The 57,304-nt window shown below is 73.5% G+C and carries 48 protein-coding genes and 2 pseudogenes (1 of these 50 cut by a window edge); 19 read left to right on the top strand and 31 right to left on the bottom strand.

Features of this window, described 5'->3' with window-relative positions; genetic code table 11:
• The 3 genes from T328_RS31945 to dacB form a co-directional block, all read right to left on the bottom strand.
• Positions 1–714 carry the 5' portion of a PP2C family protein-serine/threonine phosphatase gene (locus T328_RS31945; protein WP_496499724.1) on the bottom strand. It extends 798 nt beyond the left edge of the window, so the window shows 714 of its 1,512 coding nt (coding positions 1–714); its start codon is at positions 712–714; its stop codon lies beyond the left edge, outside the window.
• A gap of 264 nt (positions 715–978) precedes the next feature.
• A complete protein-coding gene (locus tag T328_RS31940) occupies positions 979–2,052 on the bottom strand; it encodes a C40 family peptidase (RefSeq protein ID WP_496499723.1) in 1,074 nt (357 codons plus the stop codon).
• A 191-nt stretch (positions 2,053–2,243) separates the two neighbouring features.
• On the bottom strand, positions 2,244–3,770 hold the full coding sequence (gene dacB / locus T328_RS31935; RefSeq protein WP_496499760.1) for a D-alanyl-D-alanine carboxypeptidase/D-alanyl-D-alanine endopeptidase: 1,527 nt from the start codon (positions 3,768–3,770) through the stop codon (positions 2,244–2,246).
• 110 nt (positions 3,771–3,880) lie between these two features.
• Between dacB and T328_RS31930 the strand changes: the two genes are divergently transcribed.
• Positions 3,881–4,375: an inorganic diphosphatase gene (locus T328_RS31930; RefSeq protein WP_018835994.1), complete on the top strand. Its 495-nt coding sequence runs from the start codon at positions 3,881–3,883 to the stop codon at positions 4,373–4,375.
• Between the two features lie 72 nt (positions 4,376–4,447).
• Here the strand turns inward: T328_RS31930 and T328_RS31925 are convergent, their stop codons facing one another.
• The 7 genes from T328_RS31925 to T328_RS31895 form a co-directional block, all read right to left on the bottom strand.
• Positions 4,448–6,106 carry a threonine/serine exporter family protein gene (locus tag T328_RS31925; protein ID WP_496499722.1) on the bottom strand — a complete coding sequence of 553 codons (1,659 nt, stop codon included), beginning with the start codon at positions 6,104–6,106 and terminating at the stop codon, positions 4,448–4,450.
• A 260-nt stretch (positions 6,107–6,366) separates the two neighbouring features.
• A complete protein-coding gene (locus T328_RS31920; RefSeq protein ID WP_496499721.1) occupies positions 6,367–7,224 on the bottom strand; it encodes an ABC transporter permease in 858 nt (285 codons plus the stop codon).
• Positions 7,221–8,237, bottom strand: a complete 1,017-nt coding sequence (locus tag T328_RS31915; protein WP_496499720.1) for an ATP-binding cassette domain-containing protein — start codon at positions 8,235–8,237, stop codon at positions 7,221–7,223. The genes T328_RS31920 and T328_RS31915 overlap by 4 nt, the downstream gene beginning before the upstream one ends.
• An 80-nt stretch (positions 8,238–8,317) precedes the next feature.
• Entirely contained in the window at positions 8,318–8,953 is a 636-nt protein-coding gene (locus T328_RS31910) for a PadR family transcriptional regulator (RefSeq protein WP_496499719.1), read from the bottom strand.
• Positions 8,954–9,108: 155 nt separating this feature from the next.
• On the bottom strand, positions 9,109–9,549 hold the full coding sequence (locus T328_RS31905) for a CBS domain-containing protein (RefSeq protein ID WP_496499718.1): 441 nt from the start codon (positions 9,547–9,549) through the stop codon (positions 9,109–9,111).
• A gap of 157 nt (positions 9,550–9,706) precedes the next feature.
• A complete protein-coding gene (locus T328_RS31900; protein ID WP_496499717.1) occupies positions 9,707–11,164 on the bottom strand; it encodes an aldehyde dehydrogenase family protein in 1,458 nt (485 codons plus the stop codon).
• A gap of 89 nt (positions 11,165–11,253) precedes the next feature.
• On the bottom strand, positions 11,254–12,114 hold the full coding sequence (locus T328_RS31895; RefSeq protein ID WP_496499716.1) for a Sco1979 family transcriptional regulator: 861 nt from the start codon (positions 12,112–12,114) through the stop codon (positions 11,254–11,256).
• A gap of 283 nt (positions 12,115–12,397) precedes the next feature.
• Here T328_RS31895 and T328_RS31890 point away from each other — a divergent pair, with 283 nt between their 5' ends.
• Complete coding sequence (locus T328_RS31890) at positions 12,398–12,892, top strand: ATP-binding protein (protein ID WP_496499715.1); 495 nt, start codon at positions 12,398–12,400, stop codon at positions 12,890–12,892.
• Positions 12,893–13,318: 426 nt separating this feature from the next.
• Here T328_RS31890 and T328_RS31885 read toward each other — a convergent pair whose 3' ends face one another.
• Both T328_RS31885 and T328_RS31880 read right to left on the bottom strand, forming a co-directional pair.
• A complete protein-coding gene (locus T328_RS31885; protein ID WP_496499714.1) occupies positions 13,319–13,558 on the bottom strand; it encodes a DUF397 domain-containing protein in 240 nt (79 codons plus the stop codon).
• A gap of 186 nt (positions 13,559–13,744) precedes the next feature.
• Positions 13,745–13,939, bottom strand: coding sequence for a hypothetical protein (locus tag T328_RS31880; RefSeq protein ID WP_496499759.1), 195 nt, complete (start codon positions 13,937–13,939; stop codon positions 13,745–13,747).
• 163 nt (positions 13,940–14,102) lie between these two features.
• Here T328_RS31880 and T328_RS31875 point away from each other — a divergent pair, with 163 nt between their 5' ends.
• Positions 14,103–16,547 carry a phosphoketolase family protein gene (locus T328_RS31875; RefSeq protein WP_496499713.1) on the top strand — a complete coding sequence of 815 codons (2,445 nt, stop codon included), beginning with the start codon at positions 14,103–14,105 and terminating at the stop codon, positions 16,545–16,547.
• Positions 16,548–16,654: 107 nt separating this feature from the next.
• Here T328_RS31875 and T328_RS31870 read toward each other — a convergent pair whose 3' ends face one another.
• The gene (locus T328_RS31870; RefSeq protein ID WP_496499712.1) at positions 16,655–18,064 is read right to left on the bottom strand and encodes a family 2B encapsulin nanocompartment shell protein; all 1,410 of its coding nucleotides are present in this window, start codon (positions 18,062–18,064) and stop codon (positions 16,655–16,657) included.
• Positions 18,065–18,272: 208 nt separating this feature from the next.
• Here T328_RS31870 and T328_RS31865 point away from each other — a divergent pair, with 208 nt between their 5' ends.
• A complete protein-coding gene (locus T328_RS31865; protein WP_496499711.1) occupies positions 18,273–19,325 on the top strand; it encodes an NAD-dependent epimerase/dehydratase family protein in 1,053 nt (350 codons plus the stop codon).
• A gap of 78 nt (positions 19,326–19,403) precedes the next feature.
• Here T328_RS31865 and T328_RS31860 read toward each other — a convergent pair whose 3' ends face one another.
• Both T328_RS31860 and T328_RS31855 read right to left on the bottom strand, forming a co-directional pair.
• The gene (locus tag T328_RS31860; protein WP_496499710.1) at positions 19,404–20,552 is read right to left on the bottom strand and encodes a sensor histidine kinase; all 1,149 of its coding nucleotides are present in this window, start codon (positions 20,550–20,552) and stop codon (positions 19,404–19,406) included.
• Positions 20,549–21,340, bottom strand: coding sequence for a response regulator transcription factor (locus tag T328_RS31855; protein ID WP_496499709.1), 792 nt, complete (start codon positions 21,338–21,340; stop codon positions 20,549–20,551). The genes T328_RS31860 and T328_RS31855 overlap by 4 nt, the downstream gene beginning before the upstream one ends.
• Before the next feature lie 124 nt (positions 21,341–21,464).
• Here T328_RS31855 and T328_RS31850 point away from each other — a divergent pair.
• From T328_RS31850 to T328_RS31840, 3 genes and pseudogenes are all read left to right on the top strand, one after another.
• Positions 21,465–22,151 (top strand): annotated as a pseudogene (locus tag T328_RS31850) (glycosyltransferase family 2 protein); the annotation flags it as partial.
• 419 nt (positions 22,152–22,570) lie between these two features.
• A pseudogene (locus T328_RS31845) lies at positions 22,571–23,263 on the top strand (TIGR04282 family arsenosugar biosynthesis glycosyltransferase); the annotation flags it as partial.
• A 179-nt stretch (positions 23,264–23,442) separates the two neighbouring features.
• Positions 23,443–24,423, top strand: a complete 981-nt coding sequence (locus tag T328_RS31840) for a class I SAM-dependent methyltransferase (RefSeq protein WP_496499708.1) — start codon at positions 23,443–23,445, stop codon at positions 24,421–24,423.
• A gap of 528 nt (positions 24,424–24,951) precedes the next feature.
• Here the strand turns inward: T328_RS31840 and T328_RS31835 are convergent.
• Positions 24,952–26,265, bottom strand: coding sequence for a molybdopterin-dependent oxidoreductase (locus T328_RS31835; RefSeq protein WP_496499707.1), 1,314 nt, complete (start codon positions 26,263–26,265; stop codon positions 24,952–24,954).
• A 380-nt stretch (positions 26,266–26,645) separates the two neighbouring features.
• Here T328_RS31835 and T328_RS31830 point away from each other — a divergent pair, with 380 nt between their 5' ends.
• Together T328_RS31830 and T328_RS31825 are read left to right on the top strand one after the other, a co-directional pair.
• Complete coding sequence (locus T328_RS31830; RefSeq protein ID WP_496499706.1) at positions 26,646–28,178, top strand: hypothetical protein; 1,533 nt, start codon at positions 26,646–26,648, stop codon at positions 28,176–28,178.
• Between the two features lie 84 nt (positions 28,179–28,262).
• Positions 28,263–28,484: a DUF2277 domain-containing protein gene (locus T328_RS31825; protein WP_496499705.1), complete on the top strand. Its 222-nt coding sequence runs from the start codon at positions 28,263–28,265 to the stop codon at positions 28,482–28,484.
• A gap of 128 nt (positions 28,485–28,612) precedes the next feature.
• Here the strand turns inward: T328_RS31825 and T328_RS31820 are convergent, their stop codons facing one another.
• The 4 genes from T328_RS31820 to T328_RS31805 form a co-directional block, all read right to left on the bottom strand.
• A complete protein-coding gene (locus T328_RS31820) occupies positions 28,613–28,789 on the bottom strand; it encodes a hypothetical protein (RefSeq protein WP_496499704.1) in 177 nt (58 codons plus the stop codon).
• Entirely contained in the window at positions 28,786–29,208 is a 423-nt protein-coding gene (locus T328_RS31815; RefSeq protein ID WP_496499703.1) for a recombinase family protein, read from the bottom strand. The genes T328_RS31820 and T328_RS31815 overlap by 4 nt, the downstream gene beginning before the upstream one ends.
• Before the next feature lie 109 nt (positions 29,209–29,317).
• A complete protein-coding gene (locus tag T328_RS31810) occupies positions 29,318–30,505 on the bottom strand; it encodes a helix-turn-helix domain-containing protein (RefSeq protein WP_496499702.1) in 1,188 nt (395 codons plus the stop codon).
• Positions 30,506–30,635: 130 nt separating this feature from the next.
• Positions 30,636–31,109 carry a GNAT family N-acetyltransferase gene (locus tag T328_RS31805; protein ID WP_496499701.1) on the bottom strand — a complete coding sequence of 158 codons (474 nt, stop codon included), beginning with the start codon at positions 31,107–31,109 and terminating at the stop codon, positions 30,636–30,638.
• An 80-nt stretch (positions 31,110–31,189) separates the two neighbouring features.
• Between T328_RS31805 and T328_RS31800 the strand changes: the two genes are divergently transcribed.
• The 3 genes from T328_RS31800 to T328_RS31790 all read left to right on the top strand — a co-directional run bounded on the left by T328_RS31800 (position 31,190) and on the right by T328_RS31790 (position 34,759).
• Positions 31,190–31,942: a TetR family transcriptional regulator gene (locus T328_RS31800; RefSeq protein WP_496499700.1), complete on the top strand. Its 753-nt coding sequence runs from the start codon at positions 31,190–31,192 to the stop codon at positions 31,940–31,942.
• On the top strand, positions 31,923–33,599 hold the full coding sequence (locus tag T328_RS31795; protein ID WP_496499699.1) for an acyl-CoA dehydrogenase family protein: 1,677 nt from the start codon (positions 31,923–31,925) through the stop codon (positions 33,597–33,599). Before T328_RS31800 ends, T328_RS31795 begins: the two co-directional genes overlap by 20 nt.
• A gap of 299 nt (positions 33,600–33,898) precedes the next feature.
• Positions 33,899–34,759, top strand: coding sequence for a phosphatidylinositol-specific phospholipase C/glycerophosphodiester phosphodiesterase family protein (locus T328_RS31790; RefSeq protein ID WP_496499698.1), 861 nt, complete (start codon positions 33,899–33,901; stop codon positions 34,757–34,759).
• Between the two features lie 240 nt (positions 34,760–34,999).
• Here the strand turns inward: T328_RS31790 and T328_RS31785 are convergent, their stop codons facing one another.
• Positions 35,000–36,007, bottom strand: coding sequence for an endonuclease domain-containing protein (locus T328_RS31785; protein ID WP_496499697.1), 1,008 nt, complete (start codon positions 36,005–36,007; stop codon positions 35,000–35,002).
• Between the two features lie 309 nt (positions 36,008–36,316).
• Positions 36,317–36,952, bottom strand: coding sequence for a TetR/AcrR family transcriptional regulator (locus tag T328_RS31780; RefSeq protein WP_496499696.1), 636 nt, complete (start codon positions 36,950–36,952; stop codon positions 36,317–36,319).
• A gap of 92 nt (positions 36,953–37,044) precedes the next feature.
• On the opposite strand from T328_RS31780, the gene T328_RS31775 reads away from it, so the two are divergent.
• A complete protein-coding gene (locus T328_RS31775; protein ID WP_496499695.1) occupies positions 37,045–38,514 on the top strand; it encodes an MFS transporter in 1,470 nt (489 codons plus the stop codon).
• Between the two features lie 167 nt (positions 38,515–38,681).
• On the opposite strand, the gene T328_RS31770 is transcribed toward T328_RS31775, so the two are convergent.
• Positions 38,682–39,251, bottom strand: a complete 570-nt coding sequence (locus T328_RS31770) for a TetR/AcrR family transcriptional regulator (protein ID WP_496499694.1) — start codon at positions 39,249–39,251, stop codon at positions 38,682–38,684.
• A gap of 90 nt (positions 39,252–39,341) precedes the next feature.
• Here T328_RS31770 and T328_RS31765 point away from each other — a divergent pair, with 90 nt between their 5' ends.
• Positions 39,342–39,755, top strand: a complete 414-nt coding sequence (locus T328_RS31765) for an organic hydroperoxide resistance protein (protein ID WP_496499693.1) — start codon at positions 39,342–39,344, stop codon at positions 39,753–39,755.
• Between the two features lie 51 nt (positions 39,756–39,806).
• Positions 39,807–40,577 (top strand): M23 family metallopeptidase, encoded by a 771-nt coding sequence (locus T328_RS31760; RefSeq protein ID WP_496499692.1) that lies wholly within the window; start codon positions 39,807–39,809, stop codon positions 40,575–40,577.
• 92 nt (positions 40,578–40,669) lie between these two features.
• On the opposite strand, the gene T328_RS31755 is transcribed toward T328_RS31760, so the two are convergent.
• The 6 genes from T328_RS31755 to T328_RS31730 all read right to left on the bottom strand — a co-directional run bounded on the left by T328_RS31755 (position 40,670) and on the right by T328_RS31730 (position 49,646).
• Complete coding sequence (locus tag T328_RS31755) at positions 40,670–43,774, bottom strand: ThuA domain-containing protein (protein WP_496499691.1); 3,105 nt, start codon at positions 43,772–43,774, stop codon at positions 40,670–40,672.
• A gap of 167 nt (positions 43,775–43,941) precedes the next feature.
• Positions 43,942–44,823, bottom strand: coding sequence for a sugar phosphate isomerase/epimerase family protein (locus tag T328_RS31750; protein ID WP_496499690.1), 882 nt, complete (start codon positions 44,821–44,823; stop codon positions 43,942–43,944).
• Positions 44,823–46,070, bottom strand: coding sequence for a substrate-binding domain-containing protein (locus T328_RS31745; protein WP_496499689.1), 1,248 nt, complete (start codon positions 46,068–46,070; stop codon positions 44,823–44,825). Before T328_RS31745 ends, T328_RS31750 begins: the two co-directional genes overlap by 1 nt.
• Positions 46,067–47,104: an ABC transporter permease gene (locus tag T328_RS31740; RefSeq protein ID WP_496499688.1), complete on the bottom strand. Its 1,038-nt coding sequence runs from the start codon at positions 47,102–47,104 to the stop codon at positions 46,067–46,069. The genes T328_RS31745 and T328_RS31740 overlap by 4 nt, the downstream gene beginning before the upstream one ends.
• A complete protein-coding gene (locus T328_RS31735; RefSeq protein ID WP_496499687.1) occupies positions 47,101–48,156 on the bottom strand; it encodes an ABC transporter permease in 1,056 nt (351 codons plus the stop codon). The genes T328_RS31740 and T328_RS31735 overlap by 4 nt, the downstream gene beginning before the upstream one ends.
• On the bottom strand, positions 48,153–49,646 hold the full coding sequence (locus T328_RS31730) for a sugar ABC transporter ATP-binding protein (protein WP_496499686.1): 1,494 nt from the start codon (positions 49,644–49,646) through the stop codon (positions 48,153–48,155). The genes T328_RS31735 and T328_RS31730 overlap by 4 nt, the downstream gene beginning before the upstream one ends.
• A 161-nt stretch (positions 49,647–49,807) precedes the next feature.
• Between T328_RS31730 and T328_RS31725 the strand changes: the two genes are divergently transcribed.
• On the top strand, positions 49,808–51,028 hold the full coding sequence (locus tag T328_RS31725; RefSeq protein WP_496499758.1) for an ROK family transcriptional regulator: 1,221 nt from the start codon (positions 49,808–49,810) through the stop codon (positions 51,026–51,028).
• Positions 51,029–51,094: 66 nt separating this feature from the next.
• Here T328_RS31725 and T328_RS31720 read toward each other — a convergent pair whose 3' ends face one another.
• A complete protein-coding gene (locus T328_RS31720) occupies positions 51,095–53,854 on the bottom strand; it encodes a hypothetical protein (protein ID WP_496499685.1) in 2,760 nt (919 codons plus the stop codon).
• 296 nt (positions 53,855–54,150) lie between these two features.
• Here T328_RS31720 and T328_RS31715 point away from each other — a divergent pair, with 296 nt between their 5' ends.
• From T328_RS31715 to T328_RS31705, 3 genes are all read left to right on the top strand, one after another.
• Positions 54,151–54,606, top strand: coding sequence for a protein-tyrosine phosphatase family protein (locus T328_RS31715; protein ID WP_496499684.1), 456 nt, complete (start codon positions 54,151–54,153; stop codon positions 54,604–54,606).
• Positions 54,607–54,774: 168 nt separating this feature from the next.
• Positions 54,775–55,263 carry a MarR family winged helix-turn-helix transcriptional regulator gene (locus T328_RS31710; RefSeq protein WP_496499683.1) on the top strand — a complete coding sequence of 163 codons (489 nt, stop codon included), beginning with the start codon at positions 54,775–54,777 and terminating at the stop codon, positions 55,261–55,263.
• Positions 55,260–56,522, top strand: coding sequence for an MFS transporter (locus T328_RS31705; protein ID WP_496499682.1), 1,263 nt, complete (start codon positions 55,260–55,262; stop codon positions 56,520–56,522). Before T328_RS31710 ends, T328_RS31705 begins: the two co-directional genes overlap by 4 nt.
• A 98-nt stretch (positions 56,523–56,620) precedes the next feature.
• On the opposite strand, the gene T328_RS31700 is transcribed toward T328_RS31705, so the two are convergent.
• Positions 56,621–57,304, bottom strand: a 684-nt coding sequence (locus T328_RS31700; RefSeq protein ID WP_496499681.1) for an MmyB family transcriptional regulator, incomplete at its 5' end; no start/stop codon positions are given.

Raw genomic sequence — 57,304 nt, 5'->3', positions numbered from 1 at the left:
CAGCCGCGAGGCCGTCAGCCGGCTCTGCGCCAGGTCGGCCCGCTTGCGCTCGACCGCGTACCGGATGGCGCGGCCGAGCACCCGGCCGTCCAGCTCGCCGCGGAAGAGGTAGTCCTGCGCGCCGACGCGGACGGCCTCGGCGGCCAGCTCGACGTCGTCCTCGTCGGTGAGCGTCAGCACGGCGTGCAGCGGCGCCATGGCCAGCACCTCGTGCAGCGCCTCCAGCTCGCCGCCCTCGCCGCCCTCGCCGCCCTCGTCGTCTTCGGCGTCCTCGCCGCCGGGGCCGGTGTCGTCGGCGGTGACCGGCGCGCCGGTCACGCTCAGGTCCAGCAGGATGCAGTGCACGTCGGGGCCGAGCAGCCGCTCCGCCTCGGTGAGGTTCCGCGCCGTACGCACCCGGATCCGCTCGCCGTGGCGGCCGGCGCCGGCCTGCTCCAGCATCCGCGCGACGCCGGGCCCGCTGCCCGGCTCCGCCTCTATCACCAGCAGCGTCAGCGGCTCCGGCACCGCCACCGCCCGCTGGCGCGTGTGCGGCTGCCCGGAGGACGCCGGCGCGTACCCCGACCGCTGCGCCGGCAACGGCGCGTGCCCGGACGACGGCGGCGGGTGCCGCCGGCGCGTCGCGGCCTGCGTGTCGGTCCCCCCGGTGCCTGCGGCGGACTGGTCAGGTCCGCCGGGCGGCCCGGGGGCCGGGAAACGCCCGGTTGCGGACATCGCTCTTCCTTCCCTCCCCCCGAGGGTGACGGCCGGGCGCGAACGCGCCCGCGGCCGTGGGCGGCGGCTCCCGCTGCCCGGAGCCCTATCCGAAGAGCAGCCTGCAGCAAAACCACCAGGGAGGGACCCTAGCGTGATCACCCGCCGGTACGGAACGGGCGACGCAGCCCGGAAAACGACCGCTCGCCCGGCCCTTTGCCCTGCTGGGAGGGGCAGGCCGGGCCGGCCCGCCCCGGGTCCGGCAGGTCTCGCACATGACGCAGATCACGCATCGGGGCGCACAACCGCCTTGATCGGCATGGTCCCCGCGCCGGCCACGGTCACCTGCCGGCCCGGCCGCGGCGCGTGCACGATCGCGCCGTCACCGACATATATGCCGACGTGGCTGGCGTCAGAGTGATAAATGATCAGGTCGCCCGGGCGCATCTCGCGCACGTCGATCCGCGGCAGCCCCGCCAACTGGGTCTGCGAGGTCCGCGGGATCGGCACCCCCGCCGCCTCCCACGCGCGCATCGTCAGCCCCGAGCAGTCGAACGTGTCGGGCCCCTCGGCACCCCACACGTAGTCCTTGCCGAGCTGGTCCGTGGCGTAGGCGATGGCCTTCTTGCCGGCGGGCGTCGCCGCCGCGTCGATCTCGTCCAGGATCCCGGAGTCCAGCCAGCGCGCCTGCGCCTCGCGGGCCCGCTGCCGCTCCAGCCGGCGCAGCCGCTCCCGTTCCTCGGCCTTGAGCTTCTTCTCCAGCTCCTTCGCCTCGGCGAGCCGCTCCTCTATCTTCTCCTTCGCCTCGGCCCTGGCCGCGCGGCTGCGCTCCAGCCGCTCGTACGTCCCGGCGGCCTCCTTCGCATAGCCGTCCAACCGCTTCTGCGTACCGGTCACTTCGGTGATCAGCCGGCGCTGCGCGTGCTGCCCCTTGCGGGCCAGCCGCAGGTCGTCGACGAACTCCTCCGGATCGTCGCTGAGCAGCAACTGCGCCTCCATCGGCACCCCGCCGCCGCGATACTGCGCCCGGGCCAGCGCGCCCGCCTCGTCCTTCAGCCCGGCCAGCCGCCGGCTCGCGGCGGCCACCTCGCGGTCGAGCCGCTCGACCTCCTTACGCTGCTTCTTCGCCTTCTCCTCCGCGTCGTTGTACGCGTCCGTGGCGGCCTCCGCCTCGCGGTACAGCCGCTCCACGCGCGTGTGCACCTCCTCGACCGTCGGCTTCGGCTCCGCCTCGGCGGACGGCCCGGTCAGCGGCACGAGCAGCGCCAGCAGCCCGGTCACGGCCACGGCGACTCCCCGGCGCCGGCGCGCTCCCGCCGCCCGCGGTCCCGCCGCCCGCGCTCCCCCGATTTCGCGCATGCGTCTCCCACTCCCCCTCGCGTGCCCGCAACTCCCCGGGCTCTGGCCAGCCCGGGCGCTCACACGTCTCGGATGCTGCCACACCCGCGGCTACCCCCGCAGCCCTCCTCCACAGCCCTGTGGATAACCGGACGAGGAGTTGCAACACGCCTGCGACACAAGAGGGTTCGACAGGCCCGGTCGGCGTGCACTCAGCGGCAGCCGCAGCCCGCCACCGCCGCCGCCATCCGGTCCAGCGCCTCGCCCGCCCCCGTGCGGTCCGTCGCGCCCATCGTGAAGAACGCGAACGCCAGCAGCCGCCCGTCGTCGTCCACCACCGTCCCCGCCAGCGAGTTGACCCCGGTCAGCGTCCCCGTCTTCGCCCGCACCACGCCCCGCGCCGCCCCCGCGCCGCCGCCGGCCCCGTCCCCGTACCGGTTCCGCAGCGTGCCGTTGAACCCGGCCACCGGCAGCCCCGTCAGCAGTGGCCGCAGCTCCGGGTGGTCCGGGTCCGCCGCCGTCACCAGCAGCCGGGCCAGCAGGTCCGCCGAGACCCGGTTGTCGCGGCTGATGCCGCTGCCGTCGGCGAACCGCGCCCCGCGCACCGGCAGCCCCAGCTTCTTCAACTGCCCCGCGACCGCCCGCCCGGACCCGGCGAAGCTCGCGTTCCGCCCCCCCGCTATGGCCGTCTGCCGGGCCAGCGCCTCGCCGAGGTCGTTGTCGCTGTACGTCAGCATCCGCTCGGTCAGCTCCGCCAGCGGCGCGGAGTACGTCGTCGCCAGCTCGTCCGCCTCCTCCGGCACCCGCTCGGCGCGCGGCTCGCCCGCGACCCGTACGCCCGCCTTGCGCAGGGCCCCGGCGAAGGCGTCCGCCGCGTCCCGCGCCGGTTCGGTGGCGCGCGGCGCCGGGCCGTACCAGGAGTCGTCGAGGCGGGCCTCGTCGACCATCAGCGGGGTGACGGGCGCGATGTTCTCGTTGGGCCCGATCTCGTGCAGCACGTCGCCGGCGTACGCGGTGGCGTCGTACCGTACGGCCGCCTTCCGCACCCCGTCCTTCTTCAACTCCCGCGCCGTGTCGCGCGCCAGCCCTGCCAGCCGCTTCTCGGACAGCGTGGGGTCGCCGCCGCCGACGAGGAAGACCTCCCCGCCCTCGGCGAGGGACGCGGTCGGGATGCGGTGGTCGGGGCCGAGGGCGGCGAGGGCGGCGGCGGCGGTGGCCAGCTTGACCGTGGAGGCGGGGACGACGCCGGTGTTCTCGTGCGCGCCGTACAGCTCGCGCCCCGAGGCCACATCCCACACGGCGGCGGTGCTCGGCGAGCCCAGCGCGGGGTCCTTCAGCAGCGGGGCCAGCTTCTCGGCGAGCCCGGCCCCGGTCGGCGGTGTGCCGGCGGGCCGGGTGCCGTCCTGCGGGCCGAGCGGGGTCAGCACCCGCGGGGCACCCGCGGCGGTGCCGTGGGGGCCGTCGCCGGGGGCGCCATTGCCCGGTACGCCGTCGGAGGAGCCGTGATCCGCGTCACCTGTACGGCCTTCGGCGGCGTCGGCCCGCGCGGCGGTCTGCCGCTCCGCCGTACGCTGACCCGAGTCCCAGGGCCCCGCTGCGGTGATCACGCCGGCGGCGAGGACGCCGCCCAGCGCGCCGGACGCGGCCACCAACCGCACCGTACGACGGGTGTGCAGGGGCTGTGCTTCCCACCGCCGGGCCCAGTGCCGTGCCCAGCGGGCGGCCTTGCGCCGTGCCACCGCGACCCCGACCCCGACCCTCACCAGGGACCAGCCCCTTTCGCCACCACCCCGCTGCGTGGGGGACACTTAATCATCTGAACCATGCTGATCTTGAAGGAGAGCCACCCGTGGAGTTCGACGTCACCATCGAGATCCCGAAGGGTTCGCGGAACAAGTACGAAGTCGATCACGAGACGGGCCGGATCCGCCTGGACCGGCGGCTCTTCACCTCGACCAGCTACCCCGCAGACTACGGCTTCATCGAAGGCACGCTCGGCGAAGACGGTGACCCGCTCGACGCGCTGGTCCTTCTGGACGAGCCGACGTTCCCCGGATGCCTCATCGCGTGCCGCACGATCGGCATGTTCCGCATGACGGACGAGGCCGGCGGCGACGACAAGGTGCTGTGCGTCCCGGCGCACGACCCGCGGGTGGAGCACCTGCGCGACATCCACCACGTGTCGGAGTTCGACCGGCTGGAGATCCAGCACTTCTTCGAGGTCTACAAGGACCTGGAGCCCGGCAAGTCCGTCGAGGGCGCCAGCTGGGTGGGCCGGCAGGACGCGGAGGCGGAGATCGAGGCGTCCAAGAAGCGCCTGGAGGCGGCCGGCGGCCACCACTGACGGCCCCGCCGACACGTATATGTAGGAACTGCGCGAATATGCAGGACTGCACGAACGCGCCGCAGACGGCCCCTAGAACCCGCGGGTGCGCTTCGCGCCCCGCCGGGCGGGGGCCGTCTCCACGCCCGGCCGCTTCATAAAGAGGCGGGCCATCTCGCTGCCCAGGTTCACCCCGATCGCGATCGCCAGCGCCAGCGCGGCGGCGGTCAGCAGCGAGCGGCCGCCCTGGCCCAGATCGTCCTGGGCGAAGCCCAGCAGGCCGAAGTACGTGGCGCTGCCCGGCAGTAGCGGGCCGATGGCGGCCGTGACGTACGGCAGCGCGGAGATGAACCGGTAGCGCGAGAGGAGCTGGCCGAAGAGCCCGACGAGGCCGGCGGCGAGCGCGGTCGCCAGCACCGGCGACTTGTTCGCCTGGTCGGCGATGACCGCGAAGATCAGCCAGGCGACGCCCCCGTTGAGGGTCACGGCGATCACGGTGGAACGCTCCTGCTGCAGCAGCACCGCGAACGCCAGCGTCAGCAGCATCGCGGCGAGCAGCGAGATCACCGGCCGCTCCTGCCGGTGCAGGGCGGTGTCCGGGTTCAGTTCGGCGCCGAGCTGCACGCCCACGTAGAGCACGATCAGCACGCCGACGACGATGCCGACGACGAGGTAGAGCACCTCCAGCAGGCGGGCGGAGGCGGTGATGTAGTAGCCGGTCAGCCCGTCCTGGACGGCGGCGACCAGAGCGCGCCCGGGGATCAGCGCGAAGAGCCCGCCGGTGATGACGGCGGAGGACTGGGCCTCGATCTCGGCGACGTTGAGCGCGACGCCGACCGCCGCCGGAGCCATCGCGGCGGCCACGAACTGGTAGAACTCCGGCAGCCCGCGCCCCGCCGCCAGCCAGGCCAGCCGGTCGCCGAGCATCGCGCCGATCGCCGCCGCGCAGAACACCAGCGGACCACCGCCCACCAGGGTCGCCGCCGCGCCGGACAGCCCGCCGCTGGCGAGGGTGAGGGCCCACTTGGAGTACGGGTGGCGGTTGCGGCGGATCTCGGCGAGGCCGCGGTACGCCTCCTCCAGGCTGACGGCGGCGTCCACGTCGACGATGGCGTCGACGAGGCGGTAGACGGCGGCGAGCCGGGTGTAGTCGGTGCCGCGGCGGCGCACCGTGCGGCTGAGCGTGACGGGGTCGTCGACCAGGGACGGCTGGTAAGTGACCGTCAGCAGGGTGAAGGTGACGGTCGGCTCGCAGCGGTCCAGGCCGAAGGCCCGGGCGATGGCGAACATCGCGGCCTCGACGTCCTCCGCGCCCTCGCCGCCCGCGAGCAGCAGCTCGCCGATGCGCAGGGTGAGGTCGAGCACGCGCGGCACCGGCAGCGCGGTCTCCTCGGTGGACGACATCAGCCGCTCCGGCGTCGGGCGCTCGGTCACGGGCGTACGGAGCATGACGCGCATCCGGTCCTGCCACGGCGTCGTCCGGGACAGCGGGCCGGTCGCGGGCGGGGGCGGCGGCGCGGCACCGGCGGTCCCGGCGGCCACGGGAACGCCGCGCGGGGGCGTGAAGCCGGAGCCGCCCTGCTCCTCCGCGGCGCGCCCGTCGAGGCCCGCAGGGCGGGCGAACTCGGAGGTCGTCTGCCCGTCTTCGGGCGCCGGGGGGAGGGGCACGCCGAAAGGCGGCGTGAACGCACTGTGCGCCTCGTCGGACTGCGGCTTGTCTTCGCCGTTATCCGGCTCGGGTTCCTGACCCACTGGACCATCACCCCCCGCGGACGTGCCGAAAGGTTACGCCCGCGAGCATAAGTCGGGCGCGTGAAGAACGCCCCCGCGGGGTCGGGAGGGTGCGGCAGCACGGCGGCACATCGGATCAAGTCGTACAAACGGCCGCGCCACTGGCGCGCGGCGGGGGCGCCACCCGCGTCGAGGGCGCCGCCCGCCCGCGCCCGCGGGCGCCGCCCCCGCCCGTACGCCGCCTCCCCCTGCGCGTACGCCACCTCCCCCCGCGCGCCGCCTCAGCGCCCCAGTCGCCGGTACCGGCGCACCGCCAGCGGGAAGAACGCCGCGAGCAGCACCAGCGGCCACACCACCGCCAGCAGCACGGGGTGCTGCGCCGCCCACGAGTCCCCGGTCCAGCCGGGGTTGCCGAACAGCTCGCGGATCGCGCCCGCCGTCGCCGACATCGGGTTCCACTCCGCCACGGCGCCCAGCCAGCCCGGCATCGTCTCCGGCGAGGTGAAGGCGCTGGACAGGAACGCCACCGGCCAGACCAGGATCTGCACGGCCTGCACCATCTCCGGCTTGCCCGCCACCAGACCCAGGAAGATACCGGCCCACAGCATCGCGAACCGCAGGAGCAGCAGCAGCCCGAACGCCGCCAGCGCCTCCGCCCACGTACCGTGCCAGCGCCAGCCGACCGCGAGCCCCGCGCCCGCCATCGCGGCGAGCCCGAGCACCGACTCCGCCATGTCGGTCAGCGCCCGGCCGACGAGCACCGCGGACGGCGCCATCGGCATGGCGCGGAAGCGGTCCACGACGCCCTTGCCGAGGTCGGAGGTGAGGGAGACCATCGTGGCCTCCAGCCCGAAGGACATCGCGAGCGCGAGCATGCCGGGCACCAGGAACTCGCGGTAGCTGCCGCCGCCGCTCACCTCCATCCCGCCGCCGAGCAGGTAGGTGAACACCAGCAGCATCATCACCGGGAAGACCAGGCTCACCACGGCCTGGCCGGGCTGCCGGGCCCAGTGCGCGAAGCCGCGCCCGGTCATCGTCAGCCCGTCGATGACCGCCCACTTCAGCCGGGCGGAGGCGGTGCGGGCGGGCGGCGGCGGGGCGGCGAGGGCGGTGGCGGTCGTGGAAGTCGTGGCGGTCATACGGCGCTCCCCTCCGCTACGGCGCGCGCGGCACCGGCAGCGTTCTCGTCCCCCTGCTCCTGCTTCCGGCCGGTGAGGTGCATGAACACCTCGTCCAGCGTGGGCCGGCGCAGCGACACGTCCTCCGCCGCCACCCCCGCCGCGCCCAGCCCCCGCACGGTCTCGGCCAGCGCCGCCATGCGGTCCGCAACCGGGGCGCTGACCCGCCGGGCATCGGCGTCGATCTCCACGTCGTCCTCCTCGGCGCGGGCGGCCATGCCGATGACGGCCGCGGCGGCGCGCAGCCGGTCCGCGTCCCGTACGACGACGTCGATGCGGTCGCCGCCGAGCCGGGCCTTGAGCTCGTCGGCCGTGCCCTCGGCGACGACGCGGCCGTGGTCGACGACCGAGACCCGGTCGGCGAGCTGGTCGGCCTCCTCCAGGTACTGGGTGGTCAGCAGCACGGTGGTGCCGTCGCCGACGAGCGAGCGGACCGCCTGCCACACCTCCGTACGGCCGCGGGGGTCCAGGCCCGTCGTCGGCTCGTCGAGGAAGAGCACCTGCGGCCGCATGATGAGGCTCGCGGCCAGGTCGAGCCGGCGCCGCATGCCGCCGCTGTACTGGCTGATCGGCTTGTCGCCGGTGCCGTCGAGGCCGAACCGCTCCAGCAGCGCCGCCGCCTGCCGCCGGGCGCCGCCCCGGCCGAGGTGGTAGAGCCGGCCGAACAGCTCCAGGTTCTGCCGGCCGCTGAGCACCTCGTCCACGGCGGCGTGCTGCCCGAGCAGCCCGATGCGGTAGCGGACCTCGTCCGGCTCCCCTACGGCGTCGTGGCCCGCGACGCGCGCGGTGCCGGCGTCCGGGCGCAGCAGGGTGGCCAGGATCCGTACGGCCGTGGTCTTGCCCGCGCCGTTGGGGCCGAGCACGGCGTGCACCGTGCCCGCGGGGACCGCGAGGTCCAGGCCCGCGAGCGCCGCCTTCGCGGCGCCCTTCTTCCCGTACGTCTTGCGCAGTCCTTCGGCGAGGATCGCCGTCATACGCCTCCTCCACTTCTCAGGTAGTCAAATTTGACCACCGATCCGAAGGTATCCCCGGTCCCGGCATTAGTCAAACTTGATTAGCGGCGGTTCGGGGCGACGGGATCTTCCGGGGCCGCCGGCCCCTCCGGGCTGGTCGCCATCCCGGCCCACGGATCGCCCTCGCCGGCCATCACGTACGCGCCGCCCTCCAAACGCCCGATCAGGGCGCGGGTCCACTCGGCGCCGGCCTCGGCGGTGTGCAGCCAGAGCCGCATGATCTCGCCGATGTGCCCGAAGTCCTCGCCGTCCTGCGGCGAGTAGTGCCGCAGGACCTGGGCGCGCCACTCCTCCATCGCCGCCAGCCGCTCCTTCAGCAGCCCGACCACCTCGGCGCGCGGCAGGTCGACGAGGAAGCCGACGCCCGCGGTGAGGATGTCGATCTTCTCGTCGTAGCGGCGCAGCGCCTCGCGCAGCAGCCGGAAGTACGCGGCGTCACCCTCGTCCGTCATCTCGTACTCGGTGCGCGGCGGGCCGCCCGCCGTGCTGGGCGCCACCTCGTGGGCGACCAGCAGGCCCTGCTTGGCCATCTGCTTGAGCGCGTGGTAGATCGAGCCCGGTTTGACGTTGGACCACTCGTGGGCGCCCCAGTACTCCAGGTCGGCCCGGACCTGGTAGCCGTGCGTCCGGCCGTGCCGGCGGACCGCACCCAGGACCAGGAGGCGAGTCGCGGACAAGGGGCCTCCTTGCTTTTCGCGGAAGGTTATGACCCCAGCCTAGTCAACCTTGACTAGCAGCGCGTAAGGGGACGCGCGCGGCGCCACGAAGCGGGGCCGGGCCTCCCCGCGCGGGAAGCCCGGCCCTGCGCCGGTCCGGTGCGGCGGTACGGGGGTCAGTGGCCGCCGGCGTACACGCTGCGGCAGAAGGTCGCCATCTGTTCGTCCGTCAGGCCCTTGGTCAGGTCGGCCTCGGTGATCATGCCGACGAGCCGGTGGTTCTCGATGACCGGGAGGCGGCGCACCTGGTGCTGCTCCATCTTCTGCAGCACGTCCTCCACCGGGGCGCCGGCGTCGACCCAGACCGGACGCCCGCCGGCCAGTTCGCCGGCCATGGAGGTCGTCATGTCCCGGCCCTGGGCGACGCACTCCACGACGATGTCGCGGTCGGTGATCATGCCGGCGAGCTTGCCGTCCTGGCCGCACACCGGCAGACAGCCGACGTCCATGGAGCGCATCTTCGCGGCGGCCGTGGCGACGGACTCGGTCGAGTCGATGCACTCGACGCCTTCGTGCATGAGGTCACGGGCGGTCCTCGCGGTGGTGGGAGCAGACATCACGGTCTCCTGTCGAGAGATACGGAAGGGGTACGGGGGTCCGTCACCGCCATGCTCCGGGTGCCCGGCCGGGCGGGCGACACACGCGCCGCCAAACGGGTGAACGGCCGGGAACGAGGCCGTACCGCTGCTCAGAAGGGGAACGCTGTACCGCTGCTCAGAAGGGGAACTGCGTACGCCCGTGCTGGACGGAGATCCACTTCAGCGTGGTGAAGGCGTCGATCGTCGCCTCCCCGTTCAGCCGCCCGACCCCCGAGCACTTCTCGCCGCCGAACGGCACCAGCGGCTCGTCGTGGATCGTGCCGTCGTTGACGTGCACCATCCCGGAGTCGATCCGCCGCGCCAGCCGTACGCCCCGCTCCAGGTCCCCGGTGTGCACGGCGCCGCTCAGCCCGAACGGGGTGTCGTTGACGAGCCGTACGGCCTCGTCCTCCCCCGTGAACGGCAGCAGGAACGCCACCGGCCCGTAGAACTCCCGCCGCAGCAGCTCGCTGTCGGCCGGCAGCCCGGTCAGCACCGTCGGCTCCACCAGCGTGCCGTCCGTGCGCCCGCGCAGCAGCGCGGTGGCGCCGGCGGCGAGCGCGGCGTCGACCTGGGCGGCGAGGTCGGCGGCCTCGCGGGCGCCGATGAGCGGGCCGAGGTGGGTGGCGGGGTCGGCGGGGTCGCCGACGGTGAGCGCGGCGGCCTTGGCGACGAACTTCTCCGCGAACTCCGCCAGCACCGCCCGGTCCACCAGCAGCCGGTTGGCGGCCATGCAGACCTGCCCCTGGTGCGCGAAGCGGCTGAAGACGGCGGCGTCCACGGCGTAGTCGACGTCGGCGTCCGGGAGCACGACGATCGCGGAGTTGCCGCTCAGCTCCAGCACGGTCCGCTTGAAGTGCCGGGCGGCGACGCCCGCGACGTGCCGGCCGGCCTCGGTGGAGCCGGTGAAGGACAGCACGCGCGGCACGGGGTGCTCGATGAAGGCGTCGCCGATCTCGGCGGTGTCGGTGACGACGACGTTGAGCAGCCCGGCCGGCAGCCCGGCGTCCGCGAGCAGCCACGCCAGCAGCGTGCCGCCGACGACGGGCGCGTACCGGTGCGGCTTGAGCACCACGCCGTTGCCGAGCGCGAGCGCGGGCGCGACGGACTTCGCCGCCAGGAAGAGCGGGAAGTTGTACGAGCTGATGACGCCGACGACGCCCGCGGGGAGCCGGTAGACGCGGTTCTCCTTGCCGGGCGTCGGGGACGGCAGCACCCGGCCCTCGGCGCGCAGCGCGTACGACACGGACTCGCGCAGCACCTCCTTGGTGAGCGCGATCTCGAACGCAGCCTTCAGCCGCGTGCCGCCCAGCTCCGCCACGATCGCGCGGGTGATCTCCTCCTCGCGCTCCTCGACGAGCCGCAGGGCGCGTTCGAAGACCAGCCGCCGGTCGTACGGCGAGCGCTCCGCCCAGAGCCGCTGCGCGCGCTCCGCCGCGCGGTACGCGGTGTCCACCTCGGCGGCGGTCGCGACGGTGACGGCCGCGAGCTGCTCGCCGGTGTACGGGTCGAGGTCGATGAGGTCCCACGAGCCGGCGCCGGGGCACCACTTGCCGTCGATGTACTGCAGGGCCAGGTCGGAGAAGAGAGACACGAGCGAAGCTGCACCCCTGCGCACGGCGGACGGCGGGCACGGCTGTGACCGCTGACCCGCCATCGTACTGGTGCGCGAGTGCGCCCCGCCTACACCTCCCGGATGATCCTGTGCAGCAACTCCCGTGATTCCGCCTCGTCTTGGGCGGCGACGCGGAGCAGGTCCATGGCCTTCTCGTACGTCGCGACGTCCTCCGGCTTGTCCAGGTAGAGCGCGCTCGTCAGATGTTCCACGTAGACGACGTCGGAGAGGTCCTCCTCCGGGAAGCGCAGGATGGTGAAGGCGCCGGAGTCGGGGGTGTGGCCGTGCTGCGCCAGCGGGATGATCCGCAGCGACACGTTCGGCATCTCGGAGGCGTCGAGCAGGTGCTGCAGCTGCTTGCGCATCACCTGCCGGCCACCGTACGGGCGGCTGATCGCGGCCTCGTCGAGCACCGCCTTGAGCTGGGCGGGATGCTCGGCGTACAGCCGCTTCTGCCGCTCCAGCCGGGCGCCGACGCGCTTCTCCGCCTCGGCGGGGGAGGTGGGCAGGCCCGCGGTGACGACGGCGTGCGCGTACTCCTCGGTCTGCAGCAGGCCGTGCACGAACTGCACCTCGTACACGTCGATCCCGGAGGCGGCGGACTCCAGCCCCACATAGGTGGGGAACCAGCCCGGCAGCACGTCGCTGTAGCTGTGCCACCACCCGGCGGTGTTGGCCTCGCTGACGAGGCCGACGAGGGCATCGCGCTCGGTCTGATCGGTCACGCCGTACAGCGTGAGCAGATCTTCGACGTCTCGGCTCTTGAAACTCACCCGGCCCAGCTCCATCCGGCTGATCTTGGATTCCGAGGCCCTGATCGCGTATCCGGCGGCGTCGCGCGAGATCCCCTGTTCCTCCCGCAGCCGTCTGAGCTGGGAGCCCAGCAGGATACGGCGCACGACCGATCCGCTTGATCCGTCCACGGCCATCGGAGCCCTCCACCCACTTCGGCGACATGGCACTTACAAGGACTTGGCACTACCAGCGCGCCCCCGGCGCCACCGGCCCATACTGCCATCACTCCGTACCCTTGCGTGCCCGAACGGTTACGCAATCGAGAAAATCTTGCTCGGCAATGCACATGAACCAGGAAGTTGCTACATATTTCTCGCTCGTGCACGTGCATCTGCCCTTGCATCTGCCATAAGCATTCGGAACGATGGGCATCCGCACGGTGACGACAGACACGCACGCGACTGGGGAGTGCCGCGCATGGGGACCGAAGCAGCAGCCGTGCTCGCGCCCTTATGGCGAGGGCTGCCCCCACTGGACTCCGGCGCCGTCGACAGTGCCGCGTCCTGTGCGATATCCGGCAGTCACGAGTCCGTAAGCGGCGCGCGCGCCTTCACGCACACCACGCTCCGGCACTGGGAGCTTACCGACCTGAGCGACGACGTCGCGCTGGTCGTCTCCGAGCTGGTCACCAATGCGCTACGGCACGCGCTGGCCGGACGCGAAGGCCGGGACCCGGCGGTGCGGCTGCACCTGATGCGCTGGGCGTCGCGGCTGGTGTGCGCCGTACGCGACCCGAGTACCGCGAGCCCGGTGGCCGGGGTGGCCGACGTGGGCGCCGAGTCGGGGCGCGGCCTCTATCTGGTCGACTCCTTCAGCGACAGCTGGGGCTGGCACCCGCTGGACGGCACGCTGCGCGGCAAGGTGGTGTGGGCGGTGTTCCACGTGCCGTCGCCGGCGGCGGAGACCGACTGACGAACCGCGGGGCCGGCCGTCCGGTGGCCGCCTGACCGCGCCGCGCCGTCCCCCTGCCCCCCGCTGCCTGTCCTTCCTCCTGCCTGTCCTTCCCCGTGCCTGTGCGTCCCCGTGCCTGCCCTTCCGCCTGCCTCCGTACGTCCCGCGAGCGCCGCCCGCCGCCTGCGGCGCCGGGACGAATCGCCGGAGAGGAAACCGCTGCGCAGCGACGATGACGCATAGCTGCGCCCCGGATACGGGTTGATTCACGCTCCGGAACCGTTCGCGGACGGAAAGGGAGCGATCGCATTCCGTACGGATCGGGGGCGTACCGCGAGCAGCGCCGACAACGGCGATATCTCAGCCTGGGATCCGTATGGCGGCCGGTTGCCGTGGGGCCCGAAGGGGCGGCAGAAGCGCGCGGGGCAGCCGGGAATTGGGGGGTGGTCAGTCAGCTACGAGGTGGTCGAACTCTCCGTCCTTGATGCCCAGCAGCATCGCCTCCACCTCGGCGCGGGTGTAGACGAGCGCGGGTCCTTCGGGAAATCGGGAATTGCGAACGGCTATCTCGCCGCCGGGGAGTTTGGCGAACTCGACGCAGGAACCCTGCGAGTTGCTGTGCCGGCTCTTCTGCCAGGCGGCGCCGTGAAGATTTCTGGCCGCAATGCCGTTGTATGCGTGGGCCACAGCGCTTCTCCAAGGTGGTTGCCAATGTCAACTGTCGGGGATCATAGCTGTGTTGGCGGCTAGGTGCACGCGCAAATGCACGTGCACACAGCGTGCGCGCTTGATTCCGATCAGGCGTCCACCAAGGTCATCCCCCGGGGAATCAACGAACGAGGTGGTACCCGCGAGTTCCCGGCGCGGGCATATTTACGGCCGGATGCTGCTCACCATGTTCGCCGTGGCCTCCAGACCGGACTGGATCGTCGGGGCCACGGTGGTGCCGGACAGGTAGAAGCCGAGGAGCACGCAGACCACCGCGTGCGAGGTCTTCAGCGAGCCGCTGCGCAGGAACACCACCGCCAGCACGAGGAGCAGCAGCACGACCGACACCGACACGGCCATCTGATCACCGGTCCCCGGGTTCGCCGTCCACATACGAGGCAGTCTGTCCCACTCGTACCCCCCGTCCCGCGCGAGCCGTGCCCGCCATTCGGGTGGTAGACGGCCGTCCGAGGGCCGTCCGGGGTGCGTCCGGGGCCGACGGGGGTGCGCCGCGCGTCGTCCGGTGGTGGGCGCACCCCCGCGCCGTAAGACTGGGCCGTACTGCCGTACCGCCCCCTTCGTCGATGGGACGACGATGAAGAAGCAGGAGCTGGCCGACCTCGACGCCCACTGGCGCGCCCTCAACTACCTCGCCGCGGGCCAGATCTATCTCACCCGCAACCCGCTGCTCACCGAGCCCCTGACGCCCGACGACATCAAGCCGCGGCTGCTCGGCCACTGGGGCACCTGCCCCGGCCTCAACCTCGTCTACACCCACCTCAACCGCGTCATCGGCGCCCGCGACCTCGACGCCGTCTGCGTCTGGGGCCCCGGCCACGGCGGTCCCGCCGTCTACGCCGGCGCGTGGCTCGACGGCTCGTACGGGGAGGTGCACCCCGACGTCTCGCGCGACGCCGCCGGCATGGCGCGCCTGTTCCGGCAGTTCTCCTTCCCGGGCGGGACGCCGAGCCACGTCGCGCCGGTGGTGCCCGGGTCGTTCCACGAGGGCGGCGAGCTGGGCTACTCGCTGGCGCACGCCTACGGCGCCGCCTTCGACAACCCCGGGCTCGTCGCGGTCTGCGTCATCGGCGACGGCGAGGCGGAGACCGGGCCGCTGGCCGGGTCGTGGCACGCGAACAAGTTCCTCGACCCCGTGCACGACGGCGCCGTGCTGCCCATCCTGCACCTCAACGGCTACAAGATCGCCGGTCCCGCCGTGCTCTCCCGCATCCCGCGGAGCGAGCTGGACGAGCTGCTGCGCGGCTACGGGCACGAGCCGCTGCACGTCAGCGGGGGCGGCCACGCTCCCCAGGACACCGCTCGCGTACACCGGGACATGGCGGCGGCCATGGACACCGCGCTCGACCGGATCGCCGAGTTCCAGCAGGCCGCGCGCGCCGGCGGGCGGAGCCGGTCCCGCCGTCCCCGCTGGCCGGTGATCGTGCTGCGTACCCCCAAGGGCTGGACCGGGCCCGCGGCGGTCGACGGCACGCCGGTCGAGGGCACGTGGCGCTCCCACCAGGTGCCGCTGCCCGAGGTGCGCGAGAACCCCGAGCACCTGGCGGAGCTGGAGCGATGGCTGCGCTCGTACGAGCCGCAGAAGCTCTTCGGCGCCGACGGCCGGCCGAGCGGGCGGGTCCTCGCCTGCGTACCGCACGGCGACCGCCGCCTCGGCGCCAACCCGCACGCCAACGGCGGCCGGCTGCTGCGCGCGCTGCCGCTGCCGGGGCCCGAGACGTACGCCGTCACCGTCGACCGGCCGGGCACCCGGCTCCACGAGCCGACCCGGGTGCTCGGCGCCATGCTGCGGCAGGTGATGGCGGACACCGCGGACCGCCGCGACTTCCGCGTCTTCGGCCCGGACGAGACCGCGTCCAACCGGCTGCAGGAGCTGTTCGAGGTCACGGACCGGGCCTGGCAGGCAGGGACGGAGAAGACCGACGAGCACCACGGGCCGCACGGCCGGGTCATGGAGGTGCTCTCCGAGCACCTGTGCCAGGGCTGGCTGGAGGGGTACGTGCTCACCGGCCGGCACGGGCTGTTCTCGTCGTACGAGGCGTTCGCGCACATCGTCGCGAGCATGGCCGCGCAGCACATCAAGTGGATCCAGACCGCGCGCGAGGAGCCCTGGCGGGCGCCGGTCGCCGGGCTCAACTACCTGCTGACCTCGCACGTCTGGCGGCAGGACCACAACGGCTTCAGCCACCAGGATCCGGGCTTCGTCGACCACATCCTCAACAAGAGCCCCGACGCCGTACGGGTCTACCTGCCGCCGGACGCCAACACCCTGCTGTGCGTGGCCGACCACGCGCTGCGTACCCGCAACGTCGTGAACGTCGTCGTCGCGGGCAAGCAGCCGTCGTTCGACTGGCTCACGCTGGAGCAGGCCCGCGCGCACTGCCTGCGCGGCGTCGGCATCTGGGAGTGGGCGGGCACCGAGCGCCCGGGCGAGGCGCCGGACGCGGTGCTGGCCTGCGCCGGGGACGTGCCGACGCAGGAGGTGCTGGCCGCGGCGGCGCTGCTGCGCGAGCACCTGCCGGAGCTGGCGGTACGGGTCGTCAACGTCGTCGACATCGCCCGGCTGATGCCGCACGAGGACCACCCACACGGCATGACGGCGCGGCAGTTCGACTCCGTCTTCACCCGCGAGACACCGGTCGTCTTCGCCTACCACGGCTATCCGTGGCTGATCCACCGGCTCGCCTACCGGCACGCCGGCCACGACCAGCTGCACGTGCGCGGCTACAAGGAGATGGGCACCACGACCACGCCGTTCGACATGGTCGTACGCAACGACCTCGACCGCTACCGGCTGGTGATGGACGTCATCGACCGCGTCCCCGGACTGGCCGTGCGGGCGGCGGCGGTGCGGCAGCGGATGGCGGACGTACGGGGCAGGCACCACGCCTGGATCCGCGAGCACGGGACCGACCTGCCGGAGGTGGCGGACTGGAGGTGGCCGGGCTGAGACCGGGCTGACGTGGGGTGTGACCGCCGGCCGGGGTGGCCCCCGGCCGGCGTCTCCGTTCTCGGTCCTGGTCTCCGTCTCCGCCCACGGGACCGCACCCGCGCCCGTCAGTTGGCGCCGATCTGCACGTCCTCCAGGATGCCGAGCGCGTCGGGGACGAGCACCGCCGCGGAGAAGTAGGTGCTCACCAGGTACGAGATGATCGCCTTGTCGCTGATTCCCATGAACCGGACGTTCATCCCCGGGCGGATCTCGTCCGGCAGCCCCGTCTGGTGCAGCCCGACCACGCCCTGGTCCGCCTCGCCGAGCCGCATCGCGATAACCGAGCTGGTCCCCTCGGCGGTGACCGGGATCTTGTTGCAGGGGAGCAGCGGGATGCCGCGCCAGTTGTTGACCTCGCTGCCCAGATACTCCGTACGCGGCGGGTAGATGCCGCGCTTGTTCCACTCCCGGCCGATCGCCGCGATCCCGCGCGGGTGCGCCAGCAGCACGTGCGTCTGCCGGCGGCGGGAGATCAGCTCGTCCAGGTCGTCGGGCGTCGGCGGGCCCGAGCGGGTGTGGATGCGCTGCTTGAGGTCGGCGTTGTGCAGCAGGCCGAACGAGCGGTTGTTGACCAGCTCGTGCTCCTGGCGCTCGCGCAGGGCCTCGACGGTCAGCCGCAGCTGCTGCTCGACCTGGTTCATCGGCTCGTTGTAGAGGTCGGCGACGCGGCTGTGCACGCGCAGCACGGTCTGGGCGACCTCAAGCTCGTACTCCCGGGGCGTCAGCTCGTAGTCCACGAACGTGCCCGGGAGGTCCTGCTCGCCGCGGTGGCCGGAGGCCAGCTCGATCTCGGCCTCGCCCTTGCTGTTCTGCCGCTGCCGTGGGATGGCGAGGAACGCCTCCAGGTGCTCGCGCAGCGCCGCCGACTGCTCCAGCAGCTCGTCGAGCGCGGCGCGCGGGAGCACCAGCACCGTGCCGCGGGTGTGGGCCCGCAGCGTGAACGCCCACGTGTCGTCGGCGGTGAGCAGCACGTCCCCGCCGACGTAGTCGCCGTCGGCGACGACGCCGAGGACGGTCTCGTCCCCGTACTTGCCGGCGCCGACCCGCTCCAGCCGCCCGTGCGCGACCAGCACCACCTGGTCCGCCGCCGCGCCCGCGGACACGACCGCGTCCCCGGGCGCGACCTCCCGCTGCTCGAACCGGCCGGCCAGCGCGGTCAGCACCTCCTCGTCCTCGAACTCCCGCAGCGGCGGCAGCTCGCGCAGCTCCTGCGGGATGACGCGCACCTGGTCGCCCACGGAGGTGAACTCGACCTGCCCGTCGCCGAGCGTGTGGGTGAGGCGCCGGTTCACCCGGTACGCACCGCCCTTGACCTCCGTCCACGGCAGCACCTTGAGCAGCCAGCGGGAGGAGATCCCCTGCATCTGCGGGGGCGTCTTGGTGGTCGTCGTGAGGTTCCGCGCGGCGGCGGTGTCGAGGCTGAGGCGGGCGGGGAGGTCGACGGACGCGGACGTCTCTTCTGGCGTGGTCGTCATGGCACCGAAGCTAGGCTTCGGCGCAAAGCAGCAGCAATCGCTCGAAAGAGTAGGAATATCTTCCTTGATTGCTGGATAGGGCTGCCGCTTACCGGAGTGTCCTACCCGAGTCTCCTGCCCTGGCGTCCTGCCCGAGTGTCTTACCTGAGTGTGACGGCGTGCATGGCCGCACCCGCCGGCCGGGGCCCGCGGCCCTAGGCTCGCCGGCATGCGCGTACTCGTCACCGGCGGCGCCGGGTTCATCGGATCGCACGTGGTCTCCGCCCTCGCGGAGCGGGGGCACGAGGCGGTGGTGCTGGACGTACGGGACGGAGGGCCGCCGAGCGATGCGTACGACACGTACGTGCGCGGCGACGTACGGGACCGCGAGGCCGTCGCGGCGGCGCTCGCCGGGGTCGACGCCGTCTGCCACCAGGCCGCGATGGTCGGCCTCACCGAGGACTTCGCGGACGCGCCCGCGTACGTCGGCGTGAACGACCTCGGCACCGCCCGGCTCCTCGCCGCCATGACGGACGCGGGAGTGCGGCGGCTGGTGCTGGCGGGGTCGATGGTCGTGTACGGGGAGGGGCGCTACGACTGCCCCGCGCACGGCACCGTACGGCCCCGGCCGCGGGCGGAGACGGACCTCGCGGACGGGCGCTTCGAGCCGCGGTGCCCGCGCTGCGGTGCGGAGTTGCGGCCCGGGCTGGTGGCGGAGGACGCGCCTTCGGACCCGCGGAGCGTGTACGCGGCGACGAAGCTGGCGCAGGAGCACCTGGCCGGCGTGTGGGCGCGCGTCACCGGCGCGCGAGCGGTGTCGCTGCGTTACCACAACGTCTACGGCCCCCGGATGCCCCGGGACACCCCGTACGCCGGAGTCGCCTCCTTCTTCCGCTCGGCGCTGGAGCGGGGGGAGGCGCCGCGGGTGTACGAGGACGGGGCGCAGCGACGGGACTTCGTCCACGTACGGGACGTCGCGGAGGCCAACGTCCGTGCGCTGGAGGCGGTGTGCGGGGACGGGGTCCGGGGCGGAGAGGGGCTGCTCACCGCGTACAACGCGGGCAGCGGGGACGTCCACACCGTCGGGGAGCTGGCGACGGCGCTGGCGGCGGCGTACGGCGGGCCGGCGCCGCTGGTCACCGGCGAGTACCGGCTCGGGGACGTACGGCACATCACGGCGGACTCCGCGCGGCTGCGGGCGGAGCTGGGCTGGCGGCCGGCGGTGGGGTTCGAGGCGGGCGTCACGGAGTTCGCGAAGTCGCCGCTGGGGGTGGCTCCCTGACGGTCAGCCCATGGCCGTGGGGGGTGGCTCCCTGACGGTCGGCTCGTGGCCGTGGGTGGGGTGGCTGGCCCCTGATGGTCAGCCCGTGGCCGTGGGGAGGGTGACCTCGAAGCGGCAGCCGCCCGGCACGTTCCGTACCTCCGCCCGGCCGCGGTGCGCCTCGACTATCCCCCGGACGATCGCCAGCCCCAGCCCCGCCCCCGCGGGCGGCACGGGCGTACGGGCGTGGTTGCCGCGCCAGCCCGTGTCGAAGACCCGCGCCAGGTCCTCCTCCGGGATGCCGCCGCACTGGTCGGTGACCGAGACGACCACCGCCGCGCCGTCCCGTTCCCGGACGGTAACCGCGACCGTGCCGTCGGCGGGGGTGCGGCGGATGGCGTTGACCAGGAGGTTGCCCAGCACCCGGGTCATCTCCTTGCCGTCCACCTCCACCGGCACCGCCGCGGCCGGCTCCGGCTCCGGCGGCTCGCCGACGAGCCGTACCCCGTGCTCGCGCGCCAGCGGATCGACGCCCGCGAGCGCGTCGCCGACAAGTTCGTGGACCGACATCCGCGTGGGCGCGAGCGCCAACGCGCCCGCGTGGATGCGGGAGAGCTCGAAGAGGTCGCCGACCATGGCGTCCAGGCGCTCGGTCTCGGCCCGGATCTGCCGGTGGTAGCGGCCCGGGTCGGCGGCCATGCCGTCCTCCAGCGCCTCAGCCATGGCGCGCAGCCCGGCGAGCGGCGTACGCAGGTCGTGCGAGATCCAGGCGACCAGCTCGCGCCGGGAGGCGTCCAGCGCCCGCTCCCGCTGCCGCGACTCCGCCAGCCGATCGGCGGTCGACGCCAGCTCCCGGCTCAGCGCCGCCAGCTCGGCGGTCGCGCCGCCCGCGGGGGGCGCGAAGGAGCCGCCGTCGGCGAAGGCGTGGCCGAACGAGCGGGTGGCCGCGGCGAGCGCGTTGCTGCGGGCGACGACCCAGCGGCCGAGGAGCACGGCGGTGGCGAGGGCGACGACCGCGGCCATGAGGATGACGATGCTGACGACTTTGAGGTCGTGTCCCGACAGGAACATCTCGTTGGCCACCGCCAGGGTGCCGAGGAGCATCGCGGTGACGGCGGTCGCGACGACGACGGAGACGGAGACGACGAGGGAGCGGTTGCGCAGCAGGCGCAGGGCGATGGCGCCGAGGACGCCGGCGACGGCGGCGCCGAGGAAGGCGAAGGCGGCCATGAGGAGGATGTCGTTCACGGGGCGTCGCCTCGGGGAGTGTCGTGGTGGGTGGTGGCGGCCTCGTCGTCGCCGCCCGGGGCGGGGGGCGGGTCGAAGCGGTAGCCGACGCCCCAGACCGTGGTGATCAGGCGCGGCCGGGCCGGGTCGTCCTCGACCTTGCCGCGCAGCCGCCGTACGTGCACGGTCACCGTCGACAGGTCGCCGAACTCCCAGCCCCACACCTCCCGCATCAGCTCCTCCCGCCCGAACACCCGCCCCGGGTGCCGCAGGAAGTGCGCGAGCAGGTCGAACTCCCGCAGGGTCAGCGCCAGTTCCGCCCCGTGCTTGGCGGCCCGGCGCGCCGCCGGGTCCAGGGTGAGCCCGGCGCCGCGCAGCTCGTCCGCGCCGTCGCGGGGCGCCGTGGCGCGGCTCCGGCGCAGCACCGACTCCACGCGCAGCACCAGCTCGCGCGGGCTGAAGGGCTTGGTGACGTAGTCGTCGGCGCCCACTTCGAGGCCGAGGATGCGGTCGTCCTCGTCGCCGCGGGCGGTGAGCATGATCACCGGTATGGGGCCCGTGGCGCGCAGTTGCGCGCAGACCTCAAGACCGTCCATGCCGGGCAGCATGAGGTCGAGCACGACGAGGTCCGGCCGGCCGGCGGTGGCGGCGGCCAGCGCCTGCGGGCCGTCGGCGGCGCGGTCGACGGCGTAGCCGGCGCGGTCGAGGTAGCCGGCGACGACCTCGGCGACGGTGGGGTCGTCGTCGACGACGAGCACGCGGGCCGGTTGGCTGGGCGGCCGGGACGGGCCGGGCGGGGCGGGGTCCATGGCGCCAGCGTCCCACGGGTTGGGCGCGGCGGGCGCCGGCGTGACGGAGGGCGGACAAGCGACGTCCGTGATTCGTAAGACCTTGTGCCCGGTATGCAGCTTTTGCGCTCGTAGGGTGGTGGCCATGACCGACGTCGTACTCCCCTGTCTGAACGAGGCCGCCGCACTGCCCTGGGTGCTGTCCCGTATCCCCGCCGGCTGGCGCGCCATCGTGGTCGACAACGGCTCCACGGACGGCTCCGGAGATCTCGCCCGCGAACTCGGCGCCACCGTCGTAACCGAGGCGCAGCGCGGCTTCGGCGCCGCCTGCGCGGCGGGGTTGCGGGCGGCCACGGCCGAACTCGTCTGCTTCTGCGACTGCGACGGCTCCCTGGACCCCGCCTTGCTGCCCCAGCTCACCGACCAGGTCACCGCGGGCACCGCGGACCTCGTCCTCGGCCGCCGCCGCCCGACGACGCGCGGGGCGTGGCCCCTGCACGCACGGGCGGGCAACGTGGCGCTGGCCCGCATGCTGTACCGCCGCACGGGGGTGCGGCTGCACGACCTGGGCCCGATGCGGGCCGGGCGGCGGGCGGCGCTGGTGGGGCTGGAGGTGGCGGACCGGCGGAGCGGGTATCCGCTGGAGACGGTGGTACGGGCCGCGGACGCGGGGTGGCGGATCGTGGAGTTGCCGGTGCCGTACGCGCCGCGGACGGGGAAGTCGAAGGTGACGGGGACGTGGCGGGGGACGTGGCAGGCGGTCCACGACATGCGGGGTGTCCTGCGGACGGCGCCGGATGTCGTGGGGACGGCACCGGGGGAGGGCGCGGGGGGCGCCGGTGGACGCGGGGGGAGCGGAGGAGTGGGGGCGGGTGCGGGAGCCGGGGGGAGTGCGGGTGCGGGGGCGGTTGCGGGTACGAGTTCGGGGCCAGGGTCAGGGCCAGAGCCAAGGCCAGGGCCAGGACCAGGTACGGGCTCGGAGGTAGGTGCGGGCTCGGAGGCACGTGCGGATTCCGGCTCGGGAGCACGTGCGGGTACAGGCCCGGCGACGGGCTCAGGTGCCAGTGCGGGCTCGGGGGCGCGTGCGGGTACGGGCCTGGCGACGGGCTCGGGTGCCAGTGCGGGCTCGGGGGCGCGTGGTGCGGGGGTGGCTGCGGGCAGCGCGCTCGGGGGCCGGGGTGGCGGTGGCGGCTCTCGGGCGGGCGGGGCCGCGGACGGTTCCACCGGGGGTTCCGGCGCGGGGGTCGGCCGGTGAACGGCGGCGGAGGCGTCACCCTACTCGTCATCGCCAAGGAGCCCCGCCCCGGCCGCGTCAAGACCCGGCTCACCCCCGCGTACGCCCCCGGCGAGGCCGCACAGCTCGCCGAGGCCGCGCTCGCGGACACGCTCGCCGTCGTACGCGACCTGCCCGCCCGGCGACGCGTGCTCGTCCTGGACGGCGAGCCGGGTGACTGGCTGCCGTCCGGCTTCGACGTCATACCGCAGGCCGCCGGCGGGCTCGACGAGCGGCTGGCCGCCGCGTTCGGCGGCTGTACGGGGCCGGCGCTGCTCGTCGGCATGGACACCCCGCAACTCACCGCCGGGCTGCTGGCGCCCGCGCTGGCCGACGACGCCTGGTCGGCCTGCGACGCCTACCTCGGCCCGGCGCTCGACGGCGGCTTCTGGGCGCTGGGGCTGTCGCGGCCGGACCCCGAACTGCTGCGCGGCGTACCGATGTCGACGCCGCACACCGGCGCCGCGCAGCACCGCCGGCTGCTCGACGCGGGCCTGCGTGTACGGGAGTTGCCGCCGCTACGCGACGTGGACACCCCGGCGGACGTCCCGCTGGTCGCCGAGGCCGCTCCCCGAAGCCGCTTCGCCGCCACGGCCCACCGCCTCGCCGCCCACGACCGAGCCGCTCACGACCGAGCCGCCCTCGACCGAGCCGCCCTCGACCACGCGGCACCGGCCGGCACGACAGCCGCCTTCGCGGGCCAGGACGGCGCGGACCACGACGGCGCGGACCATGACCGAGCCGCCCACCAAGCCGCACGCGACCACGCGGCACCGGCCGGCACGACGGCTGCCCTCGCGGGTCAGACCGGCGCGGACCACGACGGCGCAGCCCTCGATCGAGCCGCCGGATGACGCCGCCCGCCCGCCGCCCGTCCGGCCCCGCCACGTCCGGCGCCACGTCCGGCGCGCTTGACGCCGCCACCGGCAACCTGGTCGATCCGGCTGACCCTGTCGATCCTGTCGGCGCCGGCCTCTCCCCGGCTCCGCACCGCACCCCGCCCGGCGTCGCGCAAGCCATTCCGCGTCCCGCGGCGCCCCGGCCGGACGCCGACCTCGGGCGCCCGCAGCCCGTGCCCCACGCCGCTGCGCCCGAGCCGTACCTCCGCCGCCCCCCGTCGGCAGACGACTCCGCCGCCTGGGACGGCGCCGACCCCTACGCGCATGCCCTGCGCGCCGGCGGCGGCCCGCTCTTCCTCCGGCGCCACGACGGGTGGCTGCTGCCGCTCGAAGTGGAGCGGTGGTGCGGGGTGCCGGACGGGGCCGACGTGACCGTGTTGCGCCGCTGCACCGGGCCCGTGCTCGACATCGGCTGCGGCCCCGGCCGGCTCGTCGCCGCGCTCGCCGCCCTGGGCCGCCCCGCGCTCGGTGTCGACGTCAGCTCCGAGGCCGTCGCGCACGCCCGGTCGCGCGGCGCCGCCGCGCTGCGCCGATCGGTGTTCGAGCCACTGCCCGGCGAGGGCCGCTGGGGCACCGCGCTCCTCGTCGACGGCAACGTCGGCATCGGCGGCGACCCCGCCGCCCTCCTCGACCGCGCCGCCGCGCTCCTGCGCCCCCAGGGCCGGCTCGTGGTGGAGGTCGCCGCGGACGACGACGTGGACGAGCGCGTGCAGGTGCACGTCACGGACGAGGCGCGCGGCCTCCACGGGACCCGCCGCCCGGACGTCGCCCGGCACGGCGCGCCCTTCCCCTGGGCCCGGGTCGGGCTGCCCGCCCTGCTGCGGTACGCGGCGGCCGGCCGCTGGCGGGAGGAGGACCGCTGGACCGCGGGCGAGCGACGGTTCGCCGTGCTGCAAGCACCAGCGCAGACGCCGCGAACAGCGCGGCGGTGAGCAGCAGCCAGCGGTGGAGGTAGGCGTCGGGTGGCAGCGCGGTGCTGCGCTCGTAGCGTCCGACCTGGCGGGTGATGAGCGGGAAGTAGACGAGCAACAGCAGCCCGGAGACGACGGCGGGGAAGCGGACGTAATTGATCAGCCGCGGTCCGAGTACACGCTGTGCGCCGCGGTCGGCGAGCGAGTACGCGGGCACCAGCGCCAGGTCGTGCAGCACCGCCGCACCGGCCAGCCACAGCGCGACGCCGAGGGGGTCCTTGTCGAAGAGGCGGACGCCGGCGTAGCCGGTGAGCGCGAAGGAGGCGAGGAGGAGGACGAGGGTGGGCAGCGGACCGGGCGCGAACAGGCGTCGTACGGTCGCGCGCGTGGGCGTGCGGCGGCCGAGCGCGCGGGCGCGGCGGCGTACGGACCCGGGGGCCCGTTCCGTATGCGATCCGCCCGGTCCGCGCGTTCCGCCCGTTCCGCCCGATCCGCCTGTTCCGCTCGACCCGCCCTTTCCCCTCGCCCCGCCCGGCGGTCGGCCCCCGCTCACGGCAGTTCCCCGAACGTCAGCCTCGTGACCCACTTCGTGTTGTGCACCCCCGGGTTGGCCGGGACGATGACCCGCGCCGGAAACCCGTGATCGCGCGACAGCGCCGCGCCGTTGACCTGCAGCGCCAGCAACGACCGCGGATCCCGTACCTGGTTGGCGCGCAGCGACGCCGCCCGGAACGCCCCCTTCGGCTGCGCCGACTCCGCGAACACCCCGTCCCCCTCCCCCGCCGCCACCAGCGCGGCCAGGTCCGCGAGCCGCACCCCGCGCCACAGCTGGTCATCCGTCGACCACCCCTCGACACACGCGATCGGCAACGCGGCCGTGTGCTGCGGCAGCGCCAGCAGCTCCGCCCGGGTGAACACCGCGCGGCGGCCGTTCCCGGCGCGTACGACCAGCCGCCAGCGCTCGCCGATGTCGGCCGGGTCGATGCCGAGGCCCGCGGCCGTCTTGTTGACCTGGAAGCCGTTCGGGCCGTCGCCCGGGTCGCCGCCGCCGTGCGGGGCGAGGAGCGCGGTGCGGCGCAGCGGGCCGCCGATGCTCTGCCCGGCGGTGACCGCGACCAGCCCCAGCGAACCGGCGCCGACCAGCGCGGCGGCACCGCGCCGGGAGATCGTCGGCGGCGCGGGGTCGGGGGCGCGCAGGTCGTCCATGCCCCGGTCGCGCAGCCCGCGGCGCAGCTTGCCGACGCGGGTGGCGAGGTGGACGGGGAGGGCGGCGAGGAACACCCAGGCGCCGTAGAAGTGGAGGGTGTAGAAGGAGCCGGGGTAGACGTAGAAGAGTTGCATGTTGAGGATGCCGGTCGCGAACTCGAAGAGGCCGCTGCCGACGAGGAGCAGGGTCGAGCCGCGCTCCAGCGCGTGCCGGGCGGAGGGCAGCGGCGGCCAGGCGAAGAGGCGGGGGACGACGGACCAGAGCTTGGCCAGCAGGACGGGGACGAGGGCGACGCCGAGGGTGACGTGGACACCCTGGTTGAGGCGGTAGAGCCAGTGGGGGTCGGTGGGCCAGGAGAAGAGGTAGAACCCGAGGAGACCTTTGGTCGCGGTGCGGTCGTTGCCGGGGAGGTCGGGGTTGTAGGCGGCGTAGGACAGCAGGCCGGTCAGCAGCAGCAGGGGGAGGCCGACGAGGAGGACGGTGCCGAGGAGGGCGGTGAACCACGGGCCGCGCAGCGGGCTGCGCCAGAAGGCGGGGCGGAACGGGCCGGGCGGGGGGAGGGCGCCCCCCGGGCCGGTGGCGGGGCGGGTGCGGGGTTCCGGACGGGGGTCCGGGCGGGGATCCGGACGGGGATCCTGAGGGCGTGCGGCGGACATGGTTCGACCGTATGCCGCGAATCCGCCCATACCGCCGCACTGACTCCTGACGAAAGCGTGACGTCACCGCGCGCTCCCCCCGCGACCGTGCCGCCGCTGCCTAGCGTGGCGTCGTGACCGCTTCACCCACCCGGCCCTCCGGCGCCGGTACGGAGACAGAAACCGGAACCGCGACAGGAAACGGGACCGGGACCGGACCCACGCGCGGAGCCGCGACCAGCGCCGGAGCCGGGTCCTCGACCAGGGCTGCCACCGAGGCCGGGGCCGGGAGCGGAGACGGGTCCGAGTCCGGGACCGGGACCGCGTCCGGCGGCGGGAGCGGAGACCAGTCCGAGTCCAGGCCCGGGACCGCGACCGGCGGCGGGCGCGGAGACCAGTCCGTGACCGAGACCGGGACCGCGACCGCGTCCGGTGGCGAGACCGAGTCCGCGACCGGGACCGGCGCCCCGGCCACCCTCGCCGCCCCGGCCGCCCCCGGCCGCCGCTGGGACCTCCTGGCCGCCGGCCTCGCCGCCGTGCTGGTCGTGGCGGCCGTCGTCGTCGGCCGGGCCGTCAACGACGACGACGTCCTGCACGTGAACTGGCCGCCGCTGTCCGCCGGCTGGATGCCGCACTACGGGCCCGGCACCCCCGCGGCCCTCGCCGTCGCCGCCGCCGTCGTCGCGTACGGGCCCGCGCTCGCCGACCGGCTGTCGTGGCGGCGGCTGCTCCTCGCCACGTGGGCGGCGGCCATGGCGTGGATCTGGTCCCTGGCGCTGGTCGACGGCTGGCGGGACGGGGTCGCGGAGCAGCTGACGCAGACGAACGAGTACGCCAAGCCGGAGACCATCGCCCGTTTCGCCGACCTGGGGCACGCCGTACGCACCTTCACCGACCACATCCTCAAGGAAGCCCCGGACAACTGGCCCGCGCACATCGCCGGGCACCCGCCCGGCGCGATCCTCACCTTCGTCGGCCTCGACCGGGTGGGGCTGGACGGCGGGGCGTGGGCCGCGGTCTTCTGCCTCACGGTGGGCGGGTCGGCGGCGGTCGCGGTGCTCGTGGCGCTGCGGGCGCTGGGCGGCGAGGAGCGCGCGCGGCGGGCGGCGCCGTTCCTGGTCCTGGGGCCGTGGGCGATCTGGGCCGGGGTGTCGGCGGACGGGTACTTCGCGGCGGTGGCCGCATGGGGCCTGGCGCTGCTGGCGCTGGCGGCGACGCGCACGGCCCGGCGCCCGGCGGTGGCGGCGGCGGGCGCGGGGCTGCTGCTGGGGTGGGCGGTGTACCTCTCGTACGGGCTGACGCTGCTGGTGCTGCCGATGGCGGCGGTGCTGTGGTGCGCGGCCCGCGGCGGGCGCGGGGGCGCGGTACTGCGGACGATGCCGTGGGTGGTGCTGGGTGCGCTGCCGGTCGCGGTGGCCTTCACGGCGGCGGGCTTCTGGTGGTGGGAGGGGTACACGCTGCTGCACGAGCGCTACTACCAGGGCTTCGGCGGAGAGCGACCGTACAGCTACTGGGTGTGGGCGAACCTCGCGGTCGCGGCGCTCAGCGCGGGCCCGGCGGCGGTGGCGGGCACCCGCCGCGCGCTACGCACCGCCTGGCCCGCTCGCCGCCGGGCCCAGACCACCGCCGGTGCCACCGGGCCCGCCCGCTCCCGCCCCGCCGACGACACCCTCCCGGCGGCCCCGCCGGGCACCCGACGCCGACTCACCCCCGCGTACGCCCTGGCGGTCATGGCCGTCGCCGGGCTCGCGTGCATCGTGGCGGCCGACCTCTCCGGGCTCAGCAAGGCCGAGACGGAGCGCATCTGGCTCCCCTTCACCCTCTGGCTGCTCCCGGCCGCCGCCCTGCTCCCGGCGCGCGACCACCGCGCGTGGCTGGCGGCGCAGGCGGCGGTGGCGCTGGCCGTGAACCACCTGCTGATCACGAGCTGGTAGCGGGGGGCGCCCGTCCCGGCCCTGCTCCCAGGGGCCTCACCCGGCCCCGGCCGGATGTCACCGGCACGGCGTACCGTCGTACGTATGTGCCGAAGCATCAAGACCCTGCGCCCCCCGTACGCCGACACCGTCACCGACGACGACATGCGCGCGGCGGCTCTGCAGTACGTACGGAAGATCTCCGGTTTCCGCCACCCCGCGCCGCACAACGCCGAGGCGTTCGACAAGGCGGTGGAGGAGATCGCCGAGGTGACGCATGAGCTGCTGGACTCGCTGGTCGTCCGGGGCGGCAAGGGCGCGGCGTAGCGCGACGGTTTCCGGCGGCCCCGGCGCCGGCCTTCGGCGGCGTCCCGAGGGCGAGTGAGGGATCCATGGCGGCGTGCGCGTGACCCGCGCCCCCTGGCAGGAGTACCCGAGGGCCAGGGGGCGGGAGTTCAGTGACCGGGGTGTCTGCGGATGAGGACGTTGGCGTCGCTGACGGCGGACAGATCCCCCACCGCACGCGCCGCGGTCCGCCCTTCGGCCAACTCGGCACACCGCGCGCATCCGGCGACCGGGGGCGGCTCCGCGAGCGGCCATCCGTCGGGCGGGTCGTGCAGGTCGGTGCTCACTGCCGCGCCCTTCGCGGCAGCGGCGCCGTCACGGTGATCCGCCCGTGGCCCAGTTCGAGGTCGTTCTCACCGCCGGTGGTCATGCAGTACCCACCGGCCTGGTGGACCCCGAGCCGCAGGATGGCGCTGGCCTCCCGGTCCCGGCTGATCCGGTCCCACGAGTCGACCAGGCACACGGCGCGCGCGGCGGCCTGCCGCATGGAGTGCGCCATCGCGTCCCACTGCGGTCGCGGCCAGTTCGTCAGCGCATGGTCGCCCCGGTCGACCCACTCCCCGGCGATCACCCAGTTCTGCTCGACGGCGTACCGGCGGCATCGCGTTATGCGCTCGTCCAGAGCGGCGGTCGCCAGCGTGGCGTGCCGGTCGTAGAGGAACGCGAGCGCGGGCCGGGCGGGTGTGCCTGGGGAGGGGGTTGCCATGATGCTCTACCTGTCGTCGGTGATCAGGTCGTCACCGACCGTAAGGCAGCCGCAGGGATGGTCACCATGGCACTCTGCCCCGCCCCCCTGCGGCGGGTGCCAAGGAACGCTACATCGGGGTTCCCAACGCGTCGGCCAGCTCGCGCATTTCCGGCGTCAGCGTCCGTCGGCCTTCGATCACGCGGCCCATGATGTCCTGCGCGTACCTCTGCGCCGTGATCCACTGCGGCGCCTCGTCGTGAATCCGGTACAGGATGTCCATGCACGCCGCCTCGTTATGCAGACGCAGATGCGCGTCAGCGACATCGAGGAGGTGCCTGCAGCGGCCGGACTTCCCGCCTCCAGGAGCAGGCCGCCATGTCCGCACCGCCTCGTGCAGCCGCAGCACACGCTCCGGGCGGCGCTGAATCGCTGCGTGCTCGGCCCGCTGCTGTGTGACCGTGATCGGCCCGAAGTGCCGCATCTGGTCCGGGCCGCCGACCACCTCCCGGCCCAGCCTCACCGCAGCAATCTGCGCCAGGCGCAAGGCATCCGCGGCCTCTGTCGGGCGGTTGTCCCGCACCGCCGCGGCCGCTGCACGCTCCTGCAGCCCTCCCCACACCACCAGTTGCTCCGTCGTCGCAATAGACATACGCGGCTCGACATCGTCAGCCCAACGCGTCGCCAGCTCAGCTACTTCCGTCAGCCGGCCGCGACGGAGCATCTGCTGACACTGCGCTACCACCGCCGCGCCGCCCTCCCACTCGTCGGCCGCCGTGTCGAGGGCCTGCTGCGCGGCATCGATCGCCGCGCCGTGCTGCCGCACCTGCCCCAGGTACGACTTGCACAGGTGCATGACCTGATACCGCAGCCGACGCCCCGAGGCGGTGTCCTCCAAAGCCTGCACATCCCGGATGAGCGCGGGCAGCATCCGCCCGAGGTCCATGTACAGCTCGCGGGCGAACAGGGCTCGGCCCCCGGCGAGTGCCCCCTGAATGCCAGACTCAGTCGGGGGTTCGGGGAGTTGGGGCAGCGACGCGTGCAGCGCTTCCACGACCGACTGTGAGGTCTCGTCCTTGAGTGGCGGTACCCACGGCGTCGATTCTGCAGTGAGCAGGCGCGTGGTCGGTACGTCGAGCACCTTGGCGAGCTGGTGCGCTGTCTCCAGACGTACCGAGCACCGCTCCCCTTGCTCCAGTTTCCGTACAAGGGATACGGACAGGTCAGCAAGGCTGGCAAGTTCCCTCTGCGTAAGTCCGCGGCGCTTCCGTACCGATCGCAGCCGGTCGCCGATGTGCTCTTCGGGGTGATCGGGCATACTGACTCCCGTTCTGAGGTGACACCAGAACCGTACCCGCGTGGCACCCCGCGAGTACCACGCGAACGACCCCATCACCCGAGGCCGTTCACCTTCCCGGCTCCGCCAGGAGCGGCCACCCCGCGGACGGTTACGCCGCGGAGTCCGCCTCTCCCAGGACCAGCATCACGTGCTCGTCCTCCCCGTTCCACTCCGTCGTGCCCGTCCGCCGGAAGCCCAGCCGCTCCAGCAGCCGCACCGAGCCCACGTTCCCCACGTACGGATCCGCATGCAGCGGGCGGTGCCGCTCCAGCTCCAGGAACCGGCCCACCGCCCGCGTGCCTATCCCCCGGCCCCAGAACTCCCGGCCGAACACATAGCCCAGGAACCGCCGGTCCCCGTCCCACCAGGCCACCACGTTCCCCGCGACGCGCCCGTCGACCTCCACCGTCTGCACCAGGCCCGTCGGGTCCCCCATGACCCGCTCCCGCCAGTGCGTCAGGAAACGCTCCCGCTCGCGCGGCGGGAAGTGCGACCGCCGCACGTTCTCCGGGTCGTGCTCGTGCGCGAGGAAGACCTCCAGGTCCTCCTCGGCCACATCTCTCAGCCGCAGCTCCTCCGTCATGCCCCCGAGTCTGGCACCCCCCACTGACAACGCCCCCGCCACACTTGCTGAAGCCCTGAATCGCTGCTTCAATCCTTCCCATGCCCTACCGCCGCACCCCCGCCGTCCAGGCGCGGCTGGACGACCGGCGGCGCGCCCTCCTCGACGCCGCCCGCGCGCTGCTCGCCGACGAGGGCTACGCCGGCTGTACGGTCGCCGCCGTCGCCGCCCGGGCCGGCATCGCCACCGGCAGCGTCTACGGCCACTTCCCCAGCAAGTCGGTGCTCGCCGTCGAGCTGTTCCGCAGCGTCGTCACCGCCGAGGTCGAGGCCGTGTCCGCCGCCGCGCGGCGGCCCGCCGACCCCGCCGCGGGCGTCGCCGCCGCCGCGGAGACGTTCGCGCGCCGGGCGCTGAGCCGCCCGCGGCTGGCGTACGCGCTGCTCGCCGAGCCCGTCGACACCGCCGTCGAGGCCGAACGCCTCGTCTTCCGCCGGGCGTTCCGCGACGTGCTCGCCGCGCGCATCGCCGAGGGCACCGCCTCCGGGCGGCTGCCCCGGCAGGACCCGCGGCTGACCGCGGCCGGCCTCGTCGGGGCGTGCGCGGAGGCGCTGATCGGCCCGTTGTCCGGCGCGGCGACGGGGGCCGCCGGCGGCCCGGAGGGCCGGGCACCGGGTGTCCCCGGCCAGTACGAAGACACCTCGGGCCCGTACGCCCCCGACCCCCGCACCCCCGATCCCCACACCCCCGGCCCCCACACCCCCGATCTCCGCACCCCCGGCCCCCGCACCCCCGCGCGCCTCGCCGCCTTCACCCTCCGAGCCCTGGGAGTCCCCCATGCCGACGACGAGCCATGACGTCACCAACCAGCCCCCGCCCCTCACCTCCTACGACGTCGCCGCCTACCCCGCCCTCCTGGAGTCCCTCCGCGCCCACGGCGCCGGCTGGGCCGAGGCCGAGGTGCGCGAGCTGGGGCTGCTCGCCGGCGGTACGCAGGCGCAGGAGTGGGCCCGGCGCGTCGAGGAGCACCCGCCCGTCCTCCGTACCCACGACCGTTACGGCCACCGCGTCGACGAGGTCGAGTTCCACCCGGACTGGCACGAGCTGATGCGTACCGCCGTCGCCCACGGCCTGCACGCCGCGCCCTGGCGGCAGCGCACCCCCGGCACCCCCGGCGCGCATGTCGCGCGCGCCGCCAAGCTCTTCGTCTGGGGCCAGACCGACGCCGGTCACCTGTGCCCCGTCTCCATGACCTACGCCGCCGTACCGGCGCTGCGCACCTCACCGGACCTCGCCGCCGCGTACGAGCCCCTGCTGACCTCCGCCGACTACGACTTCGGGCTCCGTCCGCCCACCACCAAGGCGGGCCTCGTCGCCGGCATGTCGATGACGGAGAAGCAGGGCGGTTCCGACGTACGCGCCAACACCACCCGCGCCGTTCCCGTCGCCGACGGCGCCGGGCTCTACGCCCTCACCGGCCACAAGTGGTTCACCTCGGCGCCCATGTCGGACGTCTTCCTCACCCTCGCGCAGGCGCCCGGCGGCCTGTCCTGCTTCCTCGTCCCGCGCGTGCTGCCCGACGGCACCCGCAACGCCATCCGGCTCATGCGTCTTAAAGAGAAGCTCGGCAACCGCTCCAACGCCTCCGCCGAGATCGAGTACGAGGGCGCGATCGGCCACCTGATCGGCGAGGAGGGCGCGGGCGTGAAGACCATCATCAAGATGGTCAACATGACGCGGCTGGACTGCGCGCTCGCCACCGCCGGCGGCATGCGCCTCGGCATCGCGCAGGCCCTCCACCACGCCACGCACCGGCGGGCGTTCGGCGCCCGCCTGACGGACCAGCCGCTGATGCGGAACGTGCTCGCCGACCTCGCCGTGGAGGCGGAGGCGGCGACGATGGCGAGCATGCGGCTGGCCGGCGCCGTCGACCGCGGCGAGACCGGCACGGCCGATGAACAGGAGGAGCTGTTCCGGCGGATCGGCCTGGCCGTGACCAAGTACTGGGTGTGCAAGCGCGGTCCGGCGCACGCCGCCGAGGCGCTGGAGTGCCTGGGCGGCAACGGCTACGTCGAGGAGTCCGGCATGCCGCGGCTGTACCGGGAGGCGCCGCTGCCGTCGATCTGGGAGGGCTCCGGCAACGTCGCCGCGCTCGACGCGCTGCGCGCCATGGCCCGCCGGCCGGAGACGGTGACGGCGTTCTTCGCCGAGGTCGACGCCGCCGCGGGCGCCGACGCCCGGCTCGACGCGGCCGTCGTACGGCTGCGCAAGGATCTGGCGGACGTGACGGCGGCGGAGTACCGGGCGCGCCGGGTGGTCGAGTCGATGGCGCTGGTGCTGCAGGGCGCGCTGCTGCACCGGCACGGCGACGCGGCGGTGGCGGACGCCTTCTGCGCGGCGCGCCTCGACGGCGACGGCGGCGGGCTGGCGTTCGGCACGCTGCCGCCGGGGGTGGACACGGAGGCGATCCTGCAGCGGGCGCGCCCGGCGGGGGGTTCGTACGGCGGGAGCTGAGGCTGCGGCGGCGGCGTTCCGCGCGGTACGGGCCCGGGGCCCGTGCGGCTCGTACGGTACGAACCGGGAGGTCTCGCCGCTCGTACGGTACGAACCGGGAGGCCTCGCCGCTCGTACGGTACGGACCGGAGGCCTCGCGCGGCTCGTACGGTACGTGTGCGGGCGCCCCGTCCCGTACAGGCCCGGTCCGCCGCCCGTCGCGGGTCAACTCCCGTTCACCGCGGGAACCCTGTGCAAGTCGCCCCGCGGCGTCAATACTTCGGTCCATCCTGCACGCCGCACCAGGGGAGGGAACGACCGTGTCCGCCTACTCCAGACGCCGCGCCGTCGCCACGCTGTCAGCCGCCGTCGCCGGCGGCGCGCTCGCCGGGGGGCTCCCCTCGTACGCGCACGCCGCCGGCCGCGGGCCCGCACCGCTCAGACGGGCACACGCGCACAACGACTACCTCCACGAGCGCCCGCTCCTGGACGCGCTCGACCACGGCTTCGCCAGCGTCGAGTCGGACATCTGGCTGGTCGACGACCAGCTCCTCGTCGCCCACGACGAGGCGCAGCTCGACCCCTCCCGTACGCTCCAGGGCCTCTACCTGGACCCGCTGGCACGACGCATACAGGCCAACGGCGGCCGCGTCTACCGGGGTCACGACCTCTCCCTGCAACTGCTCATCGACCTCAAGACCGCCGGCGACCCCACGTACCGCGCGCTGTCCGAGGTGCTGCGCGGCTACGGCTCGATCTTCAGCTCCGCCGCCGGCGGCCGGGTCCGCCGCCGCGCGGTGACCGCCGTCATCTCCGGCGACCGCGGCGCCCGCGCGCCGATGGAGGCCGAGAAGCTCCGCCACGCCTTCTACGACGGCCGCCACGACGACCTCAACACCGGTGTCCCCGCGTCGTTCATCCCGCTCATCAGCGGCAACTGGAACTCCAGCTTCACCTGGCAGGGCACCGGCACGATGCCGGCCGCCGAGCGCAACTGGCTGAACCTCATCGTCCACACCGCCCACCAGCAGGGCCAGACCATCCGCTTCTGGGCCACCCCGGACACCCCGGGCCCGGCCCGCGACAACCTGTGGAGCACGCTGCTCGACGCAAACGTCGACTGGATCAACACCGACGACCTACCGGGCCTGCAAACCTTCCTCCGCAACCACGACTCCTGACGCCCCGCCGCCACGCCCCCCGCGCCGCGACCGCGGCGCGGGGTCATTTCCGGTCCGCTCGGCCGTGCGTACATCCCCCATCCACACCCGCCGGCCGAGCTCGTCCAACTCCTCCTTGAGCTCCGATGACCGCAACCAGTGTGATCCTGTTCAGCCCGGCGTCCTCGCTCAGGTGCAGCCGGCGCGGCGGGAACTGCATGGTGGCCAGACGACATCTTCGTGCTGGTCGTGGATGCCCGGCTAAGCCAGTTCCCGAAGCGCGCCCCGGACGGCGCGCACCATGCGATCCGGCCGCTGGAACACCTCCCTCGCCGTGAACCGCAGCACCCGCCGGACCGTGGGACAGCGCACGAGCGCATTGAATCTCTCGACATCGTTCTCATGCGCGGCGCGGCTGCCGTGGAAGGCGTACCCCTCGATCTCGACAACCAGCCCGGCCACCGGAAAGAAGAAGTCCACCCGCATCCGCCGGCCATGCGGCTCCGAGAACGACACCTGACTCCGCGGACGCAACCCCGCGTCCCACATCCTCAGCCGGGCCACGGTCTCGGCCGGCGACCCGGCCAGCGGATCGATGAGCCCCATCCGCTCGCCGGTGCGCTGGAAGCCGCGCCTGTGCCCGTACATCCGCAACGCCTCCGCGAGATCCTGCACGTCGATGAGCCTGCCCCGATGGCCCGGATGGCCCTGGTGACCCGGGCGGCCCGGGCGGCCCCGAGCCGTCCTCTGCGCGGCCGTCCCGCCCAGGCCTCCGGCGCCGCCCGACACCGGTCGTCGGGTGAGCGCGGACTCCACCGCTACAAGGCACTCGTCCCGCGATGCCGTCATCAGCAAGTCGGCGAGCGTCCGCACCACGGTCGTCACCCGCAACCCCGCAACCCTCGTCACCTCACCCTCCGCCAGCGGGATCCGGTGCAGCACGCCCGCACCGGCCGGACGCTGCCGGCTCCGCGCGTTGGTGAACTCCGGCCGTGCAGAGAGCACTTCGATTCCGTGCACCACGGCTGCTGCGCTGTGACTCACCACGAGATCCGGCCCGCCCAACTGCTCGGCTCTCAGACGCAGACCGAAGTCGACGACTCGCCCACGCTCGACCCACACGCCGCGGCGCACCGACCGCCACCCGCCCCTGCGCAACTCGCGCTTCAGCCCGTCCGCCGTCCATCCCGCCGCCGCGGCGCCAGCGGTAGACAGCAGCCCATCGTGCTCAGCCGCCAGCTCGCGCAGCGGCCTCTGTCCCCCCGTCATGTCGGCAGCTTGCCGCAGCCGGAGGCGGGGCCGCATCACCCTGTGGATAACCGGTCTGTCTGACCAGTTGAGGGCCGCCTCATGTCCGAAACACCCGATTTTTTCGCCCTCAACTGGCCAGACCAAGGGTTTCCGCCTACGGCCGTGTCCGATCTCGCCTGTGTGCCGCAGGTGCACCAGCGGTGGGCCGTCCGGAGCGAGCTCCACTTCGGCTCCGGCGATGCCGAGATCCGCGACGCGAGGAGGCGTCCCGTTCGTGCCATGTCCGCCGCTGGCCCTTGGGGTACCTGCCGGGGTGACCACCGGGTCTCACACGACGTACGCCCCCGCCCGCGCCGCCACCGCCGCCGCCTCCGCGGCGCGGTCGGCGGCGGCGGCGTCGAGGGGGTCGCCGCTGGCCAGTAGGCGGTAGTACAGGGGGGCGGAGACGGCGCGGACGACCTCGTGGGGGTTCGTGCCGTCGGGGAGTTCGCCGCGGGCCACCGCCTGTTCGACGCAGGGGGCCCACTCGGCGATGCGGACCGCGTAGAAGCGGTGCAGGGCCGCCGCTGTGCGGTCGTCGCACGTGGCCGCCGCGATCACCGCGCGGAACAGCGCGCCCTGCCGGGGGTCGGTGAGGGTGCGCAGGACGAGGTGGGCGTTGGCGCGCAGGTCGCCGAGGAGGGTGCCGGTCTCGGTACGCGGTACGGACTGCTCCGCCATGTCGGCGAGCAGGTCGGCGATGAGCCCGGTGGCGGAGCCCCAGCGGCGGTAGACGGTGGTCTTGCCGACTTCGGCGCGGCGGGCGACGTCGGCGAGGTCGAGGTGGGCGAAGCCCTGCTCGGCCAAGGCGTCGCCGGCGGCCCGGAGCACCGCCGCCCGTACCCGCGCGGTACGGCCGCCGGGCCGGAGGGTGCCGGGATCGGGTTCGGGATCGGGATCGGGACTCGACGGGGCCGGCAGCATTAACGGGTCTCCAGTTTCATTAGCTTGCCATCCTCTGCTACCTTCCAGGTTAACGGGACGGATGACCCGTTAGCTCTTCGAAGGGAACCTCCATGCCCGTGCTCGGCCAGGGCACCGCAGCGCCCGCCGCCCCCGCCCTCCGCATGACCGGACGGCAGAAGCTCGTGCTCACCCTCCTCCTCGGCGCCCAGTTCATGGTCGCCGTGGACTTCTCCATCCTCAACGTCGCGCTCCCCGTCATCGGCGCCGGCCTCGGTTTCCCCCTCGCCCACCTGCAGTGGATCGCCACCGCATTCGCCCTCGCCGCCGCCGGCTTCACCCTCCTCTTCGGCCGCATCGCCGACCTCTTCGGCCGCAAGCGGCTCTTCCTCGGCGGCATGGCCCTGCTCGGCCTGTCGTCCGTGCTCGGCGGCCTCGCCGCCTCCCCCGGGATGCTGCTCGCCGCCCGCGTGCTCCAGGGCCTGGCCACCGCCGCCGTCGTTCCCGCCGGGCTCTCCCTGCTCACCACCGCCTTCCCGGAGGGCCCGCTGCGGCAGCGGGCCCTCGGGCTCAACGGGGCGCTCATGTCCGCCGGGTTCACCGCGGGCGCCGTGCTCGGCGGGCTGCTGACCGACCTGCTCTCCTGGCGCTGGGCGTTCCTGGTCAACGTCCCCGTGGCCGCCGCGATACTCGCTCTCGCCCCCGCCGTCATCGCCGACTCCCGCCCCGCCGGCCGGCCCCGGCTCGACCTCCCCGGCGCGGTCACCGTCACCGGCGGTCTGCTCGCCCTCGTCTACGGGCTCACCCGGGCCGGCGAAGCCGGCTGGACCCGGCCCGGCACCCTCACCGCGCTCGCCGCCGGCGCCATATTGCTCACCGCCTTCTGGTTTATCGAGCGGAGCGCGCAGAAGCCGCTGGTGCCGGTACGGATCCTCAAGCGGCCCACCGTCGTGTGGGGCAACGCCGCCGGGCTCGTCGCCTTCCTCACCGAGACCTCCCTCGTCTTCCTGCTCACCCTCTATCTGCAGGAAGTCCTCGGCTACACCCCGCTCGCCACCGGCCTCGCCTTCGGCGTCCTGGGCCTGGGCACGGTGCTCGGCGGCACCCTCGGCGGGCGCGTCATCGGCCGCGTCGGCAGCCTCGCGGCGATCGTCTACGGCGGCGTGGCGCAGGCCGTCGCCACCGCGGCGCTGCTCGCGCTCGGCACCTCCGGCGGATGGATCTGGCTGCTGCTCGCGGCGACGTTCGCCGGCGGGGTCGGCAACATGCTGATGATCGTCGGCTTCATGGTCACCGCCACCTCCGGCCTGCCCGACTCCGAGCAGGGGCTGGCCACCGGGCTCGCCACGATGACCCAGCAGATCGGCATCACCATGGGCATCCCCGTGATGAGCACCATCGCCACCGCCCGCATCGCCGCCGCCGAGGGCGCCGGCGGGTCTGGGCCGGAGGCCGTGCTGTCCGGGGTCAGAGCCGCGGTCGGGGTCAACGCCGCGCTCGTGCTCGCGGGGGCGCTGGCCGCCGGGGCGCTGCTCGGGCGGCCGGAGAAGCGGCCGGAGAAACCGACGACGCCGGGGAGATGAGTTGCGTACACCCGTGCCGTGCCGTGCCGTCTGCGGTCTCGGCGCCGCCGTCGCACGCTGCACGGTCATGTCGGAGTCGGCGCCCCGGCGCCGACCGGGGCTGAGCAACGCAACCGCCGGCATGGCTGCGGCGGTGGCGCCTAGCGTGGCGCGTACGGCGCCGGGCGTCAGGCCGCCGCTCGCGGGGTCAGCACCCGCTCCACCGCGTCGCGCGTCAGCTTCCGCAGCGCCGCCGCGTCGTCCAGGTCGTTGCCCACCACGAGCCCGTCGCGCAGCACCAGCAGGATGTCCGCCGTACGCTCCGCGTCCGGGTGCCCGTCCGCCGCCAGCAGGTCCCGCACCAGCCCGCGGAACCACCGGCGGTACTCCGCCACCGCCCGGCGCACCGGGTGGTCCGGGTCGGGGTACTCGGCGGCGGCGTTGATGAAGGGGCAGCCGCGGTAGCCCGGGCCCGCGCCGGCCTCGCCGATGTAGTCGTAGACGGCCAGCAGGGTGGCCCGCGGGGGGCCGCCCGCGAGGGCCGCGGCGGCGCGCTGCTGGCGCCGGCACTGGTCGGTCACGTACGCCGCGACCAGGTCGTCCTTCGTACGGAAGTGGTGGTAGAAGGTCGCCTTCGCCACGCCCGCCTCGGCGATGATCCGGTCGACGCCCACCGCGTGTACGCCCTCGGCGTAAAAGAGCCGCGTCGCCGCGTCGAGGACGCGGCCGCCGGCGGGAGCCTTCGTAGTGGCGGTCACACCTTGACCGTACCAGACAGATCTGTCTACTATGAGGGTTGGGCTAGACAGACCTGTCTGTTCGTTATCCTCTTCCGGAGAGGCCCTCCCATGCGCGTTCTCTACACCGCGGTCGGCACCGCCAACGGCCGCGACGGCCGCGGCGTCACCTCCGACGGCAAGCTCGACGTCACGCTCTCCCCGCCGGCCGAGCTGGGCGGCACCGGCGAGGGCACCAATCCCGAGCAGCTCTTCGCCGTCGGCTACGCCGCCTGCTTCACCAGCGTCATGGGCGTCGTCGGGAAGCGCATGGACCTCGACGTCTCCGACGTCTCGACCACCGCCGAGGTCGGCATCGGCCCCAACGACGAGGGCGGCTTCGCGCTGGAGGTCACGCTGCGGGTGGAGCTGCCGGACACCATCCCCGCCGAGCAGGGCAAGGCGCTGCTGGACGCCACCCACCAGGTCTGCCCGTACTCGAACGCCACCCGCGGCAACATCCCGGTGCACCTCGTCGTGGAGTGACCCGGCGCGCCGTCACCGGAACGGGTTGTGTGCGCACCTAGCGTGACGAACGTGCCAACGAGACGTCACCCCTCCCCCCGCAAGCGGCGCGCCGCCGTCACCGTTGCTCTCGCCGCCGTGCTCGCGGCCCTCGCCGGAGCGAGCACGGCCGGCACCGCGAGCGCCGCGTCCGCCACCCAGGCCGGCCCGCCACCGCCACCGCCACCGTCCGCGTACGACCGGCAGGCCGCGGCCGGTCCCGCGCCCGCGGCGCCGGCGCCACGCACGTACCGCGTACGCAAGGGCGACACCCTCTACGCGATCGCCCACCGCATGGAGGTGCCGCTGCAACGGCTCTACGCGAACAACAGAGCCGTCATCGGCGCCGACCCCGACCTGCTGCACCCCGGCCAGGTCCTCCTGGTGCCCGCCCCCGGCTGGGCGGCCCCGGTCACGGCCGACTACGCGGTCTCCGCGGCCTACGGCATCCCGGGCGACAGCTGGATCGCCGGCTACCACACCGGCGTCGACCTCGCCGTCCCCACCGGCACCCCCGTCAACTCCGTCGGTCCCGGCGAGGTCCACAGCACCTCCGGCGAGGGCGCGTACGGCAACCACGTCCTCGTCCGCATGACCGACGGCCGCTACGTCCTCTACGCCCACCTCGACCGCATGTCCGTCGCCGCGGGCGACCGCGTCACCGGCGGCACCCCGATCGGCGACTCCGGCAACACCGGCAACTCCACCGGGCCGCACCTGCACCTGGAGGTGCGCACGGGCACCGACTACGGCACGGACATCGACCCGGTCGAGTACCTCGCCGCGTACGGCGTCCGCATCTGACGGCCCCCGTCAGGCACAGCGCGCACAGCAGGCACACGGCGACGCCCCGGGCTCACCGCCCGGGGCGCCGCCGTCCGTTCACCTCCCGTGGATCAGCTGAACGTCACCGAGTCGACGTCGAACGAGTTGTTCTGCGGCGACGTGAACCGCAGATACAGCTTGTGCGACCCCGCCAGCGCCTCGACCGGCACCGCCTCCGTGGCCTGGTAGGTGTCCCAGTCCCCGGTGTTCGGCACCGGCGTCGTCGCCAGCAGCTGCCCGTCCGGGGCGTCGGCGCGCAGCTCGATGGCGCCCACGCCGTACGGCGACGACAGCTTGTAGGAGACCTGGCTCATGCCCTCGACCGACATCGGGTCGAAGGCGATCCAGTCGCCGTCGGAGACGTCGCCGATCCGCTTGCCGTTCTCGGCCCCGGCCTGGTCGATGATCCGGGTGCCGGACTGGTCGTCGCGGTACTCGGCCTGCTTGTGCTTCGGCTGCAGGACCGCCTTGTCGTACCCGGTCAGCGCGCCCGCGCCGTCGCCGCCGCCGTCCTCGTAGTGGGCGTTGAGGACGTACGTCAGGTCCGCGCCCTCCGGGTGGCCGCCGAGGTCGCCGGTGTCGACGGTGCCTTCGCAGCCCGGCAGGTCGGTCGTCGAGTGCTCGTGGTCGTCGTGCCCGAGGGCCGGGTTGACGAAGACCTTGGCGCAGTCGATCTCGCCGTCCTCCGGGTCGGTCACGGTGACCTTGTACGGGATCTGGTCGCCGAACTCGATCAGCTTGCCGTTGACCGGCGTCTCGATCGTCACCTCGGGCGCGGTGTTGCCCGCGGTGATCGGGATGTTGGCGAAGCCGGTCTGGCCGGTGGAGTCGGTGACCTTCAGCTGTGCGGTGAAGTCCCCCTTGGTGTCGTAGGTGTGGCTGGGGTTGGGCTCGGTGGAGTCGAAGGTGCCGTCGCCGTCGAAGTCCCACTCGAAGGTGAGCGCGTCGCCGTCGGCGTCGTCGGAGCCCTCGCTGGAGAAGTCGACCGCCAGCGGCACGGGCCCGTTGGTCACCGAGGCGGTGGCCTTGGCGACCGGGGAGCGCTTGCCCTGGCTGTAGTCGATGCGGTAGAGCCCCGAGTCGCTGTTGCCGCCGCCGAACTCGCTGCCCCACTCCAGGACGTAGAGCGAGCCGTCCGGGCCGAAGGTCATGTCCATCGGCTTGTTGAAATTCGCCGACGACAGGAAGTCGTTGATCTTCAGCAGTTGCTCGTTGTCGTCGAAGCGGACCTCCTTGACGTAGTTGCGGCTCCACTCGTAGAGGAAGCTCGCGCCGTCGAAGTACTCGGGGAACTTCGTCTCGGAGGGGTTCTTCGCGTCGTAGTTGTAGACCGGGCCGCTCATCGGCGCGGAGCCGCCCTCGCCCATCTCCGGGAACTTCTCGGAGACGCCGTAGCCGTACCAGATCTCCGGCAGCTGGATGTCGGGCAGGTCGGTCAGGCCGGTGTTGTTCGGCGAGGGGTTCGTCGGGTTGGCGCAGTCGAACTTCGCGCCGATCTCGCCGGTGTCCGGGTTGTACGGGGCGTAGGGCTGGTTGTCGCCGTGGCAGAACGGCCAGCCGAAGTTCCCGGGCTTCTTGATGACGTTGTACTCGACCAGGCCCTCCGGCCCGCGCTCGGTCGTCGGCAGCCCGCGGTCGGGGCCGTAGTCGGAGACGTGGACGTAGCCGGTCTCCTGGTCGACGGTGAAGCGGAACGGGTTGCGGAAGCCCATCGCGTAGACCTCGGGGCGGGTCTTCTCCGTGCCCTCCGCGAAGAGGTTGCCCTTCGGGATGGTGTAGCCGCCGGCATTGGTGGGCTTGATCCGCAGGATCTTGCCCCGCAGGTCGTTGGTGTTGCCCGCGGTCCGCGCGGAGTCCAGCATCTCCTGGCCCTCGCGCCAGTCGATCGGCGCGTAACCCTGCCAGTCGGGGCTGAGGTTCGGCGGCACGTCGTCGCCGGTGCCCAGGTACAGCGTGCCGTCGGGGCCGAACTCGACCGCGCCGCCGGTGTGTCCGGGCTCGGGGTAGGTGCGGTCCCGGTACGCGGGCACGTCGAGCAGCTTCTTCTCGCTGGCGGTGTCGAGCGTGCCGTCCTTGAGCGTGAAGCGGGACAGCCGGTTCACGTCCTCGGCGCTGCCGGCCGGGGCGTAGTAGAGGTAGATCCAGCCGTTCTTCGCGAAGTCCGGATCCAGCTCCATGCCGACCAGGCCGTCCTCGCCGCCGGTGTAGACGTCGAGCTTGCCGGCGGTGGTGGTCTGGTGGGTCGCCGGGTCGAAGACCTGGACCTGGCCGGCGCGCTGGGCGTAGTAGACGCGGCCGTCCGCGGCCACGTCCAGCTCCATCGGGTCGGCGGTGTCGTCGTCGAGGGTGACCTTCTCGTAGCCGTTCCAGACCGTGCCGCCGCAGTCGCCGGGCTCGGCGCCGGCGGCCCACTTCACGCCGCCGACGACGTGATCGCGGAACTGCTCCTCGCTGTAGGCGGAGGACTCGTGGCCCATGGCGGTGGCCCAGACCTTGCCGCCCTCGGCGTTACGGCACCAGGAGATGGGGTGGTCGGCGCCCATGGCGTCGCCGCCCGGGTCGTACGTCGTCTCGTCGGCGGTGACGAGGACGTGCACGTCGCCGCGGGGGTTGGCGTCGAAGTTGTACCACTCCTCGGGGCGCTCCCAGCGCTCCGGCAGGCCCTTGGTCGACGGGTGCACGGTGTCGGCGACCTTGGCCGTGCCCTGCAGCGTGCCGGGCGAGTGGCTGGGCATGTGGGCGCCGCCGTTGATCAGCTCGTCCCACCAGGGGAACTCTGCTTCGACGCCCATGTCGAGCGTGTTGTGGATGGCCGCGATGCCGCCGCCGTTGCCCACGTACGTCTGCATGGCGGCGCGCTGCTCTTCGGTGTCCCAGACCATGCCGGAGTTCTGCAGCATGATGATCACGTCGTACTCGGCGAGCGCGGCGTCGTTGAAGACGGTGGCGTCGTCGGTCTGGTCGACCTCGAAGCCGTTCTCCTCGGCCTCCTCCTGGACCATCTGGATGCCCGCGGGGATGGAGCCGTGGACGTAGCCCACGGCCTTGGTGAACAGCAGCGCTTTGAAGGCGGGCGCCTTCCCCGCCGCGCTGGACGGCAGCGCGGTGAGCGCGAGCAGGACGGCGGCCAGCAAGGTGACCAGCGTCCGTCTTATGTCACGAGCATGACAGCTCATGAGGGGTCCTCTCCTTTGGGGTGCGGATGCGTAGGGGCGTACCGGTCGGTGAGGGGGGTGACGAGGCGCGGTGTGCGCAGGGGTGTCCGCCGGGCCCGGAGCGGGGTCGCTGATCTCCGGGCCCGGCGGCCTGTGGGGCGTACGCGGTCAGCGCGCGTACGCGGCGGTCAGGCGCGCGAGCCGGTGCCTAACGCGCGGCGCAGGAAGGCCAGGCCGTCGACGGCGATGGCGTCCTGGCTCGGCGCCAGCGCCCGCCACACCGACGCGGCCACCGCGATGGTGGCGTTGTGCGCGGTGAACGACTCGATGCACAGCGGGCCGCGGTAGCCCGCCTCGTCCAGCGCGCCGAGGAAACCGGGCCAGTCCAGGTGGTCCGTGCCGGGTGCGCCCCGGTCGTTGGCGCACACCTGGACGTGCGCGATCCGCCCCGCCGCGGCGCGCACGGCGCCGGGCAGGGAGTGCTCCTCGATGTTCTGGTGGTACGTGTCGAGGGCGACGCCGATCGTCTCGCCGGGCAGCCCGTCCAGCGCCGCCAGGGTCTGCGCGACGGTGTTGAGCAGGCTCGTCTCGTACCGGTTGAGCGGCTCGACGGCGAGTAGTACCCCGGCCGCGGCGGCGTGCGCGACGACCGGCGCGATGTTGTCGCGCCACTCGGCGTACGCCGCCGCCCGCTCGTCCACGTCCATCCGCCAGGTCCGGCCCACCGCGGCGTAGATCGGCCCGGCGACGACCGGCGCGCCGATCTCCCGCGCCGCGTCCACGCACCGGCGCAGGTAGTCCTGCGTCGTACGGACCGCCGACGGCTCGGCGCGCACGAGGTCGCGCTCCGGCGACATCGCGGCGATCACCGCGGCCGGCGCCAGGCCGTTGTCATCCAGCAGCTTCGCCGTGGCGGCCGGCTGCCAGTCGCCGGGCTCCTCCAGCGGCAGTTCGACGCAGTCGAACCCCCAGCCCGCCAGCCGCGGCAGCACCGCCTCCAGCGCCCGCCCGGTCACCGGGGAGTGCCAGATCCACGGGTTGGCGCCGATCAGCCGTCGTCCGGCCGGCATCACTCACCGCCCCAGTCTTCGGGGTAGCCCGGCAGGTCCTCGCAGCCGCAGGCCCCGTAGTGCAGCGGCGGCATGCCCTCCTTGTAGTACTCGTCGAAGTTCTCCTCGGTGACGACCGGCTGCGGCAGCGTCCACTCCTTGGGGACCTCCTCGCCGTTCAGGATCTTCAGCGCGGCGATCACGGGCGTACGCCACTGGAACGTCGGGTACGCCGGCGCGATGGCCGTGAGGTCCTTGTCCTTCCACGCCTGGAGGAAGTCCTGCTGGTCCTCGCCGGTGATCGGCGGGATGTCCTCGCCCGCGTCCTCGAACGCCTCGACGGCCGCGACCGAGGTGGCGCCGGAGTCCATCCACACGCCGTCGACCTGGCCGTGCCGGGCGATGGCGTCGGAGACGATCGACTTGGTCTTCGACGGGTCGCCGTCGGTGAACTTCACCTCGACGACGTCGAGTCCGGCCTTCTCGAACGCGATCTCGGCGGCCGACCAGCGGGTCTCCAGCACGTCCACGCCGGGCGAGATCCGCAGGGCGACGATCTTGCCGCCCTTGTCCACCTCGTCCACCAGGAAGTCCGCGGCGGCGGCCCCGTAGGCGTAGCCGCCGATGGGGCTGATGAACGTCACGGCGCAGTCGGTCTCCACCCCGCGGTCGAAGACGATCACCGGGATCTTGCCGCACGCCTCCTCGACCGCGGGGGTGAGGGTGGCGGTGGTGTTCGGCGAGACGATCAGCGCGTCGCAGTCCTTTCCGGACAGCTCCTGGATGTCGGAGATCTGCTTGTCGTCCTTGCCCTGCGCGTCCAGGACGGTGAAGTCCGCGATCTCGTCGTGCTGCGCGACCTCCGCCTCCATCGTCTTGAGCCCCACCTGCCGCCAGGGGTTGAACACCCCGGCGTTGGAGAAGCACAGCTTGGCCCCGTCGGCGCCGCCCTTCCTGGCGTACTCGGAGGTGTCGACCATCCCGCCCGCCTGCGGGTCCAGCATCTGCTCCCAGGGCTTGCCCTCCGGCCCCTCCGGGGTCGCCTCGGTGAGCTTCAACTGCCGGTCGTAGTCGGCCTGGTCGAAGAACTCCGACTTCTGGTCGCCGTCCTCCGCCTCCTGCGAGGCGGCGGCGTCGTCGGCCAGGTCGTCCTTCGGCGCGTCCGACGAACAGGAGGCGAGCAGTGCGGCGGCCATGAGAGCGGCGGCCGGGGCGACCAGTCGGCGGCTGCCACCGCCGGGGCGTGTCGTGCGGCGCGTACGGCTCATGAGGAGGACTTCCCTTCCGAGGGTTGTGAATGACGGCGGCGCAGGCGGGAAAGCCCCGGGAGACCTGTGGCACCCAGGCCGACGGCCGCGATGACGATGAATCCCTGCACCGTGGACTCCAGCGCGCCCGAGACGCCCTGGAGGTTGAGCAGTGTGAACAGCGCCTGCAGCGAGAACGCGCCGGCCATGGCCGCGACGACCGAGCCGCGGCCACCGCCGAGGATGACCCCGCCGAGGACGACGGCGGTGATCGCCTCGAACTCCAGCCCCCGGCCGGCCTGCGCCGAGACCCCGGAGAACCCGGCGACCAGCACGGCGGCGAGCGCCGCGGCGGCGCCGGAGAGCACGAACGCCAGGGTGCGCACGCGGGGTACGCGCACACCCGCGAGCGCGGCGGCGCGCTCGTTGTCGCCGGTGGCCAGGAGCGTACGGCCGAAGTCCGCGCGCATCAGCCACACCGCGATCGCACCGACCGCCAGGCAGGCGAGCACCGCCCACGGCAGCCAGCCGCCGGCCTCGCCGCGGCCGAACTCGCGGAAGCTCTCCGGCAGCACGCCCTGCGGGGAGCCGCCGGTCCAGTAGAAGACGGCGCCTTCGAGGATCAGCATCATCCCCAGCGTGGTGATGAACGACGGCACCAGCAGCACGGTGGTGATGAGCCCGTTGACCAGGCCGACGATCGCTCCGGCGAGCAGCAGCCCGGCGGTGACCAGCAGCCAGGGGGCGTCCGGGTACGAGCCGTAGAACTCGGCCGCGGCGACGACGCCCGCGGTGACCACCGCCCCGACGGACAGGTCGAAGCCGCCGGAGACGATGACCAGGTACTGGCCGGCGGCGAGGATCACCAGCGGCGCGGCGCGCTTGACGAACGCGAGGAAGCTGTCGGGTTCGTAGAACCCGGGGTCGGTGATCGCCAGCGCGGCGAGCAGGACGGCGAGGAGTACGTAGACGGGGGCGCCGGTGCCGAGCCGGCGGCCGATGCCGGCGAGGGCCGACGCGGGCCCGGCGGTGGACGGGGGTGTGGTCGTCGTCATGCGACCGCTCCCTTCTCCTTGGCCCGCGCCTCGGCACGGGCCTTCGCGCGGCGGCGGAACGGTCGGGCATAGAGGGCGACGGCGGCGATGATGACGACGCCGCGGACGACGTTCTTGAAGAAGGGGTCGACGGAGAGCTGATTGAAGATGCTGTCCAGCACGGAGAGCAGCAGCACCCCGCCGAGCGTCCCCGCCACCCCGCCGCGCCCGCCGGCCAGGGCGGTGCCGCCGAGCACGACGGCGGCGATGGAGTCCAGGTCGTAGCGCGCCTCGGTGCCCGCCCAGGGGGCGCCCGCGCCGAGCCGGGAGGCCAGGAACAGGGCGGCGGCGCCGACGCACAGGGCGCACAGCACGTGCGCGTAGATCACGGTGCGCCTGGTGCGTACGCCGGAGAGCCGGGCGGCGTGCTCGTCGCCGCCGGTGGCGTACATGTGGTGGCCCAGGCGCGTGCGTTTGGTGATCAGCCACAGCGCGGCGGCCACGGCGATCAGCAGGAAGACCGAGACCGGGATGAAGCCGATGCGGTCGTAGCCCAGGCGCTGGAAGGAGGCGGGGACGTCGCCCGCCGGTCCGGTGTAGTTGTCCTCGATGTAGCCGCGCAGGATGAAGGACATGCCGAGGGTGGCGATGAAGGCGTTGACCTTCAGCCCGGTGACGATCAGCCCGTTGGCCAGCCCCACCGCCGCGGAGAGCGCGAGCACGGCGAGCACGGCGGTGACGACGCTGCCGTCCGCCATCGTCTCGGCGGCGACCAGCGTGCCGAGGCTGATGAGGTACGCGACGGACAGGTCGAGCGAGCCGGTGAGGATCACCGCGGACTGGCCGACCGCGACCAGGCCGAGGGCGACGGAGTTCTGCAGGATCCCGGTCGCGTTGGACTGGGTCATGAACTGGCCGCCGTCGATGGCGACGACGATCCAGCCGACGAGCGTGACCGCGACGGCGGCCAGCCAGACGCCGACGACGGGGTCGTTGAGCTTGAGCCGCCCGGCCGCCGGCAGCCGGCGCGGGCGCGCGGGCGGGGCGGGGGCGTCGGTCCGTACGGCGGTCATGCGGCGCTCCCCTCGGGGGCGGTGCCTGCGGCGTCCCGGGTGGCGAGCCGCATGATGTCCTCCTCGCTCGCCCCGGCGGGCAGTTCGCCGGCCAGCGCGCCGTCGGCCATGACGAGGATGCGGTCGCTCATGCCGATCAGCTCCGGGAGTTCGGAGGAGACGATCAGCACCGCCATGCCGTCGCGGGCCAGTTCACGGACGAGGGTGTGGATGGCGGCCTTCGCGCCGACGTCGACGCCGCGGGTCGGCTCGTCGAAGAGCAGCACGCTGGGGCGGGCGGCGAGCCATTTGGCGATGACGACCTTCTGCTGGTTGCCGCCGGAGAGGTACTGGACCTCCTGGTCGTGGCCGCGGGAGCGGAGGTTGACGCGGTCCAGCAGCCCGGAGACCCCACCCGCCCTTGCCCCGTCACCGTGGACGGCGCGGGTGACGAGCAGGGCGTTGTCGCGTACGGACTGCCGCAGCGCCAGGCCCTCGCCCTTGCGGTCCTCGGTGACCAGGGCGATGCCGCCGCGGATGGCCTGGCGCGGGCTGCCGGGGCGCAGCGCGCGGCCGGCGACGGTCATGTGGCCGCGGGTGAAGGGCGCGGCGCCGAAGAGGGCCCGCACCAGGGACGTACGACCCGAGCCCTGGAGTCCGGCGACGCCCGTGACCTCCCCGGCCCGCAGGGTCAGGTCGATGCCCGCGAGGCGCTCGTTGCCGGCGCCGGCGGTGGTCAGCAGCGGCTCGCCGATCTCGGCGGGCGCGGCGCGGGGCGGGTAGTACGAGCCGAGTTCGCGGCCGACCATGGCGCGTACGACGTCGTCGGGGGTGGTCTCGGCGGTGGTGAGGGTGGCGACCTTGCGGCCGTCCTTGAGGACGGTGATGCGGCGGGAGAGGTCGAAGACCTCGCGGAGGCGGTGGCTGATGTAAAGGATGCCGATCCCGCGGGCGGCGAGACGGCGGATGAGTGCGTAGAGAAGCTCCACCTCGTGGTCGGCGAGGGGTGCGGTCGGTTCGTCCATGACAAGCACGCGGACGTCGGAGGCCGCCAGCGCCTTGACGATCTCCACGGTCTGCTGCCTGGCCACCGACAGGTCCTTGACCAGGGTATGGGGGGCGATTCCGGTCTCGTCCAGCTCGGCGAGGAGTTCGGCGGTGCGCCGCTCCATGGCGCGGCGGTCGACGAGCCCGCGGCGTACCGGCTCGCGGCCGAGGAACACGTTCTCCGCGACGGTGCGGTGCGGGAGCAGCGCGAACTCCTGATGGATGAGACCGATCCCGGCGGCCTGGGCCTGTACGGGGTGTGTGAACGCGTGCGCCGTGCCGTCGAGCGTGATGGTGCCTTCGTCGGGCGCGTACTCCCCGGCCAGCACCTTCATCAGCGTCGACTTGCCCGCGCCGTTCTCCCCCACCAGGGCGTGCACTTCCCCCGGATCGAGGTCGAGCGACACCCCGTGCAGCACCCGCACCCCGAGAAAGCTCTTGGACACGTCCTGCATCGTCAGCATGAAAGGCAATCTCCCCATGCTTCTTTGCACTGTCAAGAGCTTAAGCAAGGGCTATTTTCGATGAGTTGGAAAAGACTTTGGCCGGAAGTCAAACAAACAAGGCCTTGTTGGTGGTCCAAGCGATGCCTATGGTGGTCGATGTGACAGCCCCTTCTTCGCCGATGCCGCCACCGCCGCCGCCATCGGCTTCCGGTATGCCGCCCCCCAGCCCGCCCGCGGGCCAGTCCCCGGGGGAGGTCCTCGCGCTGATCAGCTCCGGCGCCGCGGCCACGCGCGCCGAGATAGCGCGGCTCACAGGGCTCGCCCGCTCCACGGTCTCCCAGCGCGTCGACGCGCTGATCGCGCACGGGTTCGTCGACGAGGACGCAGAAGCCGGCTCGACCGGCGGTCGCCCCCCGCGCCGCCTGTCGCTGCGCACGCGCGAGCACGCCGTCGCCGGGGTCGACCTGGGCGCCTCGCACTGCCGGGTCGCGCTGATGGACATCGGCGGCACGCTGCTCGCGGTCCGCGAGGACCAGCTGAAGATCGCGGACGGCCCGGCGGCGGTTCTCGGCCACGTGGAGCGGACGCTGCACGCGCTGCTGGAGGAGTCCGGCCGGGACCCCAGGACGCTCCGCTCGATCGGCGCGGGCGTGCCGGGCCCGGTGGAGTTCTCCACCGGCCGCCCGGTGGACCCGCCGATCATGCCGGGGTGGCACCAGTTCCCGATCCCGGAGTTCTTCGACGAGCGCTTCGGCGTCCGCGCGCTGGTGGACAACGACGTGAACGTCATGGCGCTCGCCGAACAGCGCCAGGCCTTCCCCGACACGGCGTACCTGCTCTACCTGAAGGTGGGCACGGGCATCGGCTGCGGCATCGTCGCGGACGGCCGGCTGCACAGGGGCGCGCAGGGCTCGGCGGGCGACATCGGCCACATCCGCGTGGGCGAGCGCGAGGACCTGTGCCGCTGCGGCAACTCCGGCTGCCTGGAGGCGGTCGCGGGCGGCGCGGCGCTGGCGGTCCGGCTGAAGGAGCTGGGGCTTCAGGCGTCGGCGGGCCTGGATGTCGTACGGCTGGTGAAGGAGGGCAACCGCGAGGCGGTCCGCATGGTCCGGGAGGCGGGCCGGGCGGTGGGGGAGGTGCTGGCGGGGCTGGTGAACTTCTTCAACCCGGAGACGGTGGTGGTGGGCGGCGCGCTGGCGGCGGTGCACGACCAGCTGCTGGCGGGGGTGCGGGAGGCGGTGTACCGGAGGTCGCATCCGCTGGCGACGCATGTGCTGCGGATCGAGCCGAGCCGGACGGGGGAGAACGCGGCGGCGATCGGGGCGGGGATTCTGGCGATCGAGCACGCGTTGTCGCCGATGCAGGTGGACCGGGCCCTGGCGGGGGCGGCGGCGGGCTGAGGCTACTTCAGCTGAGGCATCATTAGCTGAGGCCCTTCAGCCGGGGCGACTTCAGCTGAGGCGTCTTCAGCTGACGATCGCTGCCGCCGTGGCAAGAAGTTCCGGCAGCGTCCCCTCGAAGTCGGCCGTCAGATGCAGCGCCATGGCCCAGCTGTCGGGTGCGTCTCCCAGGTGTTGCCCGACGAGTTCGTCCACGGCACGGCGAACCTCGTGTGTGTCCAAGGTGCCGCCCTCGGTGCCGTCCTCGTCCTCCGGTGCCGGGCGGAGCACGCTGCCCAGGAACGCCACGCACGCCCCGGCCGGGAAGGCATCGCGCAGGACATCGGCCAGGGTGACCCGATCCGTCTCGAATGCCTTCTCCAGCCAAGGGCTTCGGCCCTCGTGCACGGGCGCGGGGAGCTTCCTGAGCATCTCGGGCACGGTGGGCGGACGTTTTCCCCGCCGGGGTGTGTATGCGGGGTGTGACAGTCGGAACTCCGCCTCCGCGGCGGCTTCCGTGAGATCAGCGGGGCAGCCCGCCAGCCTCATGAGGTCGACCAGGAGACGGTCGGGCAACGGCTCCGCGCGGTGCGCGGCGAGGAGTTCGGGCCACGGCATCGGCTCGGTGCGGTGAGCGTCCGCGGGCTGCGAGGTCCGGACGCCGTTGTTCTCCTCCGCCCAGTGGTCGAGGGACTTCGCCAGTTCCCCCTGCGGAACGGCGGTGCGCAGGTAGTCCACCAGTCCCTCGGGACCTGCGGCATGTGCCTGGGCGGCGCGGAGCGCCGCGAGTCCGTCGGCCGCGTCCAGGGCCGTACGCGCGGTCGTGAGGACCTTCGGGGGCAGTGGGTGCTTGCCTTGCTTACGCGGTGGGAACTTCGTCTCGTCGAGCAGCGCCCGTACCTCGTCCGGACCGTGCCGCTCCCACAGCCGCACCAGCATGAGGAGCTGCTGCGCTTCGGTGTGGACCTTGACGCGCGGGCTGCCGAGGAGGATCCGGCACAGCAGCGGGTCTCCGGAGTCGCAGACGGGCAGCAGCCAGTTGCGCCGCGCGCTCTCCTCCATGCCTTTGACGAGGGCGGGGGTGAGCGGAAGCCGCTCGTCCGTCGGGGTGGCTGCCTCGCCCTTCTCCCACAGCCGGCCGGCGAGGACGTGCCGGCGCTGGGCGTCGGTGAGATCGGTGTGGAGGAAGAGCGCGGCGTTGATCTCGGGCTCGTCGTAGGGGATCAGTTCCTCGATCACCTCGACGGGGGTGTTCCAGTGCGACGCGAGGCCCGCGAGGACGGCCGCCCCGTGCGTCGCGACGATGTGGTCGCGCAGGTCCTGGTCCGGCTGGTGCCACACCAGCAGTTGCTGGATGGCCCGGCCGTCCATGTGCTCACTGAGGGCGAGCTGGGCATCCTTGCCTGCCCGGTCGAACAGGTGCAGCCAGGCCGCCCTGCCGACGGCGTTGCGCCGGGGCGGGAACTCCGGTCCCAGCGGCTTCGGCCAGGGCTTGCCCACGTGTTGAGGTGCCTCCGCGAGGGCGGTGTCGACCAGGGCGCGCACGCTGCCGTTGAAGCGCGGCAGCCGGTTGTGCAGGGCCCGCCAGTTCGCGAAGTCCGAGCCCAGGCGTGCCACCTGTGCGTCGAGGGCGCCGCGGACCCGCTCGTCGGAGTGCGGCAGCGCGCCCAGGACGTGGCGGGCGGGCCCGATCTCGGCCAGGACGCGATCCACGGGGAAGACGCCGGAGGTGATCCCCTCCGCCAGTACGGCGTGCAAGCCCCGTTCGTCAAGGCTGAAGTCGACGGCCGTCAGCATCGACCAGTGCAGGGCCCCGCCTCCGGCCCTCCCGCTAGCGGGATCACGCGCGGGAGGATCCGCCGCGAAGGCCGCCACGGCGAGTTCCTCGGGGCAGTCCCCTCGCCCTCCCCACAGTCGGAAGAGCCCTGGTACGGAGAAGGGTATGGCTCGGTGCGCCTCGATCAGGGCGTCCCAGTCGATTGCCTCGGGTTCCTCCGGTACGGACACCGGCGTACGCCAGTCCCAGTTACGCAGTCCGTCGATCAGCTCGGCCGTCGTCACGGAGGGCACGCCCCGGACGGTGTCCGCGGGCGGCGGCGCGCCGGGGTTTGCGTCCGCCTGACCGGTCTGCTTCACACTCTGGCGGGGCGGCTCCGTGTCCGGTGCCGGTGCGGAGGGCGCCGGCCGGGGCGGTGGTTCCTGCTCCCTGCGGATCGCCTCCGCGAGCACCTCGTCGGGGTTCACCGACGCGCACGCCCGGCGCACCGTCTCGGCGACCGGGCGACGCACGGCGGGCGGCTCCGCCAGGTCGAGGAGGGTCTGCACACCGTGGCGGGCCAGCACCCGCCGGCAGGTGCGCAGTTGGACCTCGGCGGAGTTCAGATGGCTGGTCTTGACCAGCGCATGGGCCACGAGTTCGGGAAAGGGGCTGTGGAGCGCGGGCAGCAGCAGATCCGGGTCCTTGGTCGCGAGCAGCTTCGTCAGCAGCCCGTCCGGGGCACGCCAGCCGGGATCGTCGGCGGTGGCCACCGCGCCCGCCCACACCGCGCGCCGCTGCTCGGGGCGATCAAAACCCGACGTCGGTATGGAGCTCCCCCGAGGATGCCCGCGCATACCGTAGAGCCCCTCGGCGAGGGCCGGGTCACCCAACGCCGCCAGCCGGCCGAAGAGATCGCCCGGCCGGTGCGGAGCCGACGAGGCGAGCGCCGCACGCAGTTCCGGATCCCGCGAGGCGATCACCTCGTCGACGAGCAGCGGCGGCAACCAGTGACGGTTGCCCGCCAACAGTTCGACCGTCTCCTGCCGTACCCGGCTCAGGAGCGCACGGGTGACGGCGCGATCGGTCATGGCGTAGACGGCAGACGTGACCGCTGCGTCGCTACGAGGCATGGCGGAGGCTCCCAGGATGCCCGGAGTGCGGATCGGCGTGCGTCGGGCCCCGTCGCTGACCGCGGCCCGATCATGTGCAAGGTACCGGCACCCACTGACAACCACCGCGGGCCCCCACGGCCTGTGGGCGCGACCCCGTCACCGCCGGGGTCAGGGGTGGGGCGGAGCCCCCTCGCGTAGCGACGTCCACGGAGCGGTCCGGCAGTAGCGCGTACGCCCCCGGCGGATGGGCTCCCGCAGCTACGCTCGATGGTATGAGCGAGACGTGGGAGCCCACCGCGCCCGGGGTGTTGCGGCTGCCGTCCGGGCGGCTGGTCCGCGGGCGCGGCCTGCGCAAGCCGGCCCCGTCCGCCGGTCCCGACCCACAGCTGGGGGTGTACCTGCTGGGCCGGACGCCGCCGGCGGTGGCGTGGGAGAGCCGGTGGGTCCGGTGGCCCGACTTCCGGCTGCCGGCCGACCGCCCGGCGGCGGAGGCGGTGCTGCGCGAGGCGTGGGAGCGGGCGGAGTCGGAGCGGGTGGAGGTCGCCTGCGGGGGCGGGGTGGGTCGTACGGGGACGGCGCTGGCGTGCCTCGCGGTGCTCGACGGGGTGCCGGCGGGCCGGGCGGTGTCGTACGTACGGGAGCACTTCAACCCGCGCGCGGTGGAGACGCCATGGCAGCGCCGGTACGTGACCCGCTTCCCGGAGAGCCGCGGCGCGCGAACGGGCTGACCCGCCGCACGGCGCCGGCGCGACGACCGGCGGGGTGAGCCCGTTCGGCCGGGCGGTCAACGCGCGGGGTGAACCAGGTACTTGAGATGCGCCACCCCGTCTCCCTCGACGGCCCGGACCTGCTCCAGCCGTCCCCGGGAATTATCCCAGCGCTGTTATATTAGCGCTGTGACATCTACGGATCCCACCAAGCTGCCGGACCCCTGGCAAGACCTGTACGCGCTGCTGGCCTCCCTCGACGCCGAGATCGAGCAGGTCTACGTCGCCCGCGGCGTTGAGGGCGTACGCCCCCGCTTCGCGTACCCGCTGATCCGCCTCGCCCACACCGGGCCGCTGACCATCCGCGAGCTGGCGGAGTCCCTGCACCGCTCGCACTCCGCCGTCAGCCAGACCGTCGCCGCGATGCGCAAGGAGGACCTGGTCACCTCCGAGCCGGGGCCCGACGCCCGTACCCGGCGGATCGACCTGACCGAACGCGGCCGGGCGCTCGTGCCGTTCCTGGAAGCGGAGTGGCGCGCCACCCACGCGACGGTCGCCGAGCTGGACCGCGAGCTGCCGTACGCGATGTCGGCGGTTGTCGAGGACGTACGAAGTGCGCTGGAGAACCGGTCGATGCGCGAACGCATCGAGGAGCACCTCGTCGAGCCACCCCGATGAGGCGGCGCGTCCGCGTCCGCTTCCTCGACACCCGCCCGCTGCGCAGCAGCCCGCCGTTCCGCGCCCTGTGGATCGGCACCTCGGCCTCCCAACTCGGCGCCCAGATAGCGAGCGTGGCCGTACTCGCCCAGGTCTGGGACCTGACGGGCAGCCCCATCGGCACCGGCGCCATCGGCCTGGCCACCGGTCTGCCGATGATCCCGTTCGGCCTCCTCGGCGGCACCCTGGCCGACACCATCGACCGCCGCGCGCTGGTACGGGCCACCACCACGGGCCAGTTGCTGGCCGCCGGCGCCCTATGCATCCAGGCGCTGGCGGACAACCGCAACGTCGTCCTCCTCCTCACCCTGGTCGCCCTGAACACCGCATGCGCCGCCCTCGGCGCACCCGCCCGGCGCACCTTCCCGGTCCGCCTGCTGCCGGCCGACCAGGTCGCGGCGGGCCTCGCGCTGAACAACGTCTCCTTCCAAGTCGCGATGCTCGCCGGCCCGGCAGCCGCCGGGCTGATCATCACCCGCTGGGGCTTCCCCGCCGCGTACGCCACCCAGGCCGCGGCCATCACCGTCGCGATGCTCGCGGTCATCCGCCTCCCCGCGATGCGCCCCGACAGCGTGCAGACGAAAAACGGCAGACGCAGGGCGGAACGCGGCGGCTGGCGCATCGTCCTGCGCCGCCACACGCTGTGGGGCGCGCTGGCCACCGACCTGTCCGCCACGCTCCTCGCGATGCCCGTCGCCCTCTTCCCCCTGGTCAACGAGGTCCGCTTCAACGGCGACCCGCAGACCCTCGGCCTGTTCCTCTCCGCCGTCGCGGTCGGAGGCATCACGGTCGGCCTGTTCTCCGGCACGGTCACGCGCTGGCACCGCGGTGGCGCGGTCCAATTGACCGCAGCCGCCGTGTGGGGCCTGGCCCTCGCCTGCTTCGGCCTGGCCGGCCCGCTCTGGCTGGCCCTCACCTGCCTCGCCGTGGCGGGCGCCGCCGACACCATCTCCGTCGTCACCCGCGTCGCCCTGGTCCAACTGGAAACCCCGGACGCCTACCGGGGCCGGGTCTCCTCGGTGGAACACGTCATCGGCGTGGCGGGCCCCGAACTCGGCAACTTCCGCGGCGGCCTCGTAGCCTCCGCCACCTCCGCCACGTTCTCCCTGGTCGCCGGCGGCCTCTCCGCCGTCGCGGCCATAGCCGCCATAGCCACCACCAACGCCCCCCTCCGCGCCTACCGAACCCCGCCCGAGAACACCCCTGCCTCCGGCAGCTAGCCGCCCGCTGGGCGCACAAGTGGCCCAGAAATCCGCCTCAAAGCTCTCAATTCGGGCCCACTTCTGCGCCCACTCCTTCACACGCCCCGTGGTGGCGGTTACCGGGTCGGCGGCGGGGGGTGCCGGGGGGCGGGCGGGGACGGGGTCAGGTCCTGGGTGCCGATGACCGAGAGCAGGCGCAGCTGGGCCGCGCCCTCGGTGTCGGGCGGGGCGCCGAACCACAGCAGGCGCTGCCGGCCGTCCTCGCTGAACAGGCTGTGGCAGTCCAGCTCGATGACGCCCAGCGCCGGGTGGACGATGCGCTTGTGGTCCGTGCGGCGCAGGGCGACGTCGTGGGTGTCCCACAGGGCGGCGAACTCCGGGCTGCGCTTGCGCAGCGCGGCGACCATCGCGGTCACCTCGGCGTCGCCGCCGCGCTTCGCGGCGACCGCCTGGAGGTCGGCGACGAAGACGCGGGAGTGGTGGGGGTGGTCCTCGGGCGGGTAGAGGGTCCGGGCCGCGGGGTCGGTGAACCAGCGGTAGACCAGGCTCGCCCGGGGTCCGCTCTGCGCCGGGGGGCGGCCGACGAGGGCGACGGCCAGGGGGTTCTGGACGAGGATCTCGTGCAGGTCGGTGATGATCTGGGCGGGGGTGGCGGTGAGCTGGTCCAGCAGGCCGAGGAGGCCGGGCTGTACGTGTGCGGTCGTGCCGTACGCGGCCGGGGGGAGGGGCCGGTCGGCGAGGTGGAAGAGGTGGTCGCGTTCGTCGCCGTCGAGCCGCAGCGCGCGGGCCAGCGCGGCCAG

It is taken from the genome of Streptomyces sp. CNX435 (assembly GCF_059570575.1).
The sequence above is the reverse complement of the archived record's forward strand: the minus strand, read 5'-3'. Positions and strand labels throughout refer to the sequence as shown.

Bases quoted from the DNA above. Each gene is read 5' to 3' on its own strand.
- T328_RS31940 (WP_496499723.1), bottom strand. From the start codon at position 2,052: ATGCGCGAAATCGGGGGAGCGCGGGCGGCGGGACCGCGGGCGGCGGGA.
- T328_RS31920 (WP_496499721.1), bottom strand. From the start codon at position 7,224: ATGACCGCCACGACTTCCACGACCGCCACCGCCCTCGCCGCCCCGCCG.
- T328_RS31915 (WP_496499720.1), bottom strand. From the start codon at position 8,237: ATGACGGCGATCCTCGCCGAAGGACTGCGCAAGACGTACGGGAAGAAG.
- T328_RS31905 (WP_496499718.1), bottom strand. From the start codon at position 9,549: ATGTCTGCTCCCACCACCGCGAGGACCGCCCGTGACCTCATGCACGAA.
- T328_RS31895 (WP_496499716.1), bottom strand. From the start codon at position 12,114: ATGGCCGTGGACGGATCAAGCGGATCGGTCGTGCGCCGTATCCTGCTG.
- T328_RS31890 (WP_496499715.1), top strand. From the start codon at position 12,398: ATGGGGACCGAAGCAGCAGCCGTGCTCGCGCCCTTATGGCGAGGGCTG.
- T328_RS31880 (WP_496499759.1), bottom strand. From the start codon at position 13,939: ATGGCCGTGTCGGTGTCGGTCGTGCTGCTGCTCCTCGTGCTGGCGGTG.
- T328_RS31870 (WP_496499712.1), bottom strand. From the start codon at position 18,064: ATGACGACCACGCCAGAAGAGACGTCCGCGTCCGTCGACCTCCCCGCC.
- T328_RS31865 (WP_496499711.1), top strand. From the start codon at position 18,273: ATGCGCGTACTCGTCACCGGCGGCGCCGGGTTCATCGGATCGCACGTG.
- T328_RS31855 (WP_496499709.1), bottom strand. From the start codon at position 21,340: ATGGACCCCGCCCCGCCCGGCCCGTCCCGGCCGCCCAGCCAACCGGCC.
- T328_RS31840 (WP_496499708.1), top strand. From the start codon at position 23,443: ATGACGCCGCCCGCCCGCCGCCCGTCCGGCCCCGCCACGTCCGGCGCC.
- T328_RS31835 (WP_496499707.1), bottom strand. From the start codon at position 26,265: ATGTCCGCCGCACGCCCTCAGGATCCCCGTCCGGATCCCCGCCCGGAC.
- T328_RS31825 (WP_496499705.1), top strand. From the start codon at position 28,263: ATGTGCCGAAGCATCAAGACCCTGCGCCCCCCGTACGCCGACACCGTC.
- T328_RS31815 (WP_496499703.1), bottom strand. From the start codon at position 29,208: ATGGCAACCCCCTCCCCAGGCACACCCGCCCGGCCCGCGCTCGCGTTC.
- T328_RS31810 (WP_496499702.1), bottom strand. From the start codon at position 30,505: ATGCCCGATCACCCCGAAGAGCACATCGGCGACCGGCTGCGATCGGTA.
- T328_RS31805 (WP_496499701.1), bottom strand. From the start codon at position 31,109: ATGACGGAGGAGCTGCGGCTGAGAGATGTGGCCGAGGAGGACCTGGAG.
- T328_RS31800 (WP_496499700.1), top strand. From the start codon at position 31,190: ATGCCCTACCGCCGCACCCCCGCCGTCCAGGCGCGGCTGGACGACCGG.
- T328_RS31795 (WP_496499699.1), top strand. From the start codon at position 31,923: ATGCCGACGACGAGCCATGACGTCACCAACCAGCCCCCGCCCCTCACC.
- T328_RS31785 (WP_496499697.1), bottom strand. From the start codon at position 36,007: ATGACGGGGGGACAGAGGCCGCTGCGCGAGCTGGCGGCTGAGCACGAT.
- T328_RS31780 (WP_496499696.1), bottom strand. From the start codon at position 36,952: ATGCTGCCGGCCCCGTCGAGTCCCGATCCCGATCCCGAACCCGATCCC.
- T328_RS31775 (WP_496499695.1), top strand. From the start codon at position 37,045: ATGCCCGTGCTCGGCCAGGGCACCGCAGCGCCCGCCGCCCCCGCCCTC.
- T328_RS31765 (WP_496499693.1), top strand. From the start codon at position 39,342: ATGCGCGTTCTCTACACCGCGGTCGGCACCGCCAACGGCCGCGACGGC.
- T328_RS31755 (WP_496499691.1), bottom strand. From the start codon at position 43,774: ATGAGCTGTCATGCTCGTGACATAAGACGGACGCTGGTCACCTTGCTG.
- T328_RS31750 (WP_496499690.1), bottom strand. From the start codon at position 44,823: ATGCCGGCCGGACGACGGCTGATCGGCGCCAACCCGTGGATCTGGCAC.
- T328_RS31745 (WP_496499689.1), bottom strand. From the start codon at position 46,070: ATGAGCCGTACGCGCCGCACGACACGCCCCGGCGGTGGCAGCCGCCGA.
- T328_RS31740 (WP_496499688.1), bottom strand. From the start codon at position 47,104: ATGACGACGACCACACCCCCGTCCACCGCCGGGCCCGCGTCGGCCCTC.
- T328_RS31735 (WP_496499687.1), bottom strand. From the start codon at position 48,156: ATGACCGCCGTACGGACCGACGCCCCCGCCCCGCCCGCGCGCCCGCGC.
- T328_RS31730 (WP_496499686.1), bottom strand. From the start codon at position 49,646: ATGCTGACGATGCAGGACGTGTCCAAGAGCTTTCTCGGGGTGCGGGTG.
- T328_RS31725 (WP_496499758.1), top strand. From the start codon at position 49,808: ATGCCGCCACCGCCGCCGCCATCGGCTTCCGGTATGCCGCCCCCCAGC.
- T328_RS31720 (WP_496499685.1), bottom strand. From the start codon at position 53,854: ATGACCGATCGCGCCGTCACCCGTGCGCTCCTGAGCCGGGTACGGCAG.
- T328_RS31715 (WP_496499684.1), top strand. From the start codon at position 54,151: ATGAGCGAGACGTGGGAGCCCACCGCGCCCGGGGTGTTGCGGCTGCCG.
- T328_RS31705 (WP_496499682.1), top strand. From the start codon at position 55,260: ATGAGGCGGCGCGTCCGCGTCCGCTTCCTCGACACCCGCCCGCTGCGC.